This is a genomic window from Halobaculum sp. CBA1158 (assembly GCF_021431925.1).
GTDB lineage: Archaea > Halobacteriota > Halobacteria > Halobacteriales > Haloferacaceae > Halobaculum.
In genome coordinates, this window is sequence record NZ_CP090373.1 from 1 (window position 1) to 55,482 (window position 55,482).

61 protein-coding genes and 2 pseudogenes (1 of these 63 only partly in view) are annotated in these 55,482 nt (G+C 60.2%); 46 read left to right on the forward strand and 17 right to left on the reverse strand.

Going from position 1 to position 55,482, the window contains the following annotated elements; all coding sequences use genetic code 11:
* The 16 genes from Hbl1158_RS16135 to Hbl1158_RS16210 all read left to right on the forward strand — a co-directional run bounded on the left by Hbl1158_RS16135 (position 1) and on the right by Hbl1158_RS16210 (position 18,509).
* Positions 1-1,737, forward strand: a complete 1,737-nt coding sequence (locus tag Hbl1158_RS16135; RefSeq protein ID WP_234299846.1) for a hypothetical protein — start codon at positions 1-3, stop codon at positions 1,735-1,737.
* Between the two features lie 3 nt (positions 1,738-1,740).
* Positions 1,741-2,577, forward strand: coding sequence for a hypothetical protein (locus Hbl1158_RS16140; protein ID WP_092635665.1), 837 nt, complete (start codon positions 1,741-1,743; stop codon positions 2,575-2,577).
* Positions 2,578-2,579: 2 nt separating this feature from the next.
* Entirely contained in the window at positions 2,580-3,695 is a 1,116-nt protein-coding gene (locus Hbl1158_RS16145) for a hypothetical protein (protein WP_092635667.1), read from the forward strand.
* Positions 3,696-3,697: 2 nt separating this feature from the next.
* On the forward strand, positions 3,698-4,819 hold the full coding sequence (locus Hbl1158_RS16150; RefSeq protein ID WP_092893808.1) for a hypothetical protein: 1,122 nt from the start codon (positions 3,698-3,700) through the stop codon (positions 4,817-4,819).
* Complete coding sequence (locus Hbl1158_RS16155) at positions 4,812-7,019, forward strand: transferase (protein ID WP_234299847.1); 2,208 nt, start codon at positions 4,812-4,814, stop codon at positions 7,017-7,019. Before Hbl1158_RS16150 ends, Hbl1158_RS16155 begins: the two co-directional genes overlap by 8 nt.
* Entirely contained in the window at positions 6,985-11,394 is a 4,410-nt protein-coding gene (locus tag Hbl1158_RS16160) for a conjugal transfer protein (RefSeq protein WP_234299848.1), read from the forward strand. The genes Hbl1158_RS16155 and Hbl1158_RS16160 overlap by 35 nt, the downstream gene beginning before the upstream one ends.
* 447 nt (positions 11,395-11,841) lie before the next feature.
* The gene (locus tag Hbl1158_RS16165; RefSeq protein WP_234299849.1) at positions 11,842-13,086 is read left to right on the forward strand and encodes a hypothetical protein; all 1,245 of its coding nucleotides are present in this window, start codon (positions 11,842-11,844) and stop codon (positions 13,084-13,086) included.
* A 211-nt stretch (positions 13,087-13,297) separates the two neighbouring features.
* Positions 13,298-13,831 (forward strand): sugar-specific transcriptional regulator TrmB, encoded by a 534-nt coding sequence (locus tag Hbl1158_RS16170; protein ID WP_234299850.1) that lies wholly within the window; start codon positions 13,298-13,300, stop codon positions 13,829-13,831.
* 8 nt (positions 13,832-13,839) lie between these two features.
* Positions 13,840-14,274: a hypothetical protein gene (locus tag Hbl1158_RS16175; RefSeq protein WP_234299851.1), complete on the forward strand. Its 435-nt coding sequence runs from the start codon at positions 13,840-13,842 to the stop codon at positions 14,272-14,274.
* A 323-nt stretch (positions 14,275-14,597) separates the two neighbouring features.
* Positions 14,598-14,891 (forward strand): hypothetical protein, encoded by a 294-nt coding sequence (locus Hbl1158_RS16180; protein ID WP_234299852.1) that lies wholly within the window; start codon positions 14,598-14,600, stop codon positions 14,889-14,891.
* A 194-nt stretch (positions 14,892-15,085) separates the two neighbouring features.
* A complete protein-coding gene (locus Hbl1158_RS16185; protein WP_234299853.1) occupies positions 15,086-15,376 on the forward strand; it encodes a hypothetical protein in 291 nt (96 codons plus the stop codon).
* On the forward strand, positions 15,376-15,702 hold the full coding sequence (locus tag Hbl1158_RS16190) for a hypothetical protein (protein WP_092635683.1): 327 nt from the start codon (positions 15,376-15,378) through the stop codon (positions 15,700-15,702). The genes Hbl1158_RS16185 and Hbl1158_RS16190 overlap by 1 nt, the downstream gene beginning before the upstream one ends.
* Positions 15,703-15,773: 71 nt before the next feature.
* Positions 15,774-16,076, forward strand: a complete 303-nt coding sequence (locus tag Hbl1158_RS16195) for a hypothetical protein (RefSeq protein ID WP_058365798.1) — start codon at positions 15,774-15,776, stop codon at positions 16,074-16,076.
* A complete protein-coding gene (locus Hbl1158_RS16200; RefSeq protein WP_234299854.1) occupies positions 16,077-16,589 on the forward strand; it encodes a hypothetical protein in 513 nt (170 codons plus the stop codon).
* A gap of 31 nt (positions 16,590-16,620) precedes the next feature.
* Positions 16,621-16,950, forward strand: a complete 330-nt coding sequence (locus Hbl1158_RS16205; protein WP_234299855.1) for a hypothetical protein — start codon at positions 16,621-16,623, stop codon at positions 16,948-16,950.
* A 662-nt stretch (positions 16,951-17,612) separates the two neighbouring features.
* On the forward strand, positions 17,613-18,509 hold the full coding sequence (locus tag Hbl1158_RS16210) for a DNA-binding protein (RefSeq protein WP_234299856.1): 897 nt from the start codon (positions 17,613-17,615) through the stop codon (positions 18,507-18,509).
* A 134-nt stretch (positions 18,510-18,643) separates the two neighbouring features.
* On the opposite strand, the gene Hbl1158_RS16215 is transcribed toward Hbl1158_RS16210, so the two are convergent.
* Positions 18,644-19,075: a group I intron-associated PD-(D/E)XK endonuclease gene (locus tag Hbl1158_RS16215; RefSeq protein ID WP_234299857.1), complete on the reverse strand. Its 432-nt coding sequence runs from the start codon at positions 19,073-19,075 to the stop codon at positions 18,644-18,646.
* A 221-nt stretch (positions 19,076-19,296) separates the two neighbouring features.
* Between Hbl1158_RS16215 and Hbl1158_RS16220 the strand changes: the two genes are divergently transcribed.
* Positions 19,297-20,223, forward strand: coding sequence for a transcription initiation factor IIB family protein (locus tag Hbl1158_RS16220; protein ID WP_234299892.1), 927 nt, complete (start codon positions 19,297-19,299; stop codon positions 20,221-20,223).
* Here Hbl1158_RS16220 and Hbl1158_RS17280 read toward each other — a convergent pair.
* Together Hbl1158_RS17280 and Hbl1158_RS16230 are read right to left on the reverse strand one after the other, a co-directional pair.
* Positions 20,220-20,708 (reverse strand): hypothetical protein, encoded by a 489-nt coding sequence (locus Hbl1158_RS17280; protein ID WP_321169959.1) that lies wholly within the window; start codon positions 20,706-20,708, stop codon positions 20,220-20,222. The two genes, Hbl1158_RS16220 and Hbl1158_RS17280, sit on opposite strands and share 4 nt — an antisense overlap.
* A 17-nt stretch (positions 20,709-20,725) precedes the next feature.
* Positions 20,726-21,277: a hypothetical protein gene (locus Hbl1158_RS16230; protein WP_234299893.1), complete on the reverse strand. Its 552-nt coding sequence runs from the start codon at positions 21,275-21,277 to the stop codon at positions 20,726-20,728.
* Between the two features lie 136 nt (positions 21,278-21,413).
* Here Hbl1158_RS16230 and Hbl1158_RS16235 point away from each other — a divergent pair, with 136 nt between their 5' ends.
* The 4 genes from Hbl1158_RS16235 to Hbl1158_RS16250 all read left to right on the forward strand — a co-directional run bounded on the left by Hbl1158_RS16235 (position 21,414) and on the right by Hbl1158_RS16250 (position 24,048).
* Complete coding sequence (locus tag Hbl1158_RS16235; RefSeq protein ID WP_234299894.1) at positions 21,414-22,295, forward strand: hypothetical protein; 882 nt, start codon at positions 21,414-21,416, stop codon at positions 22,293-22,295.
* Positions 22,296-22,432: 137 nt separating this feature from the next.
* The gene (locus Hbl1158_RS16240; RefSeq protein ID WP_234299895.1) at positions 22,433-22,621 is read left to right on the forward strand and encodes a hypothetical protein; all 189 of its coding nucleotides are present in this window, start codon (positions 22,433-22,435) and stop codon (positions 22,619-22,621) included.
* Positions 22,622-23,047: 426 nt separating this feature from the next.
* Positions 23,048-23,488, forward strand: coding sequence for a DUF302 domain-containing protein (locus Hbl1158_RS16245; RefSeq protein ID WP_234299859.1), 441 nt, complete (start codon positions 23,048-23,050; stop codon positions 23,486-23,488).
* The gene (locus tag Hbl1158_RS16250) at positions 23,488-24,048 is read left to right on the forward strand and encodes a class I SAM-dependent methyltransferase (RefSeq protein WP_234299860.1); all 561 of its coding nucleotides are present in this window, start codon (positions 23,488-23,490) and stop codon (positions 24,046-24,048) included. The genes Hbl1158_RS16245 and Hbl1158_RS16250 overlap by 1 nt, the downstream gene beginning before the upstream one ends.
* A 4-nt stretch (positions 24,049-24,052) precedes the next feature.
* Here the strand turns inward: Hbl1158_RS16250 and Hbl1158_RS16255 are convergent, their stop codons facing one another.
* The 9 genes from Hbl1158_RS16255 to Hbl1158_RS16295 form a co-directional block, all read right to left on the reverse strand.
* On the reverse strand, positions 24,053-24,685 hold the full coding sequence (locus Hbl1158_RS16255; protein ID WP_234299861.1) for a class I SAM-dependent methyltransferase: 633 nt from the start codon (positions 24,683-24,685) through the stop codon (positions 24,053-24,055).
* A gap of 63 nt (positions 24,686-24,748) precedes the next feature.
* Positions 24,749-25,153, reverse strand: coding sequence for a helix-turn-helix domain-containing protein (locus Hbl1158_RS16260; RefSeq protein ID WP_234299862.1), 405 nt, complete (start codon positions 25,151-25,153; stop codon positions 24,749-24,751).
* A 174-nt stretch (positions 25,154-25,327) separates the two neighbouring features.
* On the reverse strand, positions 25,328-25,801 hold the full coding sequence (locus tag Hbl1158_RS16265) for a hypothetical protein (protein WP_234299863.1): 474 nt from the start codon (positions 25,799-25,801) through the stop codon (positions 25,328-25,330).
* A gap of 5 nt (positions 25,802-25,806) precedes the next feature.
* The gene (locus tag Hbl1158_RS16270) at positions 25,807-26,040 is read right to left on the reverse strand and encodes a DUF2892 domain-containing protein (RefSeq protein WP_234299864.1); all 234 of its coding nucleotides are present in this window, start codon (positions 26,038-26,040) and stop codon (positions 25,807-25,809) included.
* Positions 26,041-26,219: 179 nt separating this feature from the next.
* Positions 26,220-26,918, reverse strand: coding sequence for a DUF2270 domain-containing protein (locus Hbl1158_RS16275; RefSeq protein ID WP_234299865.1), 699 nt, complete (start codon positions 26,916-26,918; stop codon positions 26,220-26,222).
* Positions 26,915-27,331: a helix-turn-helix domain-containing protein gene (locus Hbl1158_RS16280; protein WP_234299866.1), complete on the reverse strand. Its 417-nt coding sequence runs from the start codon at positions 27,329-27,331 to the stop codon at positions 26,915-26,917. The genes Hbl1158_RS16275 and Hbl1158_RS16280 overlap by 4 nt, the downstream gene beginning before the upstream one ends.
* A 58-nt stretch (positions 27,332-27,389) precedes the next feature.
* The gene (locus Hbl1158_RS16285) at positions 27,390-27,863 is read right to left on the reverse strand and encodes a DUF6691 family protein (RefSeq protein WP_234299867.1); all 474 of its coding nucleotides are present in this window, start codon (positions 27,861-27,863) and stop codon (positions 27,390-27,392) included.
* Complete coding sequence (locus Hbl1158_RS16290) at positions 27,860-28,324, reverse strand: YeeE/YedE family protein (RefSeq protein WP_234299868.1); 465 nt, start codon at positions 28,322-28,324, stop codon at positions 27,860-27,862. The genes Hbl1158_RS16285 and Hbl1158_RS16290 overlap by 4 nt, the downstream gene beginning before the upstream one ends.
* On the reverse strand, positions 28,324-29,496 hold the full coding sequence (locus tag Hbl1158_RS16295; protein ID WP_234299869.1) for an MBL fold metallo-hydrolase: 1,173 nt from the start codon (positions 29,494-29,496) through the stop codon (positions 28,324-28,326). The genes Hbl1158_RS16290 and Hbl1158_RS16295 overlap by 1 nt, the downstream gene beginning before the upstream one ends.
* A 222-nt stretch (positions 29,497-29,718) precedes the next feature.
* Here Hbl1158_RS16295 and Hbl1158_RS16300 point away from each other — a divergent pair, with 222 nt between their 5' ends.
* The 21 genes and pseudogenes from Hbl1158_RS16300 to Hbl1158_RS16400 all read left to right on the forward strand — a co-directional run bounded on the left by Hbl1158_RS16300 (position 29,719) and on the right by Hbl1158_RS16400 (position 45,386).
* Positions 29,719-29,970, forward strand: a complete 252-nt coding sequence (locus Hbl1158_RS16300) for a sulfurtransferase TusA family protein (RefSeq protein WP_234299870.1) — start codon at positions 29,719-29,721, stop codon at positions 29,968-29,970.
* Positions 29,967-30,560 carry a DsrE/DsrF/DrsH-like family protein gene (locus Hbl1158_RS16305; RefSeq protein WP_234299871.1) on the forward strand — a complete coding sequence of 198 codons (594 nt, stop codon included), beginning with the start codon at positions 29,967-29,969 and terminating at the stop codon, positions 30,558-30,560. The genes Hbl1158_RS16300 and Hbl1158_RS16305 overlap by 4 nt, the downstream gene beginning before the upstream one ends.
* Positions 30,561-30,611: 51 nt before the next feature.
* A pseudogene (locus Hbl1158_RS16310) lies at positions 30,612-30,809 on the forward strand (hypothetical protein); the annotation flags it as partial.
* Between the two features lie 69 nt (positions 30,810-30,878).
* Positions 30,879-31,541, forward strand: coding sequence for a DUF6735 family protein (locus Hbl1158_RS16315; RefSeq protein WP_234299872.1), 663 nt, complete (start codon positions 30,879-30,881; stop codon positions 31,539-31,541).
* Positions 31,542-31,578: 37 nt separating this feature from the next.
* Positions 31,579-31,863: a hypothetical protein gene (locus Hbl1158_RS16320; protein WP_082226590.1), complete on the forward strand. Its 285-nt coding sequence runs from the start codon at positions 31,579-31,581 to the stop codon at positions 31,861-31,863.
* A gap of 61 nt (positions 31,864-31,924) precedes the next feature.
* Positions 31,925-32,674, forward strand: a complete 750-nt coding sequence (locus tag Hbl1158_RS16325) for a helix-turn-helix domain-containing protein (RefSeq protein WP_234299873.1) — start codon at positions 31,925-31,927, stop codon at positions 32,672-32,674.
* 59 nt (positions 32,675-32,733) lie between these two features.
* A complete protein-coding gene (locus tag Hbl1158_RS16330) occupies positions 32,734-35,139 on the forward strand; it encodes a cation-translocating P-type ATPase (RefSeq protein WP_234299874.1) in 2,406 nt (801 codons plus the stop codon).
* Between the two features lie 174 nt (positions 35,140-35,313).
* Positions 35,314-38,130 (forward strand): aconitate hydratase, encoded by a 2,817-nt coding sequence (locus Hbl1158_RS16335; RefSeq protein WP_234299875.1) that lies wholly within the window; start codon positions 35,314-35,316, stop codon positions 38,128-38,130.
* A gap of 360 nt (positions 38,131-38,490) precedes the next feature.
* The gene (locus Hbl1158_RS16340; RefSeq protein ID WP_234299896.1) at positions 38,491-38,982 is read left to right on the forward strand and encodes a hypothetical protein; all 492 of its coding nucleotides are present in this window, start codon (positions 38,491-38,493) and stop codon (positions 38,980-38,982) included.
* Positions 38,983-38,985: 3 nt separating this feature from the next.
* A complete protein-coding gene (locus Hbl1158_RS16345) occupies positions 38,986-39,351 on the forward strand; it encodes a hypothetical protein (RefSeq protein WP_004594498.1) in 366 nt (121 codons plus the stop codon).
* 78 nt (positions 39,352-39,429) lie between these two features.
* On the forward strand, positions 39,430-39,825 hold the full coding sequence (locus Hbl1158_RS16350) for a hypothetical protein (RefSeq protein WP_234299876.1): 396 nt from the start codon (positions 39,430-39,432) through the stop codon (positions 39,823-39,825).
* A 79-nt stretch (positions 39,826-39,904) separates the two neighbouring features.
* A complete protein-coding gene (locus tag Hbl1158_RS16355; protein WP_234299877.1) occupies positions 39,905-40,306 on the forward strand; it encodes a DUF6166 domain-containing protein in 402 nt (133 codons plus the stop codon).
* A 23-nt stretch (positions 40,307-40,329) separates the two neighbouring features.
* Positions 40,330-40,605: a hypothetical protein gene (locus tag Hbl1158_RS16360; protein WP_234299878.1), complete on the forward strand. Its 276-nt coding sequence runs from the start codon at positions 40,330-40,332 to the stop codon at positions 40,603-40,605.
* 49 nt (positions 40,606-40,654) lie between these two features.
* Complete coding sequence (locus tag Hbl1158_RS16365) at positions 40,655-40,876, forward strand: hypothetical protein (RefSeq protein WP_234299879.1); 222 nt, start codon at positions 40,655-40,657, stop codon at positions 40,874-40,876.
* Between the two features lie 53 nt (positions 40,877-40,929).
* A complete protein-coding gene (locus tag Hbl1158_RS16370) occupies positions 40,930-41,229 on the forward strand; it encodes a hypothetical protein (protein ID WP_094557574.1) in 300 nt (99 codons plus the stop codon).
* A 157-nt stretch (positions 41,230-41,386) separates the two neighbouring features.
* A complete protein-coding gene (locus Hbl1158_RS16375) occupies positions 41,387-42,073 on the forward strand; it encodes a DUF6166 domain-containing protein (protein ID WP_234299897.1) in 687 nt (228 codons plus the stop codon).
* On the forward strand, positions 42,073-42,228 hold the full coding sequence (locus Hbl1158_RS16380; protein WP_234299880.1) for a hypothetical protein: 156 nt from the start codon (positions 42,073-42,075) through the stop codon (positions 42,226-42,228). The genes Hbl1158_RS16375 and Hbl1158_RS16380 overlap by 1 nt, the downstream gene beginning before the upstream one ends.
* Positions 42,225-42,761: a hypothetical protein gene (locus Hbl1158_RS16385; protein ID WP_234299881.1), complete on the forward strand. Its 537-nt coding sequence runs from the start codon at positions 42,225-42,227 to the stop codon at positions 42,759-42,761. The genes Hbl1158_RS16380 and Hbl1158_RS16385 overlap by 4 nt, the downstream gene beginning before the upstream one ends.
* Positions 42,762-42,919: 158 nt before the next feature.
* A complete protein-coding gene (locus Hbl1158_RS16390) occupies positions 42,920-43,921 on the forward strand; it encodes a DUF6610 family protein (protein ID WP_234299882.1) in 1,002 nt (333 codons plus the stop codon).
* A gap of 75 nt (positions 43,922-43,996) precedes the next feature.
* Positions 43,997-44,344, forward strand: coding sequence for a hypothetical protein (locus tag Hbl1158_RS16395; protein WP_006184811.1), 348 nt, complete (start codon positions 43,997-43,999; stop codon positions 44,342-44,344).
* 112 nt (positions 44,345-44,456) lie between these two features.
* Positions 44,457-45,386 (forward strand): ArdC-like ssDNA-binding domain-containing protein, encoded by a 930-nt coding sequence (locus tag Hbl1158_RS16400; RefSeq protein WP_092635777.1) that lies wholly within the window; start codon positions 44,457-44,459, stop codon positions 45,384-45,386.
* A 124-nt stretch (positions 45,387-45,510) separates the two neighbouring features.
* Here the strand turns inward: Hbl1158_RS16400 and Hbl1158_RS16405 are convergent, their stop codons facing one another.
* Together Hbl1158_RS16405 and Hbl1158_RS16410 are read right to left on the reverse strand one after the other, a co-directional pair.
* Positions 45,511-46,206 (reverse strand): hypothetical protein, encoded by a 696-nt coding sequence (locus tag Hbl1158_RS16405; RefSeq protein WP_092635728.1) that lies wholly within the window; start codon positions 46,204-46,206, stop codon positions 45,511-45,513.
* The gene (locus Hbl1158_RS16410) at positions 46,203-46,874 is read right to left on the reverse strand and encodes a helix-turn-helix domain-containing protein (RefSeq protein ID WP_092635730.1); all 672 of its coding nucleotides are present in this window, start codon (positions 46,872-46,874) and stop codon (positions 46,203-46,205) included. Before Hbl1158_RS16410 ends, Hbl1158_RS16405 begins: the two co-directional genes overlap by 4 nt.
* Positions 46,875-47,101: 227 nt before the next feature.
* Here Hbl1158_RS16410 and Hbl1158_RS16415 point away from each other — a divergent pair, with 227 nt between their 5' ends.
* The 3 genes and pseudogenes from Hbl1158_RS16415 to Hbl1158_RS16425 all read left to right on the forward strand — a co-directional run bounded on the left by Hbl1158_RS16415 (position 47,102) and on the right by Hbl1158_RS16425 (position 49,105).
* Positions 47,102-47,920: a hypothetical protein gene (locus Hbl1158_RS16415; protein WP_137685134.1), complete on the forward strand. Its 819-nt coding sequence runs from the start codon at positions 47,102-47,104 to the stop codon at positions 47,918-47,920.
* 172 nt (positions 47,921-48,092) lie between these two features.
* Positions 48,093-48,416, forward strand: coding sequence for a hypothetical protein (locus Hbl1158_RS16420; RefSeq protein WP_122106741.1), 324 nt, complete (start codon positions 48,093-48,095; stop codon positions 48,414-48,416).
* A gap of 93 nt (positions 48,417-48,509) precedes the next feature.
* Positions 48,510-49,105: pseudogene (locus Hbl1158_RS16425) on the forward strand (hypothetical protein).
* A 454-nt stretch (positions 49,106-49,559) separates the two neighbouring features.
* Here Hbl1158_RS16425 and Hbl1158_RS16430 read toward each other — a convergent pair.
* Positions 49,560-50,816: an orc1/cdc6 family replication initiation protein gene (locus tag Hbl1158_RS16430; RefSeq protein ID WP_122106730.1), complete on the reverse strand. Its 1,257-nt coding sequence runs from the start codon at positions 50,814-50,816 to the stop codon at positions 49,560-49,562.
* 742 nt (positions 50,817-51,558) lie between these two features.
* A complete protein-coding gene (locus Hbl1158_RS16435; RefSeq protein WP_234299883.1) occupies positions 51,559-52,587 on the reverse strand; it encodes a Cdc6/Cdc18 family protein in 1,029 nt (342 codons plus the stop codon).
* A 458-nt stretch (positions 52,588-53,045) separates the two neighbouring features.
* On the opposite strand from Hbl1158_RS16435, the gene Hbl1158_RS16440 reads away from it, so the two are divergent.
* Complete coding sequence (locus tag Hbl1158_RS16440; protein ID WP_234299884.1) at positions 53,046-54,017, forward strand: hypothetical protein; 972 nt, start codon at positions 53,046-53,048, stop codon at positions 54,015-54,017.
* A gap of 6 nt (positions 54,018-54,023) precedes the next feature.
* Here the strand turns inward: Hbl1158_RS16440 and Hbl1158_RS16445 are convergent, their stop codons facing one another.
* Positions 54,024-55,482, reverse strand: partial view of a DUF262 domain-containing protein gene (locus tag Hbl1158_RS16445; RefSeq protein ID WP_234299885.1) — the 3' portion only. 308 nt of this gene lie beyond the right edge of the window; only the last 1,459 of its 1,767 coding nucleotides appear in the window; its start codon lies beyond the right edge, outside the window — the gene reads right to left on this strand; the stop codon is at positions 54,024-54,026.

Genomic DNA, 55,482 nt, shown 5'->3' on the forward strand with positions numbered 1-55,482 from the left:
ATGACACAACGAGAGCTCTCCGTGCTAATGGCCGCCCTGTTCGTGACGAGCCTAGTCACAGGTCTCGTCACTGCAAGCCCGCCACGGCCAGGCACGGAGGGGAACGGGCTCACAGAGAATGAATCAGCGACGCTGTGGTCTCGCGACGCGGACAACTACATCAGCCAGGAGGAGTACCAGCAGCGCTATGGCGAGAGCCGGACCGCGATGCACCAACTCGCAAACGGGACGGACATCACGTTCACGCGCCCGCCGGCGACAGCTGCAACGTGGACGCGAAACGATTTCGCTGATCTCGAACCCGGTGGGTCGGATACGTCCGTGCATCCGCGCCACGCGTCGCTCGAAGACGGGGTGTTCATTGAGGACGCCCACGCCACGGTGTTCGCAGTGCAGCCGTCGACGCGAGGTCACTTGGAGTCGGGTGAAACGCCGCTCTATATCGCGCCGAACGGCACGATGCGGGGGTTCGTTGACTATCGTGTTCGTCTCCCGAACGGAAGCTCTTCGGGGAACACGACGATCGAGTGGTCGCTCACGAGCAACGAGGTCGAGGAGGTTCGATTGCAGAAGGACGGCGAAACCATCGTCAAGCGCGACGGCTCGCACACGCCGGCCCTCGACTACCAGATCGAGGATGACTGGAGTGCAAACCTCACGCTTGAAGCCGAGATCAGCGTCCGGTTGAAGAAGACCACGCGAATCGACCGAGGCGACGAGACCGATGTCGAGGTCACGTATCGTACCGAGTCGCTCAACGTCTCGGATTCGATCGCCGTCGAGATCTACGACCTCTCGGCGTACCCCTACTACGCCGAGTATCCCAATGGTGACGCCGGTGTGGCTATCTTCCAGTCCAGACCGTGGCAGGGGTACACGCTCACGGAGAATGGAAGCGCACGAGTGCGTGGCGTCTGGCGGTTCTACACCGCTCGGAACACCAACTGGGATACACTCGTCAGGTCGAACCGGACCGACAGCGCCACCGTCGAGTCGGATGCGATTCCGGTCTATGTTCACGCGTACCCGTCGCGGATCGGCCCGCGTGCTGAACCAGTTCGCGATGGCCCAGAGATCATCGACACCTGGGGCACTGACCGACCGTCTCCGGTCGGCACGCTCGGCGAGAACATCAACATCGACATCGTCAACCAGTCGTACACGACGACGTACGGTGTTGCGGTTCGCGCGGGGAACGTCGACCGCAATGCGCTCCAGGTAGCGGGGATCGTACGGGGCGTGAACGCCTCGATTGTGGCACCTGACGCTGGCTCTGAGCGGCAGCTCCGGCGCAGTAATCTGACGGTTGAGGTGCTCCAGCAGAACGAAAGCCAGGCCACACTCCGCATCGGACTCCGAGACAACGAGACCGGCGCCCCAATCGTGCTCAGCGATCCCGACCGACGATATCCAATCGGTGGGACCACTCGCAACGGGTACATCACCATCGCGGAGCAACGCGTCGAGACCAACGCCTCCGGGGTGGCGATCGTGACGATCGACGAGCCGGGCATCTACACGGCTCGGTACCACCCAGGCTCGTGGCTCGGGCACGACCCCGCATATGTGAGTGCGACGGCAACTGCTCGCTGGCACCCGCTCGGCACCATCGACGGTTGGTTCGCCTTCATTTTCGAGGTCGGCTGGCAGCTCATCCCGTTCATTGTGATGTTCTACGCAGGCAAGCGGCTCCTCCGAATGCTCGGTCCAGACGACATCTTCCAACGGAACCCATAGTCCATGACTAGAAACCACCCACACATCAGTCGGCGAACCGCCCTCCGAACTGTCGCAGGTGCTGCTCTCATGAGCGTCGCTGGCTGTCTGAACGGCAATGGCGGTTCTGGGACGCCTGGTGACGGAACGACCTCTCCAGATGGCAACGGCCCACTCACGCGTGTCGCTGTCGAGGGGACGACACTCGTCGTCGAACTCTCCGAAGAGGCCGATGTCGACCAAGTCAACCTTATCCAGCCGAACGGCGAGCTATTCGGGAAGCGTGACGTAGCCGCAGGTGCTCAGCAGGTCTCATTCGAGATCGGCACCGCATATGCGCCCGGTGAGTATCGCGTACTCGCGTTGAAAGGCGAGGAGACAGTAGTTGAGACCACGACTGAACTCCGTCCAGAGATTCAGATACAGGATGTCGGACTCTATCGGAATAATCCAGATAAGCCGTGGGACGAAGTCTATGGTGAGAGCGAGACTGACCGGATCAAGAATGGCGAGGCATTCGTCACGGTAGAGAACACAGGAAGCGGTCCGGAAGCGATAACTGAACTAATCTTCTCCGGGGACGTTCCCAATCCAATTGAGAACCCCAGAGGTAGTGGAATGCACGAAACCGACCGGGTAGTAGTCTCCCCTGGTGAGACGGTCGACCTGTTCAGTAATTCGTTCCCGTTCGGTTCAGAGAGTGAAGACGGAATGGGGTGTTCCCCAGATGGTAACAGCGGGCAGTTCACGGTAATCGTTGAGACTCAGGTCAGTGGCAATCGGGTCACGAGTACCTACAATGTCCAGTATTCCGGGTCTGACGAGATGACAGACTGTGAGGTCACGATTACGGAGGCCTGACGATGGTTGATCTTATTGACGTCGTTCTTGAGGGTATCAAAGGCGTCGTTGATTGGTTCATCGGGCTGTTCATGGACGGTCTCAGGTCGGGGTATGAGACTCTGACTGAGGGAATGTTCGGAACCCCGACCCCAGAGACGAACGGAGCATTTGTCTTCGGTGAACCAACCAACGCACCCTGGCCAGCAATCCACGATGCTCTCATCGGCGGCGAAATCATGCTGATTGCCCTTTTGCTCCTTGTGATGAGTGTTCAGGGCCGTCACACGGTTCGGATCTTCAATATTGGAAGTACCTACGAAGCCCGAAAAACGAAGAAGACGGCCTGGGTCGGTGCTTTTCTAATCATTACGTGGTATTGGGTTGGAACTCTCGCACTCTACCTCGTCGACGGGTTCACCATTGCACTAATGCCGGAGCTTTCCTCCGTAGCCTCGGCAATGCTTCAGTTCTTGGGCGCAGCCATCACAAACCCCGGACTGGGGCTATTGTTCGCTGTGATTGGGGGAATCTCGATGTGGGCACTGGAGGCGCTGTTCTACATCCGGATGATCCTGCTGTATGTCTACCTGTACGGAATGCCGATTGCATTTGCACTGGCCTACGGAAACATTCCGGTCGTATCCGATATCGCGATGGGGTTCTGCAAACGGTTTGTCCCGTTGGCTGTCCTCCCGCTCCCGGCAGCGATGGTTCTCAAGGGGTACGATTTGATCTACGGCGGTGGGACGCTCACACCAGGAACAGCGTTCCTCAAATATCTCGTCGCTGCGTCCCTCCCGCTGGTCGCCCTCTACATCACGTGGAAGACGTTCAAATACGCGACCCCGTTGACGGCCAAAGTCGTCGGCGGTGCAACGAAAGGCGCAGCACTCGTTGGCGGTGTCGCCGCTGGAGCCTACGTCGGTGGCGCCGGCGTCGCGACGACCGCCGCTCGGTGGGGGCCGAAAGCCGCCGCTGGCCACGCCGTCGCCCAAAAAGCGGCTGCCCGCGGTGGGCATGGAGGAGACGATGGCGGGACGCCATCGTACCGTCGAACAGAGAATGACCCTGGTGGAGCGACAGCGGAATCGGCGAGTGACGACCGTGGGATGGAGTTTGATCGAGGAATCCACTAACAATGTCAGCAGATCAAGACGCGGCCGCACGGCGCATCATGGATCAGTTCGGCGAGGAGAGTCGCATCCCGTATCTCAATATCGAGGAAGGAGACGTTGGCATGCTCATCGCCTTCCCCATTATTGGGCTGTTTATCGCGGGTCTCACCGGGATCGAATCACTGGCCCTGCCGTTCGTTGCTGGCGGGCTTGGCTTTGGCGTCGCCGTCATCTACGTCTCACCAACCCATCTGAACGCCTGGACGTGGACAAAAGACGTCTATCGGTACCTCAAACGGCCTCAGGTCACGTTCAGTGCGCCCGCCGACGCCGACACGAGTACCAACGAGTCAGAGCGCAACGAGGGCGGACTCGCGAACTACACGCCGTTCAAGCCGGACGAGCGGACACAGGACCTCACGAACATCAAGCGGGCGTGGCCGGGCGCTGGTGCCATCCAGCGTGAAGACGGCGCGATGGAGGCGTTCATCGAGATCGATCCGGCCAACATGGACTTCGCGATGTCCGACGACTGGGCGCAGCTGCAAGACGCCGGCGAAGAGTTCGCCAACAAAGAGCTGGACTCGAAGCTCAAACTCCACGCCACAACCCGTTCCTTCCCGGTCGAGCAGATCACCGAGACTATCGAGGATCGGCTCACGGACGAAGACGTCACGGAGAACCCGATCTTCCGGGAACTCCTCGAAGAATATCGGGAAACACGGCCGAAGGAGATGCGTGACCGGGGCATTCAGCAGGTCCGGTACTACATCGGCGTTGAAGTCAGCCCGATAGAAGTGTACGACCGCTTCCGCGACGAGGGCACCCCCGCCGAGAAGCTGACGCAGTTCCCCGTCATCGGGTTCCTGTTCAACCCGTTCGTCACCCGCCGCGAGGACCTCACCGACGTCGAACGTCGTGCGCAGATGTTCGAGAAGCTCGACAGTCGGGTGAACGACGTGCGATCCGAGTTCATCCAGCAAGCGTCGGGGTGGTCCGCACGCCGCCTCAGCACGGTCGAGCTGTTCGTCCTGAATATGGACTTCTGGAACGGCCGCGAACACGACTATGACGAGGCAGAACGTGTCGTTCGCGACCAATCGATCATCGGCCACTCGCGCCGGGAGGACCCACACGATGCGTAATGTGATCCTCCAGACTGGTGGTGGTGCGCTTGGCTCCGTCGCCGGGTGGCTCCAGAACCTGACACCAGCAGAGAGTGCAGTACTTGCCCTTGCAGTGGGTCTCGGCCTTGGCGTCGGCAGTAAGTACCTCTGGGACCGCTTCACTGCAGATGATGAACCAGAGGTAAACTTCACCGATGTCCTCGATGAGGAGACACTCGAAGAAGGCGAGGCCGAACGCAAGCTCCTCGACGACATCTCTGAGTCGCACAAGACCGTCACCGCGCCCGGAGCTGTCGAGTGGGAGACGCGAGCGGCACGGGTCGGCGAACAGTGGACGACGACGCTGTATATCGCTAACTATGCCGACTATCCCAACGACGGATATCTGAGTGACCTCTTCGAGATGACCGATGTCCAGTTCGATCTGACGGCCCACATCACGCCGAAAAATCAGGAGCGGGCCCGGAACGAACTGCAGGACATCGCTGACGACCTCCAGGTCGATGCTGACCTCGAACAGAGTATCCGGAGTGCCTACCTGCAGGAGCGCGCCAACGAGGCCGCAGCGACGTACAAGGCCGTCGAGAACGGCGCGAACGTGTTCGACCAAGGGATGTTCATCACCGTCCGGGCCGACGAGAAAGACGAACTCAGAGATGCCGTCCAGACGGTCAAGAGTGCCCTCCGCGACGATCCGGCGAACCTCACGCCGAAGACCGCAATTTGTCGGCAAGATCTCGCCCTCCAATCCGCCGCGCCCATCGGCGACAACGAGTTCGGCCGGACGTCGATTGCGCTCGGCGGCGCCGTCGGCGCGTTGCTGTCTTCGCCGCACAACGCGACGATCCTCGAGGAGGGCGGCGTCGAGTTCGGGATTCACAAGGACAACCAGAGTCCTGTGGTCATCGACCCGTTCGCCCGGGACAACGGGTACGCGATGTTCACCGTCGGCGACACGGGGTCGGGGAAGTCGTTCAGCTCGAAGCAGAACTTCATCCGGTCGATCGAGCAGAGCAAGGACCGGATCGGCATCATCCTCGAACCGCTGAACAACTGGGCTGGTGTCTCAGAGGCGCTCGACGCCAAGCGGATCACAGTCGGCGGGACACTCGGGCTGAACCCCTTGGAGATTCGGGAGACACCCGAACACGTCCAGCGGGCGATGGGCGAGGACGCGAGCCCGTTCAACGAGAAGCTCGACGACGCGATGAGCTTCCTCACGAACTTCTTCGCCCTTCGTGGTATTTCACTGGGCGACCGGCGGACGACGCTCGAACTCGCCCTCAAACGTGCCTACAAGCGTCAGGGCATCACCGACGACATCTCGACGCACGACAATCCGAGCCCGACCATCCGTGACATGATGGACGTATTCGAGGATATGGTCGACGACCCCGAGGAGTTCGTCGTCCGGTCCGACGAAGAGGCAGGGAAGATCAAGGAGGATGCGACGTGGTTGCTCGATCAGCTGCGCCCCTTCGAGGACGACGGACGCCACGCGAACCTCGGCCAGGAGTCAGACTTCGACATCCGGGACGAGAAGGTCATCTACCTCGACCTCGCCCAGCAGGAGGGCAGCGTCGACAGCAGCACGGCGCTGACGATGCAGCTGCTCATCTCGCTGGTCTACGAGCGAGCGAAAGTCTCGGAGAAGGAGGTCGTGTTCTACATCGACGAGGCGCGCTACATCATGCAGGACGCCGCGAGCCTAGCGTTCCTCGAGACGGTGTTCCGCCACCACCGTCACCACGACCTCTCGATCCGGCTGGTCACGCAGACCGTCGACGAGTTCTTCGAGCACGCCGAATCCGAGGCGATCTTGGACCAGTGTGCAGTCAAGCAGTTCCACCGCCTCGACGGGATGGACGAGGAGTGGGCCGACGAGTTCGGCCTGAACTACGCGCAGATGCGGTTCGTTCAGGACGCCGTTCCTGGCAACGAGGACGCCGGCTTCTCCGAGGCCCTCGTGGGCGTCGACGGCGAGTGGCGTGGAATCCAGGTCAAAGCGATGCCCAAGGAGAAGCAGGTCATCGACTTCGAGCCAACCGAGCAACGGCGAGACTCACTCCCCGGGACTGGTGAGAATGCTGTGGACGCGGAGGTGCAGGCGTTCCAAGACGATATTGAAAGCCGAGCGACCGACAACGGACAACACACACCTGAGCGGACGCCAACAGAGACTGATGGCGGTGAAACGGGAGGTGACGACGATGCGTGAGTACCTTCGCGTGACGCCAACCTCCGAACGGCTGAATCCGGAGCGTCTACCGCAGGCACTGGAAAGTCTTCACAAACTGACCTCAACGGACTCGGCGGGGCTAGCTGACAAACTCAATCCGCTACATAGCGACACACCGCTACGCTTCGAATTCCTCGCGCTGAGCGAGGGGAAAGATGACCCCGTCGAATTCTACTACGGTGCCGACGACCATCTGGATACCCTTGAGAAACGGCTCCGGTCGGTCTATCCAGAGACCTTCGACATCGAGCGTACCGAGGTCGACATCGCATCCCGACTCGTACAGCCTGTCGAATTCGACCGCGAGACATTCGTCGAGCACTATGAGGCGGGCGACCTCCAGTACGAATTCGACCCTGACGAGCAATACGAACGTGGCACTGACGACAACAAACAATCGGGGCCAGGGGACGCCGAATCAGTCGCGGATGGAGGAACAGTCGGCGACCAGTCTGCCGACCACTTCATCGAGATCGGCGATACTGCCCTCGAACTCGCCCCACCAGATGCGATTCCCGAGGATGAGCCACTCACGACGCTTGCCAAACCAACGGTAACATCGGAGGGGACGATACTCGCCCGGCCAGCGACCGAATCAGTCTCCCCACTCGGCGTGCGGTGGCAAGGGTCGGCTACTCGGAAGCAGGACTGGATGACCTCACTCTCGCCATTTACTGCCGACGACGAAGCGGAACTCCCAGCCGTCGATCAGCCAGGAGGTGCGCTCGCGTCGCTCGTCGACCATCTGATGGAGGCGACAGCACCAGTAGCGTTCCAAGTCGTCTTCCAGCGACGCGAGAGCTGGCAGTCCGATGCCGACCTTCGCAAGGAGGACGTCATCGATGGACGAGATACACTCGCACAGGAGATTATTGGCTCTCTCTTCGAACTCGACGATCAGTCGGAGAGCCGGGACAGAAACCAGCTGAGCGACGCGGTTGCAAAACGTGTCGCAGCAATCGAGGCGAAAAATCCGAAGCGCTCGTTCACCGCGAACATTCGAGCAGTCGGGATTCCATCCGGTGGTGGCGGTCGCGATGATCTCGGTGAGCGAATGCAATCACTGGTCCCGGTATTCGACCCGCTTGACGGGCCGTACTACCAGGTTGCGGCCGAACGATTACGTGACAGCGGCTTGCGGGCAGCCACAAAAGAACGGAACGCACGAGCGGCGCTGCAGCGGCTCTTGGATCGTGAGATCACGGCCGGTCGTGGGACGACCCGACCGGAGTTCGTCCTGAGTGGTCGAGAACTCGCGCACTTCGTACTCGTGCCCTCCTCGGAACAGCTTACTGTCGAGGGGGCCCGTGGGACGCGTGCGGAACAGCAGAGTCGGAATCCGTTGCCCCGTCCGCACCAGGACCTCATGAGTGAGTTCCGAGACGGGATGGCAATCGGGTATGCCCTCGACGACACTGGCGAGGCCGAAGACGTGCCGACACATATTCCACCCGGACTGTTGCCCACTCATTACGGCCGATTCGGAACAACCGGCTCTGGGAAGTCGAAAGCCCTCATCAACGACATGCTGTCGCTGTACGACAACACCGAAGGGCCGACGATCCTCATCATCCCGAAAAACGACGATATGGCCCAGAATTACATGCGGGCTCACGCGCGTCGGTTCGGAATGACCGACCTCGAAGAGAACGTCATCCACTTCCCGATCCCGGACGTCCTCCCCGGGTTCTCGTTTTTCGATCTCGAACCGTCGATGGAGAGCGGACGGCGCCGCGAAGACGCCGTCCAACGGAAGGCCGACCACTACGAAGAGATTTTGAAGCTCGTGATGGGAACCGACCGCTACGAGCGGGCGACTGTGGCCCCGACTCTCATCAAGACGCTCATCAAGGCACTGTTCGACGAGGAATACGGGCGTGAAAACGGGCTGTACCGAGCGTCGACAGACTACTTCGCCCACCGACAGCTCGAACACGTCGTCGACCAGCTCTGGGAGGCCGGGCCACCGAACGAGAACATCGGCGACGCCCCACGGTCGAGCGACGAGGAAGTCACGCGGACGATTCGACGGCAGCTCCAGTTAGATCCAAACACCTTCGCGAACGTGATGGGTGGTGTCGGAAACCGCCTTGCGTACATTTCACAGGATACACACCTACGGCAGATCTTCAACAATACCGAGAACCAGTTCGACTTTCGGGATGTCCTCGACGAGGATACGGTCATCCTCTTCGACCTCGGAGACCTCCGCGACGACGCTGCCCGGATCATGACCGGTGTAATCCTGACCAATCTCGATGCAGCTCTCAAGGACCGCAAACAGGCCCTCTCCCAGCACTCGGACGACTACGTCGTGAACTTGCTCGTCGACGAGGCAGCGTCGGTCGTGGTCTCCGACATCATGAATGATCTCCTCGAGAAAGGCCGGGGATTCCGGCTCTCTGTTGGCCTGTCGATGCAGTTCCCCGAACAGATGGAGGCTGAAGGTGGGCGGAAGATCTACCTGAATGCTCTGAACAACATCGGCAGTTCACTCATCGGGAAAATCAACGTCGACCGGGAACTGGCGCGAGCGATGGCCCACGAAGAGATGGACCCCGCGGATTTCGCCAATCGGATTCGTTCGTTGCCGCGCGGAGAGTGGATCGCCAGCTTGCCAAGCCCGACGTTCGGTGAAACGGGGCCGTATCCGTTCAGTCTCGAACCGCTCCCGATTCCACCGGGACACCCCGAGAGTGAATCCCCACTCACTGAGCGTGAAGAGGAGCAGTTCACTGAGACACTCTCCTCGATGCACGAGCACATCAGTGACGAACACGGCGTGCCGGCCGCAACAGACGCCTCAACAACGAGAACACCGACTGACGTACACGAGGTCCTCAATATCGGAAGTGACGACCTGGACGTCGCGATTGCGAAGGTGGTTCGGAGTCTCCAGCTTCGAGAGGGCTGCCGCGAGGAGAACGGCTGGGTGGCCGTTGAAGCAGTTGACGACGAACTCAGACGCCTCTTTGACGACGTCGACGCCGAGCCACCATCGTATGATGCACTCGCGGACATCCGAGAACGATCACGATACCTTGATACGACCGTCGATATCGACGCCGACGAGCTCCGCATCCGGCTCACTGAAGCCGGAGAAGAGGTCGCGACACCCGATACAGGTAGCGTGCAGGCCGCCGGTGGGAGTGCCCACGACGCAGCACTCCGCCAAATCGAGGAAGAACTCACTGCACTCGGTTTCACCGTCTCGATCCTCGCACAGGATGGCGGCGAGAAACCTGACGCGAGGGCGAGCCACCCCGACGTTGCCGATCGATTCGCCATCGAAGTCGAAACGACGACACCCGAGAATCCCGCAAAGGTACTCACGAACCTCCGGAAAGCCCAAGAGGCAGGGAATATCCCGCTGTTTGTCGTTCGCCCCGGAACAGACGAAACTGAGTGGGCTGAGCGCGTTGACGGCATTCTCACACCACCCGTCCGTACCCTCCAGAATGGTGAGACGCGATTCTACACGACTGACTCGAATCTCACGTTCAACGGTGGGGCAACCGAAGAAGGTGGAGTGACGGCTGTCCGACCAGCGACCGGGGACGAGAACGGGACCCAGAATATCTGGCAGCGTGATGGCGACGAGATCGTCCTTCGTGATGCCAGCGGGACGGAACACATCCGCCTCGAGTCGCTTGGAAAACTCTCGAAAGATCGTGTTCCAGCTATCTACAGCTACGACCACGCTGCCGACGAGTACGTCGTATACGAGCACGGTGAACAACACATCTACGAGACGAAATCGGCGTTCGAGGACGACTGGATTCGGATCAAAAAGCCGTTCGTTCCGGAAGACGAGTTCTCCACCCCAGAGTACAGCTGCGACAGCTACGTAATCGTGATTCTTGCCGATGAGAAGTCATCAGTCGTCTACACGGACGGGACAACGAAACCTCTCACAACCCTACTTGATCACTCAACCGCCCACAATGAATCAGAGGGGGACTTCAAAAACGACGACGAAAATAGTGACCGGGCGGAGACTGACTATCGGGCCGAATCTGCTCCGGGAGAGGATATGCCGAGGGAAGATTCCTCAGAGCAAATCTCCCAAACTAACGGGAGTGAACTCGATCACGACGCGGACGATTTCGAGTCATTCGTTGACGTGTACGTTACCGAAGAAGAGGACGCGGAACTCCCGAAGGATGATCTCTATAATGCGTATCGGATATGGGCAATCAGACACGACAAAGAAGTTCAATCGAAAGCGTGGTTCTCCCGTTCTCTCGGGGAGTTCGTAACGTATGATACGAGTCGGATTCGTCAAAACGGAACCCGCGTGAACTGCTATACAGGTATTTCGCTCACGGCAGCAGGGCAACAGTTGATTGAATGAAGAGAAATCTATGAGGTACTTGAATTCGAGACGGGTCATCAAAAAATCGCCCGAAGGCGTTGCCGGTCAGGGAAAACGACCAGTAACAGCACGAGAGGGTAAGAATCAAGAGTTAATGCTCGGTTATGGACCGAGAAAACCGCAAGACGGAACCGCCGGTCAGGGCATCTGGGAAGGGCAACAGTATCTAACATCAAGTGAACATACGAAATCGCAGGACGGCACTGCTGGTCAGGGGAAATTAAGAAAGGGTACTCCCGCCCGCATCAGCGGTCAGGGGAAAAACCACCAGACGGCGAAGCTGGTCAGGGGTATCACCGAGCGAAAACCAACTAGGATAGAACGGGGGGTCCCCGTTGGGACCAAGGGATTGGATCGAGACGTAACGCAGAGAGCGTTCTGTGCTGGCTCAGAGCCAGTGAGAGCCATGCGAGGTCCTACGTGAGGATGAGTGACCCTATCGTCAACGAGCCGGAGGCGATTCCGGAGACGTTACGCGAACGCGACCAGTGGGTGTGCTGGCGCGAGGAAGAGCGAGACGGCAAACCGACGAAGATTCCGGTGACGCCAGGGGCTGGGGGGTTCGCGTCAGCAACAGAGTCGGAGACCTGGGCGAGTTTCGAGGCAGCACTCGACTACAGCGAGACAGAGCACGCCGATGGTATCGGGTTCGTGTTTACTGACGACGACTCCATCGTCGGCGTCGATCTGGACGACTGCCGCGATCCCGAGACAGACGACGTCGACGACGCAGCACTGGACATCATTGAGCGACTCGACTCCTACACCGAGGTGTCACCGTCCGGTACCGGCTATCACGTCCTGATCACTGGCGCACTCCCCGAGGGGCGGAACCGGCGCGGGAGCGTCGAATTGTACGACACGGCACGCTTTTTCACCGTCACTGGCGACCACGTCGAGTGGACACCAACGCGCGTTGCACGCCGGCAGGACGCGCTCACAGCGATTCATCGCGAGTACGTCCAGGACACAGAGCGTGACACAGCATCCGAGTCCGAGCAGCGTGATGGCGCTGACGACGAATCACCGACGACCGGTGCAGCCGACGTCGACCTCGAAGACGAGGACCTTCTCGAGAAAGCGCGAAACGCATCGAACGGCGAGAAGTTCGAGCGGCTCTGGAACGGGAATACGGTCGGCTACGACAGTCAGTCCGAGGCCGACATGGCGCTGTGCTGTTTGCTGGCGTTCTGGACCGGTGGTGACCGGACCCAAATGGAGCAGCTGTTCCGCCAGTCGGGATTGATGCGGGAGAAGTGGGACGAGGTCCACTACGCTGACGGGTCGACGTACGGCGAGAAGACCATCGAACGAGCGATTGCGACCACGTCGGAGTTCTACGACACGGACGCCGCAGATCCCCACGGCACACCTGACGGTGTCACAACTGGCGGTACGCCTGACGAGGCAGACCGGAGTCGTGCGTATCTGTCGGAGAAAAACCGCTTGTTGAGCGAGCGCGTCGACGAACTCGAGGCAACACTCGAACAGAAGACTGAGCGGATCGAGACCCTCGAAGCAGAAATCGAACGACTCACCGACGAACTCGCAGCCCGTGATCAGGAGACTGCGCAATCCCACGAGGAAGATTCCGGTACCGCGAGCGAGACCGGTGATGACTCAGAGCCAGCCTCTTTGTTGAGTCGATTCTTCAGTGGTCGGTCCGAGTAGTGGCGCCGCTTCACCGCCATCCGAAAAGCCCTCCCTCGAGCGTTCTGATTCCGTGAGCCGAGAAGGTTAACCAACAGACTCGGTGTGCCACGCTGTTTGTTGGTTAACCACGCTCAATCTCGCCGCAAAACGAGGGCTAGCATAGGATACAGTAGTTCAGGAAACTATTCCTCGAAGTAAGAACTATATCCTTCGATCTACAAGCCCACGTATGTCCGAGACAGACGCCGCCGATGGGCCGCCCCCCTTCGAGGAGCCGTTCAGCAGCGACGACGTCGAACAGCGCATCTACGGCACCATCCTACAGACCCGCGAGCCGACGACGGCGAGCGCGATCGCCGATAGCGCCGACTGTGACCCCAAGACCGCCCGGAAGTATCTGGGGTGGTTCGACGACCTCGGCATTGTCACCCGACACGATGGCCATCCAGCCACGTACGAACGCAATGACGCGTATTTCGAGTGGCGACGCATCAACCAGCTCGCAGCCGACCACTCCGTCGAGGAACTCCAGGACCGCGTTCGTGAGCTGACGACGCGCATCACCGAGTACGAGGCGACGTACGACGCCGCGTCACCGGCCGGAGTCGATGCCGTCGCCGCTGCGGAGGACAGCGACGAACGGACCATCGACGACGTGTACAGCGACCTCGCCGACTGGGCGACCGCCCGCGAGGAGCGAGACCGCTACGAGCGCGCACGCCAGCAACGCACGGGTGGCGAGCGCGAACAGGCATCCGGGTAGCCCGCTCGATGGTGCCACCGACAGATGATGGCGGGAGCCCTGCCCCCATCGATCGCCCCATCCTCGAGTTCCTTCAGACACGGCTCCAAGCCACCGGACAGGTCTCCGAAGCGGTCATCACGGATGCAAGCGGCCACCTCGAGCTTCAGGTCGTCTTTGCCTCATCGTACTACCCAGCACCCGTCGACGACGCAACCCTGACTGTCCGATGGTACACGAACGACGACTTCACCATCCACTATCGAGAGGTCCATTCGGAGCACACCTGGGAATGCCGATGGGATCGGCATCCGAACCCCCACAATACGCGCGACCACTTCCATCCCCCACCCACCGCCCCGACGCCCGGTGACGATGACTCCTGGCCGACCGATCATCGTGATGTCCTGCGACTCGTCCTCGACGAGGTCGAAGACCGGATTGCAGTACTGTGGAACGAATAGGTGACTGCCCCCGCAGTGGCGTTTATCGCGCCGACCAAGGGTGACGGCGCTCAGCGCGATGGGCACCACCAGGAGAGCCGTCGTGGTGTCCAGCCTGGTGTCAGCTGAGTGCAGTCACAGGTGAATCCATGTCTACGTTTAGTAACTCCGAGACAGCGAGTGCATCGCCGTCAGAAAACCACACGAGGCCACCCCGAGAGACCGAGGACACAGAGCCACAGACATCCTGGCCAGACGATACGAGCAGCGAGGATGGAACACCAACGCTCAGGATGGACCAATGTCCGGAGTGTGGGAACCGTCGCTTCGTCTCAAAACTCCTCGTGTACGAGATCACAGGCTACGACGAGGGCGGCGAGCAAGAATTCCGCCGCCAGCACGTCCGTGCAGAGTTCGAATACACCTGTAGCGAGTGCCAGACGACACTCCGGACGCTTCCCGCAGAGCGCCGCGATTACTACGACGAAGTCGCGGTCCTCGAAACAGAACGGCGGGCAGCCCTCCGTGATCAACTCCGCCAGCTGGGGAGGCGGGTTTGGCAGCGCCTTGCAGCACGGACGACGTGGCTGGCACTCGGACTCGTGACACTCGTGACCGGGCTCATGATCGCCCTCTAACAGACCGACAGGGACCGACAGCAAGGGGTGGCTCACAGTAGGTGTTAGAGTAGCGTCATGCTCTCTTCCAACCAGGAACGAGGCTAGCTGAAGGCAGATCGCTGACGTAGGATATCGTGCCCGCACCGCAGGTGTGTCTATCGGCGCCAAGAGGCGTGAGGCGCGCTCGAAGCGCGTGCAGAAGGTGAGTTCCTATGTCTGGTCAAGATATCATCGACGACACGACAGGCGACTACGACCGGCTCGAAACCGAACTCGTTGCACAGGATCGGGATGCGTCCCGAGTCGCGACGGCGGACATCGATGAGGCGACTGCCCGCCGTCTCGTTGGCGACCTTGTCGAGGACGATGTGGTGACGCCGATCCCTGACCAACGCATTCTCGTCCACGAGCCCAGTAGCAAGCCCTTCGAGTCGATCACCCAGCTCGCCGTGTTCCATCGTGGCTGGCAGGCCGCCACCGACGCCGACGCGGAGGACGACTGATGCAACAGACGCTTTCTGGGTGTGCGTTCTGCGATTCACCGCCGGGTGCAGAGATGGGCGAGGCGCATACGTGGGGGAAAGACGAACGGGTGACGCACCCAATCTGTGTCGACTGTGCCACCCAGACGCGGTCGGATCCCGACGAGCGCGACCACCACGCCTGCGACGGCTGTGGGCTCGTCGTCGACGCCCTCGCGGCACTAACCCGGTTCCGCGTCGAACTCGGCCATCTCGAGGGGCCGCTCCAACTGTGTGCTCGCTGTAGCCCTGGTGGGCTCGCGACGTACTGGACGCGTGACCTCACGGAGCACCTCGTGGCCGAGTGACGCTTGGCCGAGTGAGGCTCACATCGTACACACGAAAACGGCTAAGTGCGTTGGCTCACAATGTACACATCATGAGCACCGATAAGAAGCGCGTGCAGTTTCGGGCCCCCGATCGGCTCATCGACCGGGCCGACGCACTGGCCGCAGTCCTCGGGGAAGACCGAACAGATATCCTCGTGACCGCGCTTCGGGAGTACCTCCAAGACGCCGCTCACGACGACGCACTCACCCAGGAGATCGCTGCCGCCTATTACGACGATGAGATCACCTTCGAGCAACTCAAAGCGCTCGTCGGCGCCGAGGAGGCGGCAAACCTCCGAGTGTTGAAACAGCAGTTGGACGAGGACTTCATCGACGAGGTCGCCGACGCTTAGATGTCGCGGCTTATCGCAGACGCCTCCGCCCTCGTGAGTCTCGGGATCGTTACTGACGACGACCCCGATCCACTCGCACTCTGTCTCTCCCGGTACGAGGTCGTCGTCCCAACAGCGGTCATCGATGAACTCCGAGAAATTGCCTCGTACGATGACGTCCATGGACACGCCGCGTCCGCCGTCCTCGACCAAACGGAGTCATTCACGACACAGTCGGTCGAACTCGATGCCGAGTTTCCGCTCGATGACGGTGAGAACGCGGCGGTCACGCTCGCGAACGATCTCGATGCTGCGCTCTTCCTCTGTGACGAGTTCAACCAACTTGGCTTGATCCACGCCTCCCTCGCTGATACCAGGCTCGTCACAACACCGACGCTACTCTCGGTTCTCGTTCGAACTGAACACCTATCAGCTGCCGATGCGCGGCTGCTCCTCGATGCGATCAGTGACGCCCGTAGCTGGGGCACGAACAGTTACGTGCAGCGAGCTCGCTCGTTGCTCGAGGGGACCTAACACCGTGGAGGATCCTTCGAAGTGATTAGGAATGTCCGATAACGACGCTCTCTACGACGTTTGTGAACGAACGAAGAATCCCGAGCACGCATCAGTTGATGACGTGGTCGAACTCGTACTCGAGCGCGCACAGCATCCCCGGACGGAGCACCGAGATGCACATCTCGACGAGATGATGGCTACTGTCGTCGACAGGTACGGGACCGGCCCCGTCCGAACTGTTATCCAACGTATCCTCGTCGACCACCACCCCTTTCGGACTGCCACGCATGACCTCGAGATGCGTAACGTCGACGGTGTTCGTATCGGGACAGCAGCCGGCCAGTTCCTTACAGAATTGAACGCGCAGCACGACGATTGAAATACAGTTTCTGAAAGCCCTCGGCCGCTCGGCATCCCGCGACCACCGCTGCGCTCCTCGTCCCTGCGGTGCTTGCGGGGTCGGGGGACGACCGAGGCGGCCTCGCCCTTTCTGAGTCCACCAGGACGGTAGCTGGATCGCCGAGTGTCGCGGCCGGCTAGACTGGTGTGTCCGTTATGGCCCGCCCCGCTCGCCGCGTTCCGCCCTCCGCGTCGCTCGCGACCGACCATTCCGGGCGTGCGGGCGCTCTCCGCACCGCCCGCGCCCGTTCCGGGCTAAAGTGAATATGGCCTCGGCGCCAGCATTAAGCGCGTTTTCGGTTGCGCCCCTCGCGGGCTTTCGCGTTCCAGCGCTTTGGGCCGTTCCGCGCGGCGAGCCACACCACGGCTCGCCGTGCTCACGACCGTCGCCCTGGACACGGACCCGCAGTCCGGGCCGGACACGAGAAACGGCTTAAAGCTGGCCGCTCGCTCCGGGCGGGTCGGCGCGCGGTGCTGGATGATTGTCTTCCTCGGGCGCGCTCTCGCTCGCGCCCAAGGGCGCTCGCGAAGGCGCGAGCGAGAGCGCGCAGACGAGTCTGTCGGTCGGTGTCGTCGAGGAAATCCGCGATGTTGAGGCATCGCGGTGTCGGGCGCGTGAGCGCCTTCAGGAGCTGAACTCCAATGTCGAGTAAGAACGTCTTCGGTAATGAGGTTTCGGTCGATGAACAGGCTTTCAAGAAACACGATGAAGTCGAGGTCGATGAGGACGGATTCGAGGTCGTCGACGAGACCCCGGAGTTCCGGGCGACAGTCGACATGGAAGTGCAGGCGAAAGTCGATTCCAACCATCCGGACGCGCGAGTCGAGGAAGGCCCGGATCACCTGTTCGGGAAGACCCTCGAACAGGAAGAGCGCATCAAGGCACGAGAGGCCGAGTTGGAACACATCAGTGCCCAGGCAGAACTCAGTCAGCAGGAGGGGCGTGCGAAGCGGACGCGAGACATCGCAGCGAAGCGAAGCGCTGAGCGGCGTGTGAAGTTCCAGAAGCGGGCAGCGAGCGTGAATCCGATGGCTGACCCGGAGCGAGACGATCCTCGTGCAGAGCTCACGCAGGAGCAGTTGGCGGCGGTGAACAAGCAGTCGATGCGACTGGCGGAGAAGCTTGATGGCTGGTCGCGAGCAGCGATTGGCCGGCGGTTGGGTGAAGCCGTCGTCGGTGGGAAAGACCTAACGAGTGCAGTCGTCGGCGTGTTCGAGGAGTTGCAGACGGCGCCGGGACGGGTGGTTCCCATCGGGATGCTCGAGAACGTCAATCGCAAAGAGGTGAGCATCGAAGGTACTGTGACGGTGCTTTGGGAGAGCGACTCGCCAGCCATTCAACAAGTCGGACTCATCGAGGACGACAGTGGGAAAACGAAGCTAACGTCGTGGGTCGCGAGTGACCAACCCTGGATCGAAGAGGGCGAGCGCGTTCGCATTCACGGCGCGGCGAAGAACTGGTACAACGGGCGCGTTTCCGTGGCCTTGACGGGATGGAGCACCGTGCATTTCCCCGAGCGCGGTCGGTGGTGGGAATAGCCAGTCGTCGCAACTCTCTTTTTTTGCTACGTGCCGGACCGACCCAAGCCCCACCTCCCCACCCTCCGCTCCGTGCTCGCTTCGCTGCGCGCGCAGCCACAACCTCGACGACCACCGGTTAACAGATACGCATGTCACTGAGAGTCGGTCACCTCTCGAATTTTAAGGAGGGCCTCATCTATAGAGAAATCTCCGGGCAGATTCGCCTGTTCCCGATGCCAATCACTGGGCATTTCCTCTGGGGGATTGAAATTCACACGTTGCGTCTTTCCCATTTCGTGAGCAGGTACGTATATTGCCGTACCCTCTTCGTGGATGGCACCAGCGAATATATCAACGGTACCATCGGGGCACCGCTCTGGAGAGATTTCCAACTCGTAACGGTATTTGTCATAGTCGCTCGCCGTCTTTACCTGAACTCGTAACAGCCCCCACTCAACGTCGGTTATCAGGTCGTACTTCTGCTCATGACCATGGGGATAAGCTACGCCATACCCGTTTCGAAGAATGTCTGTGGCGACTAAGGCTTCTGACGCATCACCCCGCCAACCTCGTTCCAAATCCATACTAACCTACTGGCAGTGCTACTACAGAAAAGTACGTCTGATTAGTCCCCACTTCGAGGACTGTCCAACTCTATTGAGATGAAAGACACTGTAGTAACTCAAGTACTGTCGTCTGGGCCACAATTCGGCTGAATCCATATTCGTACTCGATAGAGTCTGTTGTCCCCTCAATGGGTGAGGGGCTCGCTGTACTGGCGAGTTCCGTGAACACGGTGAGAACGATGGCAACCAGAGACATCTACGAAACTGGCTTTGACGAAGACGTCCGAACGGAATCGAGTGCGAACCAGTGTCCCGAGTGCGACGGCCGGGTCACCACCAACGCAGTCGAAACCATCTGCGAGGACTGTGGCCTGGTCATCGACGAGCAGCGAATCGACCACGGGCCAGAGTGGCGAGGGTTCGACGAAGACGAACGGGAGCGCACGGGCGCTCCGTTGACGGCGGCCCGCCACGATCGCGGCCTGTCGACGGAAATCGGTCGCGGCACCGACGCGAAGGGGAACGAGATTTCCGGGCAGAAGCGGCGTCGACTCGCGCGGATGCGTCGCGAACAGACTCGGGGTCGCTGGCGGTCGAAAGCGGAACGAAATCTCGCACACGGGCTGGGCGAGGTGCGTCGGTTGGCGAGTGCGCTCGAACTCTCCGATTCGGTCCGTGACCAGGCGTGCCAGCTCTTCCGGAGCGCCCAGAACGAGGATCTGCTTCGTGGCAGATCCATCGAGGCCATCGCCGCGGCCAGCGTCTACGGGGCCTGCCGGTGCAACGGCCTCTCGCGGTTAGTGGACGACGTCAGCGAGATGGCCCGCGTCGCGGAGTCACGAGTCACGAACGGGTACAAGACGCTGAACGAAGAGCTGGGCCTCCCTGCCGAGCCCGTCTCCCCCAGCATGTTCGTGCCGCGCCTCGCTTCGGACCTCGAGTGTCCGGACGAAATCCGACAGCGGGCCCGAACTCTGGCGGAGCAGGCCGAGGAGCGCGGCGTCACGACGGGTGTCCATCCGGCTGGGTTCGCAGCGGCTTGTCTCTACAAAGCGGGGCAGGAACAGGGGCACTGGGTGACTCAAAGCGACGTCGCGGAGACAGGAAACGTCACGCCAACGACCATCCGGACGCATCACGAGACGCTCGGTGAACTCGGTGTCTAGACCGGCCAAGTAGGGAACGAGGGCGTCCCGTTCTCCCAGTGAATCGCCTCTACCGCCGCAGGGAACTGCTGTAGTCGGTCTTCGAGGACGGCGAGTGGATGCGCATCGAGAAACGACGCGCTATGCCGGTCGACGGGCGTGTCTTCGTGATTGAGTTGGATGTGACAGGGCCCAAGGTCCGGATGATCGGCGTCCTGGTGGAAGCCCAGCATCAGATTCCGGTCCGGTTCGACCCAGTTGATGCGGTAGTATTCATCGTCGACGCCGGCTGGGTACCAGAAGCGAATCTCCAGTCGTGCGGTCGCCGCGTCGTAGGAATCACTCAGGAACGTCGTCGGATCGACATCCGCGATGACGTACCGGGGTCGGCGTCGAGATGGGCGATAGCGGACATCCTCACACCCTGGCTGGTTCGTCAATCGGTCGTGAACGTCGCGAAGGAGGGTCCGCTGTGTATAGCGGTCGCGACCGGCAAGAAAGATCATTCTGTGAGAGAGGAGGATTAGCTCGTGGCGCGGTCGGCCACGTCGGTCATCTGTTCGCGGGCGGCTTCGACGTCAGAGTAGAGTTCCAGTGCGTGCTTGATGAGGCGGCGATCCTCCTCGTTCTCACGCCAGAACGCGATGACGTCGCGGCGCTCACGAAGCTCGGCACTTGCGAGGTCACCGTCGGCGAGCGACTGTTCAAGCTCCTCCCACGTCTCGACGTCGTAGGTCGCCTGCCACTCCTCGATCTCCTCGGTGATCGCGGACAATTCGTTGCGCAGCTCCTCGCGGGTGTTCTCCTCGATGAGCGTGCGGATCTCCTCGAAGAGCAGGCTCGTGTAGTCCGGCTGGTAGCGCGTTGTCTCGCCGGCCTCAACGCGGCGCAGCTGACCTTGGTCGACGAGATCCTGGAGTTCCTCGTTGGTCGTACTCCAGGCAGCGTCGGCCTGCTCACTGATCCAGTTGACCGACCGCGGTTCGCGGAGCGTCTCGGCGACCGCTCGAATGCGGTCGCGGGCACTCATCGACTCAGTCCACGACTGGACCCCATCTCGCGAAGATTCGGACATGTGTGGCACCTCTTGCGACAGTGTTGGCGCTGTACTCTCATATATGTTTGTACTCTCTCGCATAATCAAGAGTATCTCGTGAGCATAGGCGTCCGGACATTGAAATGCGATACCGACAGAAGCTATGAGCCAACCGATGCACAACCGATATACTGACTTTGAGGAATTGCGGCCGACTGGCGAGGCGTCCCACATTCCGGACACGAGGCTGGACGACGGCTATGAGAGTGCCCCCCGGCGGCAACGCGTCGCGACGAGCTCTGGTGGCTACCCCGATGCGCCGACGGTAACCGACGGCGAGTGCAAGTCGTGTGGGGCGTCAGTCCCAGACGGCCAGACGAAATGCCGGTTCTGTCTCACCAACCATCTCGGGAGTGACGCCACCAGCACGAACGAGGCAGCGTCGACGACGTGCCTCGGCATCGGCCACCTGGTCGTCGAGTCGACCACGTTCTACGGCGCCGTCGCGAAGGGCGGCGCCGCGGCGAACCTCCTCACAGCCAACGACGCGGAGCCAGTCGTCGACGACTACACGCTCATCTACGATCTCGACGATCCACCGGCGCGCCAGCTGGCCGAGCAATGGCCCTCACTCCCCGACGCGGTACAGGTGTCGTCAGCGGAGGGAGAGCGGCTTCTCAGTGCCGCCCGTAACCGGACTGGGTGGCACGGGCAGGAAGTGTCGGAACGTCAGGAACAGGCCCCGACGCGGCTCTACGACCAGCGTGGGGACGGCATCCGCGACGCGTCGCGTCTCGACGCAGTCCTCGACGACGCCGACGATGCGGTGTGGCTGGTTCCAGCGATGGCGCTGACCGAATCTACTGGCGAAGCAGCGGCTGATCGCCAGGCGTCGTCGGTACCGACGACGCAGGAACTCGAGTGTCAAACCTGTGGACGGGCGACCGACCATCAGTTCAAGACCCACGAGTCGATCCCGGATGCGGCGTGGACGGGGCAACCGATCTGGGAGTGCCGGGTGTGTGGCTCGGCTCGCTACGGCCCCAATCTCGAGTAACCCCAGTGCTGAGCGTCGATTAACCAACACCCTGCGAGAACCGTCGAGGTCCGTTGGTTAAGGCCGCAGCTCCTGCAAGCCCGACGCCAGTCTCGATGGCGAGTCTTTCCGCGCCGGCGAGCGGTGAGGCGCTTCCGATGGAGCAAGAGTTCAAACAAGGGTACCGGATGCATCGTATACTCAGCAATCTCAACCGACTCGACATCGACCGATTGGACGACGCGGATCGAGAGCGAGTCGAGACCGCGAGAGACCTCCTGGAAGAGGTGAGCCTTCTCACGCAGCCGGGCGACGGAGCCGGGGCGGACGCCCACGCAGACTCCTAACTGGCGTCGCCGTCCACGTCGCACCTTCAGCCTCAGTAAGTCTTCCCCACCAGGAGGTGAGGGCGCTACTGTGAGAGCTTCGCATAGCGATATTACAGTGTACGATGGTCAGTGCGACTCCTGACCTTGGAGACCCGTCTCAGACGCAGTACAAGTGTGAGTGATCAGTCCTATCCCGACGCTTTCTTGCATGCAGTGAGGCATCGGTTCCTGATTTCCTCTTGGTACGAAGGTTCTCACACTGCTGGTAAGGGATTTTTTGGAGTAAGTCTGTCAGCGATTGGCAGTTTGTGCTAAGGCTATTTTGCGAAGATATCACAATACTATTGATACGCAAATCGGTATTATGGCGTCCTAAGTTATGTATCGGACTCTCGGTAGTGTGTCCGAAGGAGTTTTGTTTTATTGTCCCAAGATAATACACGAATGGTACTACCTATCGATCCGGGCCAGATTGGCCAAGACGACATCGGTGAAAAACGAACCACTCTTGAGATGGGCCATCGGGAAGCGATCGAACACGTCCGCGACGTGTTTACCGACGCCGGGTTCGGCGTTCCCGTGGAGTTCTCGCCCTCCGAGATGCTCAACGAGAAGGTTGACGCGGGCCGGGACCCCTACTACGTGCTCGGCGCGTGTAATCCCGAGGTCGCGGACCGCGCCCTCGATGCAACCGACAACAAACTCGGGGCGCTTATGGCCTGCAACGTCGTCATCTGGGAAGAGGAACCCGACAAACAGGTCGTGTATCATGTCTCCATCATGCGCATCGCTCGCCTCGTCGGAATGGCCCCTGACAACGAGGAGATGGCAGACATCGTCGCTGATACCGGCGAATTCGTCGAGGAGGCATTCGCAAACCTCTAATGGGATATCATACGTTCGACGCCGGCCGCGCCGACAAGCTCGAAGATGCACAACAACGGTACCGGTTTCTCTCCGCGGAGGAGTTGCTCTGGGCGCTGTCACTGGACGGGGGCGAAACAGTAGCGGACTTCGGCAGCGGAACCGGATTCTACACCGACGATGTCGCACCTGCTGTCGACCACGTGTACGCCGTCGACATCCAGGAAGCGATGCACGACTACTATCGCGAGAAAGGCGTCCCCGACAACGTCGAACTCGTGACGAGCGGCGTCGACGACCTTCCGCTCGATACTGACAGTCTCGACGCAGCCTTCTCAACGATGACCTACCACGAGTTCGCTGGGGAGGAGGCGTTAGACGAGATTACTCGGGTGCTGGCGGACGACGGTCGGTTGGTCATTGCCGACTGGGCAGCAACGGGGAGTGGAGACCACGGGCCTCCGCTTGATGAACGATTCAGTGGTGCGGAAACGGCGAAGCACCTTCGAGACGCCGGATTTTACATCGAGTACACTGCCGTCCGGCCGGAGACTTTCGTGCTTATTGGCGAGCTCAAATAGGGGATTACGCCCGTTTCCGAAGAGTTCCTCGTACGAACGGGCGAATCGGTGTCACGCCGAGATGGAGACGGTCGATCTCGACGATATCGAAGGTCGAATCAGCTGCGAATCGCGACGCAGTCTGCCGCGTCAGGTGACAGCCCCCAGCTAGCCGTTTCCAGAGTGGTGCGAGCACTGTCTGCACGCGCCCACGCCAGCCATCATCGGCGACGTGCTCGAAGAATCGGAATTCACCACCTGGTCTGAGAACCCGTGACACTTCACTCAACGCTGTCTCGATATCCGGAATCGTACAGAACACCATCGAGGCAAGGACGGTATCGAACTGATTGTCTGCGTACGGCAGTGATTCGGCACCCGCCTCGCGAATATCTATATCGAGGTGACGGGCGTTCGCCTTCGAGACCGCCTGTTGACGCATATACGGATCCGGTTCGATCGCGTGTAATGACGTCTCGTCCGACGTCGGCAAGTAGTCGAACATCGCACCAGTTCCGGCACCGAGATCGAGCACAGTCCCGCTGAGATCACGAACGAGATATTCGCGATGTGGCCGGAGAATCGTCCGTTCGGCGAACGCCGTTGCCGGATCGTATATCGCCGCAAAGAGGGGATGCTCCGGAGCTCCGTCCTGCATACTAGTCACTCGTCCCGACTGGAGGTCGAGTCGCGGAGCAGGGGGACACCCTGCGTGGCGGTGTCACTGTTCGATCGCCACCGCGGTTTCGCCCTGCTGGTCGTACTTTTCGCGGAATTCGCCGATCAGCTGACCCATCTTCGCGTACCAGTCGTTGAGCAGTCGCTGCATCTCATCGGCGATTTGGTCGGGGTCAGTGGGCCGGTAGACGTGGCAATAACCGCCCTGGTCGTAGTTGATCTGCTCTTTCTGGACGAACCCGGCCTGCATCAGCCGCTGGACGGAGCGATATGCCGTCGACCGTTCCCGGTCGATCTGCTCCGCGATGTCGTCGACTGTGAGCGGCTCGGTCGTCTCAACGAGGAGACCGAACACCTCTTTGTCGAGTTCCTTCGTGCCGTGAAAACACTCCAACAGCCCCTCACAGGTCATATCCTGTCGGAGCATTTCACTCATCGAATCGGCCATACGTACCGACAGATAGGAGAATGAGTCATAAAAACGTTTGTATAGTTGGTACAAGACTGTGAATCACGACGTGTGCGGCTGCAAACACAACGCGAACCGCCGTCCGGTCACTATCTCAGCCCCTGTCCGTCGACCGCGAGGTCTGCCCCTCCAAATTCGGATCGGGATGCGAGATTAGTTCACTAGATCCTCTCTCGCGGTCGCTGTCGACTCCGACGAGACCATATCCCGCCGGACAGTCATGATGACGCCGCTTGCGAGCATCAGGACGGCTATCGCAATCATCCCCCCGTCGACACCCATTGCTTCAGCTGCCATCCCCCCGTCCATACTGGAGCCCATTCCGGAGTCCATGCCGCCACTCATAGGGCCGGTCATCGTCATGAGCCCCTGATTGAGCAGCATCAGTATCGCGTAGCCGATCATAAGCGGCCCACTTGCTGTTCCGAGGCGGTCAACTGCTGGCGTCAGAAGAATGATTCCGTGGAGAACGACGATCACGCCGAGACCCAGCATAATCCACGCACTGCTGGTCATCGCTGATCCGGTCGTCGACTGATACACTGAATAGCCCCCGGAAACGAGCGCGATGAGGCTTCCGTAGAGCCGCATCGTCGATATCGACGCGGACGAGTGCTCGTTGTTCATTTGTGCTACTTGTCGTGCGTGTTGATCCCGGCGACCTGGTTTGCCGGGCACTTCTGTGTCGTTCCGGTAACGACGAAGATCGCCCCCGCAACAAGGACGAGTGCTGTGACTGCCAGCCCGATAGTGCCTGCCAGGCCGATATCAAGATAGCCCGCGGCCGCAGCGACGCCAACTGCAACGAGAATCGGTCCAAGGACGAGCCTGACTTTTCTGTCGAGGCCACCAACGTTCTTTTCCATTACAGGTGTCTCTGGGGCCATAGTATCTTAAAGCCTTGCCAAGAGTATACAATATTCGCGATGTGGATCAAAAATACGGGCGCTTGGATAGTCGTGTTCGATCACCTGTAAATAGTAGCCCCTACCGAGTCAGACACCACGCTACGTCAGAATGTCTCCGCGTAGAGGCTGAGAAGGTGTTATTCGTGGGGGCTTCTGAGAGCCTCTTCCCGAAGTTCGTCATGTGCTCGCCACGTCCGGGGCCGCACAGCGATGAACACCGCCCCAGCGAACACCAGGGCGACCACTCCGGTAACGATAGCCCCGGGAAGCATCCCCACCGCTGCACTCGCCGGCCACTCAGCGGGGCCGAAGGCCGTCACCCGCAGCACCCACGCACCGTTGAGAATGGCAAGTAACGGCAGATACACGCGCCGCAGCCGGTGAGCGATCGCCTCCTCGGCGGAAATCTTCAACGCAGGCTGGTGGTAGTCCGCGGCGAGCCGGCGGCGCCAGTCATCGGCCGGCTCTCGGGTCGGGTCGAGCCCGACGGCGAAGACGTTTCGCTGGAGCGTCCGCACCCGCGAGCGCCACATGTCGTAGGCACGGTACCGGCGCGCCTCGATGACGAGGAAGAGCCCGACGGCGAGGTTGCCGATGAGCAGGACGTAGTGGGGATTCGAGGGGGTCGTGAACGCCCATGTTAGGATGGCCGCGAGCAGCAACACCGCCCAGTTCGTTGTTCGGTCCAGCCGTTCGCGCCACAACTTCATCCGGTGGACCTCGCCCCGGTAGAGGTGCGCCATCGCACCCGACGGCCCCATCTCCTCGTCGAGGAGGCCGCGACCGACGGCCGCATCACCAGCCAGCTCGTCCGGGTCGGTTGGTGGTTGGCTCATTTGGGGTCCGGTGGCGGCGTTCGTTCATTATGGGTCTCGAATTCGTCGTACTTCTCGCGGAACTCGGCGATGAGTTGGCCCATCATCGCGTACCAGTCGTTGAGCAGTCGCTGCATCTCGTCGGCGACCTCGTGCGGGTCGGCCGGCGAGAACACGTGGTAGTAGCTGCCCGACTCGAAACTCCGCTTGTCCGCTTCGACGATCCCCGCCTCCTGCAGCCGCTGGAGGGACCGATACGCGGTCGTCCGCTCGCGGTCAATTGCGTCGGCGAGCTCGTCCACCGTTAGGGGTTCGTCGGCCTTGACGAGGAGTCGGAACACCCGGCGGTCAAGGTCGTTCAGGCCGTGAAAGCAGTCCAGCAGTGACTCACACTCGAGGTCTCGCCGGAGCATCTCGGACATCGAGTCGACCACTACCTGTCACCTCCGGGGACGGTGGCAACGACGGTTGTGAGACCGGGCCGTGTTACAATCATGTCCCGACCTCCGTCGTGGTGCTGGTGCCCGTCAGCGCAGTCCGGAGCCAGCCTTGCAGATACGCGCCAGTAAACATCCCACCGATCGCCCACAGGATCGGCAGATTACCGACGCCGAGACTCGCATAGGCGGCTCCCGGACAGATACCGGAGAGTCCCCAGCCGACGCCGAACACCGCGCCGCCGGCGAGGACGTTCCTGTCGAACGCCTTCAGGCGTCGCCCGTACTGACGCCCGGTCAGCGGTGCCCGACGGCCGGACCGCACGGCGAGGGTGATCGTCACGGCAGTCACAGTCGCAGCCCCACCCATAACGAGCAGCAAGCCGAGGTCCTCGAACTGGAGGAAGTCGAGGACGACCTCCGGTCGGGCCATCCGTCCGACTGCGAGGCCGACGCCAAATACGAGCCCACCGACGAAGACGACCGGCAGGAACAGCGGGTGCTGGTCGTGCTCCGGCGTGGGACTCACGGCACCACCCCCAGGGCTGCGACGAGTTGCGCGGTGCCGACGGCGATCGCTAGGAAGGTGATGACGCCGATGATGGAGGTTCGAGAACCGGAGCCAACGCCACAGACGCCGTGGCCCGAGGTACAGCCTTTCCCGATCCGGGTGCCGACGCCGACCAGGAGGCCACCAAAGGCGAGCCGCCACGGCTGGACGTCAGTCGTCCACGGCCCGTCACCGAGCGTGAAGGCGTAGGCAGCGGCGCCGATGACGATGCCAACCGAGAAGACGACGCGCCAGTCGCGAGACGTCCGATAGCGACTGAATCGCGGCTGATCGGATACGTACGAGAGCGTGGACTCGAGGAACGTGCTTGCGCCCGCCGGGATGGCCGTCGCGAGATAGATGACGGCGGTGCCGAGGCCGATGAAGACGCCGCCAAGCAGGTACGGGAGCCAGCCGTTCGGGAACAATGCGTCGAGCATCAGTCCCCCGCCGCGCAGTTGTTCGGCCCCAGTTCCATCGTGAACGCCTCATCGTCGTCCGCACGTGCCTGGCCGAGGTTCGTCGCGATGATCTCCTCGTAGTTGGCCGGGCGCGGCGGCATATCATCGAGGACGCGCTCGACGAATGCATCCTGGTCGAGACCGAGTAAGTCGAGCTGTTCACCCAGGTTGCCGAGCGACGCGAGGTACGTACCGTCCGAGCGTGGCTCAGTGGTCTCGCCGAAGTGCGCCGGCCCGACGAGCGTTTCGTCCGGCAGCGTCAACAGCCGTTCGTGGAGCGTCTCGTAGAGCTGCTCGGCAGCCGCCTGCGCGCCTGCATCTCCTTCCTCGAGGTCGGGGCGGGCGACGCTGTCGATGAACAACGTGTCCCCAGTCAGCGCGAGTTCCTCGTCGATTCGGTACGTGGTCATCCCCGAGGTGTGCCCCGGCGTCGCCAACACGGCCAGCGTCGCCTCACCGACAGCGAGCGTATCGCCGTCGCGAACGGTTCGCACGTCAGCGGTGTAAGTCACGCCCCGGTCTGCGGCCGCAGCTGGGAGCACGGCTGTCGCGCCGGTCGCAGCGGCCAGCTCACGCAGGCCGCTGATGTGGTCGGCGTGGATGTGGGTGTCGAGGACGTACTCGACGTCAGCCCCGAGGTCGGCGGCGTCGGCCTCGTATCGCTCGACGAAGGCGCGCAACGGGTCGATGACCGCCGCAGCTCCGTCGTTGACGACCATATAGGCCAGACAGCCGGACGACGGACGGCGGTACTGACGGACCAGCGTGCCGGTCGACAGTTCGACATCGGTGTGGTCGTACAGCCGGGCCCACCCGCGCATCCCGTCGGCGAGGTGGGTGGTGTTGTACCCCGCGTCTGCGAGCAGGCCAGCGACGAACTCGCTGGACTTCCCTTTCGCACACGTCACCACAACTGGCTCATCAGCCGGGATGTCGGTGACCAGCTCGTCGTCGATGCCGTCGAGGAACTCGAAGTACGGCACGTTGATCGTCGTGACGGTGTCGCCGGTGATGTGCCACTCTTCGAAATCGCTCTGTGCGCGTGTATCGAGGAGGGTGACCCGGTCGCCACCGTCGATGCGCCGTTTGAGTGATTTGGGACTCGTCGGCTCGATGTCCGCCTCAGTTTCCGGGAACTCCGTGGAACTCATACCTCCCTCTTACTGACCAGCGTCTAAAAGGATTGCGTTTGGTTTGCAAACTATCTAAAGCTTCGAAACCCTGTTTTTCTTTGGCATCAATAACGAGCACAGAATTATGACTTCTTCGTGGCCGTATTAGTGGATAAAATACGATTATTCGTAATTGAGAGATTGTGGCCGACTCGAAATACTCTTGTGCTTTCGGTTCAAGATTGTAGACAGAGCGCAATAATGGATTCCGACACACCGACCGAAACGCTGGACGTCACCGGTGAATCGTGTCCGATGCCCGTTGTGAAGACAAAGCAAGCTGTTGACGATCTCGACAGTGGAGCGCTGCTCGAAGTCCGTGCGACGGACGCGGGGAGCGTCAGCGACATCGACGGCTGGGCAGCCGGAACGCCCGGCGTCGAGCTGATCGGCCAGTCTGAGGAGACCCAGGCCGACAAGACGGTCTATGTGCATCGGGTGCGCGTCGAATGAGTACTGACACCGAGACCGAGGTGACTGACGAGCACCCTGACGGTTCAGCGACCCGTATTGAAGAGCTGGAAGCCCGTATTGAAACGTTGGAGGCCGAGATGGATGCAACTGCCGGGACCGAGATGGGCGACGAGAAGTCGATGGTCATCGTGGCGACGAAGGGGACCCTCGACATGGCCTATCCGCCGCTGATCCTCGCCTCGACCGCGGCAGCATTCGGCTGGGATGTCACCGTCTTCCATACCTTCTGGGGGCTGGACATCCTCCACGAAGAGCAGTCGGCGGACCTCAAGCTGTCCGCGGTCGGGAATCCGAATATGTCGGTGCCGAACGCCGTGGCGGCGTTACCCGGGATGGACCGGTTGGCGACGACGATGATGGAGCGACGGATCGCCGACAACGACGTGGCGACCATCGACGAGTTGCTCGAAACGTCGCTGGAGATGGGGGTCGACCTCCAAGCCTGTCAGATGACGATGGACCTGATGGACTACGACGACAACGCGTTCCACGAGGGCGTCACGGTCGGCGTCGGTGCCGCGACCGCGCTCTCGGAGATGGCCGACGCCGATGTCCAACTGCTCGTATAGGAACGAACGAGAAGCGAGCCAACAGTTACTCGACACTGCAAGATCTGCCGCCCGAACGACGAGGGCGGCTTCGTGACCCACGAGTTCTTGCGAGAGCTCGCCGACCACCTCGAAGCCAACGAAGAGTTCGATATCCAGACGGCGGGGTTCACCAAATGCCGTTTCCCAGTCCTGGCCAAGCGGTACGTCGTTCGAGATGGCGAAGTCCTCCACGCGGACCTCAGTTCCCCCGACCCGATCGACGAGTAGCGTTGTTCGTCCCCCGAAAGGGGTGCGGGGCGATCCAGTCGTGGGGCGCCCTGCGAGGTGATTGTTCAAATGGGTCACCGCGCACTCGTTGCGTACGAACGGACAGACGGACAGTACACGCTCCACTACAGCCATTGGGGCGCAGCGAACCTGAAGCTCAAGCACCGAATCTCGGCTGAATCGCCGTTCGGTGGCGACGACACCGACTCCAAGTGGGCGAAACAGCTGCTGGCTGAACTAGCCGATGGCCTTGAGGCAGATGCCGTCGACGGCTACCTGGCCGGCGAGGATCGACCGTCGACGGTCGTCGAGCCGAAGCCCCGCGCCACCGGGCTCACCCTCGACGAGATCGTCGCGGATCATCTCGACTATCTCCACCACGAGGCGTTCTTCGGGGTGTCGACGACGTTCGAGGTGACCGCGTATCGGACGCTGTGGTTTGGGCTCCAGTACGACTCGGAGACAGTCGAACAGGGAGAGACAGTCGGGAACGGCGCGCTCGCGACGGTGCGCTGGTACGACGGCGAGCCGGTCGGCGACGGCCACCTGCAGGGACAGTTCGCGGCCCTCAAAGACGTCGTCGGCGATATGCTCGACAAGGGCGTCTTCACGCCGTCGACGGCGAGGCAGTACCTGAAACGGAAGCTGGCCGAGCGAGTCGGAGACCGACAGGAGCTGCTCATTCCGACCGGGGAATCACCCTTCGAGAAGGCGAGTCTCAGCAAGCCGTAACACCAATCCCTTAGTGGATATCGGGGGACGCCTAAGTATGGCAAATCAGTCTGAAGATGACGTTCGTGTTTGGCTTGTCGAACGGACGTACTCCGATGACGAGCAGAACCTGATCATCCTCACCTACGCAACACCCGATGGAGAACAGTACTATCGGAAGGAACGCGCACTCACGTCCTTCACCGACGTCCGAGACACGACAGCAGCAGTCGATGCTGAACCCGGCAATCTTGGCATAGTCGATGACCCCGACCTCCAGGAACAATACGCGGCCGAAGCGCAGCGAATGCAGGAGGTCCACGACCCGGACGACGTGATCTGATACCCGCCAGTAGACATCACCCCGGGCCATGGGTTATGTCGTAGCAGGCCTTAGTCGGGGTATGCGCGAACTCGTCTTCGCTCTCGAATACGAGCCCGGCTGCAACAGGGTGGCGGACGCCCTCGCCGACCACCCTGACGCCCGTGTCCGGTCGCTCTCGCTGCACGCCACTGCCGAGCGTCTCTGGCGGGTTGACCACGCTACCGGCAGCCCGGATGCCCTTGACGCCATCGAGGACGCGTTTCGCACCAGCGACTACTACGCCGACTGTTTGGCTACCGAGGACTGCAATGCCACCCAGACCACCCGCGTTCTCGACCGCATGGACGACACGCTCGTCCTCTACTCCGACTGGGAGCGAACCCCTTCCTGCGCGTCCGTCCCCCACATCGCCCGCGACCACCTCGGCGACGGCGTGCTGTTTGAGACTCGTCACGAGGGCCACCACTACACGTGGCGACTCATCCACTCCGGAGAGGGCGACGTGTCCGCGTTCTTCGACGCCCTCAAAATCGCCGTCGGGGACTGCGCCCAGATGGAGATGCTCCGAACCGCGGACACAACGGCGTCGGGGGAAGGAGTCGACGAGACGCAAAGTGACATGTCTCCGAAGCAAGAGGCCGCGCTTCAGGCAGCCGTCGAACACGGATACTACGAGTCCCCACGTGAGGTCGACGTCGGCGAACTGGCCGAGCATCTCAACGTGCCGCGGTCGACGCTCACCTACCGGCTCCGCCGGGCGGAGGAACACTTGGCGAAGCAGCACGTCGCCGGGGAACGATTGCCCGAAGAGCCCCCAGCAACACGCTGACCCTTGATTTGGAATACTCCAACAAAGGCTTATCGATCTGACGCACCTACCGTGAGGTGATGACAGAGAATCCGGACACAGCGGGGGAGACGAGCGGCGGCGGGCAGCGGCGGGAGCTGACCGCTCGCCTCGTCGTCCCCGAGATGGACTGTCCCTCTTGCGCCCAAAAGGTGGACAAGAGCCTCCAGCGTGTCGACGGCATTACTGACGCCACGCTCCAGCCGACCACCGGCACAGCCAACGTCACGTACGACCCTGATCGGACTAGCGAAGCCGACGTCGTCAAGGCGATTGAAGGCGCCGGCTACGAGGTCGTCGGGGGCTCGGACGCCGAGGGCGATGATGAGGACAACCAGGCGGCCGATGGCGTCGACATCGCACCACCATCGGAGGTCTGGACGAGTCCTCGCGCGAAGAAGACGTGGCTCGGCGCGGCGTTCCTCACCGTCGGGCTCCTCTTCGAGTTCTTCCTCGCAGGACAGAACATCGCCATCGCAAGTGTCCTCGAGTACCCGCTCCACATCGCGGATGTCCTGTTCCTCGGCGCCGTCGCGGCCAGTGGCATCCCGGTCGTCCGTAGCGGGTACTACTCCGCGAAGAACCGGAGTCTGGACATCGACCTGCTAATGGGGACGGCCATCATCGCCGCGACCGGTATCGGCTACTTCGTCGAGGCGGCGACGCTGGCCGTCCTATTCAGCATCGCCGAGCTGCTCGAGGACTATGCGATGGACAGGGCACGGGACTCCCTGCGCGAGCTGATGGAACTCTCGCCCGACGAGGCGACCGTCCTTCGCGATGGTGAGGAAGTCACGGTGCCCGCCGAGGAGGTGGAGGTGGGCGAGACCGTGGTTGTTCGCCCCGGTGACAAGATTCCGCTCGACGGGACGGTCATCGACGGCGAGAGTGCAGTCGACCAGTCGCCGATCACGGGCGAGAGCGTCCCCGTCGACAAGGCTGCCGGCGACGAAGTGTACGCGGGCAGCATCAACGAGGAAGGATACCTCGAGTTCGAGGCCACTTCGGCCGCCTCGGAGTCGACGCTCTCGCAGATCATCGAGATGGTGCAGGGCGCACAGGCGAAGAAGACCGAGTCCGAGCAGTTCGTCGACCAGTTCGCCGGCTACTACACACCCCTCGTCGTCGTGCTGGCAATCCTGACCGCCGCTATCCCGCCGCTGGTTATCGCTGATCCGGTGTCGGTGGACCTAGCCGGTTACGGGTTCACCTTCGCGGGCGACTGGCAGGCGTGGTTCATTCGGGGGCTTACTCTGCTGGTGATCGCCTGCCCGTGTGCGTTTGTCATCTCGACCCCAGTCTCCGTGGTGTCGGGGATCACCAGTGCCGCGAAGAACGGTGTCCTCATCAAAGGCGGCAACCACCTCGAAGCGATGGGCGAGGTGGACGCCATCGCCCTCGACAAGACTGGTACCCTCACCAAGGGCGAACTCGCGGTCACGGACGTCGTAGCGCTTGGCGGTACGAACGACGAGACGGTACTCCAGCACGCGGCTGCACTCGAGCAGCGAAGCGAACACCCAATCGCCGAGGCGATACTCGAACGCGCCGAAAAGGATGCCGGCGATGACGTGCCGAGTATCGAGAAATTCGAGAGCATCACCGGAAAGGGGATCAGCGCAGACATCGACGGCGAGACGTACTATGCAGGCAAGCCCGCCCTCTTCGAGGAGTTGGGTTTCGACCTGTCGCACGCCCACCTCCGTGCCGACGGCGGCGCAGTCGCCGAAGTGGCCCACGAGCAGTGCGAACGCGAGGACTGTGCCGACCTCGAGGACGGCGCGATCTCGCGGTTCGAGAATGAGGGGAAGACGGTCGTCCTCGTCGGCACGGATACCGAATTGATCGGCATTATCGCCATTGCCGACGAGGTGCGGCCGGCCGCCGAACGGGCGGTCGCACGGCTGCACGAACTCGGCGTCGCGCACGTCGTGATGCTGACCGGCGACAACGAGGGGACGGCCCGTGCGATCGCCGAACAGGTCGGCGTCGACGAGTATCGCGCAGAACTATTGCCCGACGAGAAGGTCGATGCCGTGGAGGCGTTACAGGCGGAGTACGGCGACGTGGCGATGGTCGGCGACGGCATCAACGACGCGCCCGCGCTGGCGACCGCTGAGGTCGGCATCGCGATGGGCGCGGCCGGAACGGACACCGCAATCGAGACCGCCGACATCGCGCTGATGGGCGACGACATCAGCAAGCTGCCGTATCTCTACGGGCTGTCGCACACGGCGAACGGCGTGATCCGCCAGAACATCTGGTCGAGCCTCGGCGTGAAGGCCCTGCTTGCACTCGGCGTCCCGCTGGGACTGGTGAGCGTCGCGGTCGCGGTCATCGTCGGCGACATGGGGATGAGCCTCGGCGTCACCGGGAACGCGATGCGGTTGTCACGAATCGCGCCTGAACGCATGGACAGTAAGACTGGCCAAGAAACGGGTGCCTGAACCCATGAACACTAGCGAGGAAGGCAGTGCCACCTTATGCAGAACTGTACCACTCGTCGAACGCGAGAGCAACGAGCTCTCTGAACCCCTTCGGGCAGGTCCAACTGCTCGAATCCCGTCTCCCGAGAACGGGGACAAGAATAACCGTTACTCCGTTTGAAGTATTCCACAATAATGAACCCCTTCAATGCGATCCGCGAGTTCGAAGCCGATGGAACGACCTACAAGATGGCCGACCTCACCGTCCTCGAAGAGGAAGGCCTCTGTGAACTTGATAAACTCCCGGTTAGCATCCGTGTCATGCTCGAATCCGTCCTCCGAAACGCCGATGGGGAGGACATTACCGAGGACGACATCCGTGACCTCGCTGGCTGGCAACCGGACGTTTCCGACGCCGACATTCCGTTCCAGCCGTCCCGGGTCATCCTCCAGGACCTCACAGGCGTCCCTGCCGTCGTAGACCTCGCGGCGCTCCGGTCGGCCGTCGACCGCAAGGACCGCGACCCAACTCTCGTCGAACCCGAGGTGCCCATCGACCTCGTGATCGACCACAGCGTCCAAGTGGACTACTTCGGTAGCGAGGACGCCTACGAGAAGAACGTCGAACTGGAGTACGAGCGCAACAGCGAACGGTACCGGGCACTGAAGTGGGCGCAAAACGCCTTCGACGACTTCAGCGTCGTCCCACCTGGAACGGGAATTGTTCACCAGGTGAACCTAGAGTATCTCGGGCAGGTCGTCCACGAACGCGAGCAGAACGGCGAGAACTGGCTGCTTCCGGACACGCTCGTCGGCACGGACAGTCACACGCCGATGATCGGCGGCATCGGCGTCGTCGGCTGGGGCGTCGGTGGCATCGAGGCCGAAGCCGCGATGCTCGGCCAGCCCATCACGATGAACCTCCCCGAAGTCGTCGGCGTCAAACTTACGGGTGAACTCCCCGAGGGTGCGACAGCGACCGACCTCGTACTGCACGTCACCGAACTGCTCCGGGACGTCGGCGTCGTCGACCGATTCGTCGAGTTCTACGGCCCCGCCGTGGAGACGCTGACCGTCCCTGACCGGGCGACCATCGCCAATATGGCCCCCGAGCAGGGCTCGACCATCAGCATGTTCCCCGTCGACGAGGCCACCCTCGACTACCTCGAACTGACGGGCCGCGACGAGAAACACATCGAACTCGTCCGGAACTACCTGGACGCCCAGGGGTTGTTCGGCGAGCAGAATCCCGAATACACCGAGACAGTCGAACTGGACCTCTCGACAGTCACTCCAAGCCTCGCCGGCCCCAAGAAGCCCCAGTCCCGCGTCGAGATGGGTGACATGCGGGGCCACTTCCGGGAGTTACTCCACGGCGAGTTCGAAGAAGCCCTCGATGAAATCGATGAGGAGGCGCTGGCCCGGTGGCTCGGAGAGGGCGGCAACACCCAGGCCGAGTTGACCGGAGAACCAACCGACGCCGAACGAACTGACGGCGGCGTTCAACAAGCGGGCGACACTGAAAAACAGAATCTGGGACCCCTCACGAAGCGCGCTACAGTGAACCTCGACGGCAACGAAATCGAGATCGGGCACGGGAGCGTCGTCGTTAGCGCCATCACCAGCTGTACGAACACGTCAAATCCGTCCGTGATGCTGGCAGCCGGGCTCCTGGCGAAGAACGCCGTCGAGCGCGGCCTCGACGTCCCGGACTACGTCAAGACCAGCCTCGCACCCGGCAGCCGCGTCGTCACCCAGTACCTCGAAGCATCGGGACTCTTGCCGTACCTCGAAGACCTGGGTTACAACGTCGTGGGCTACGGCTGTACGACCTGCATCGGAAACGCAGGGCCACTCCCCGAACCGATTGAGACCGCGATCGACGAACACGACCTCTGGACGACGAGCGTACTCTCCGGGAATCGGAACTTCGAGGCACGCATCCATCCAAAAGTGCGCGCGAACTACCTCGCCAGCCCACCGCTGGTGGTGGCATACGGGCTGGCCGGTCGGATGGACATCGATCTGGAGCACGACCCGCTGGGGTACGACGAGGACGGCAACCCGGTCTATCTGTCGGACCTCTGGCCGGACAGCGACGAGATCCACGAAGCCGTCCACGACTTCGTCGACCCGTCGATGTTCGAGGAGAAGTACGCCTCCGTGTTCGAGGGCGACGAACGATGGGAGGCACTAGATGCGCCGACTGGCGAGGTCTATGAGTGGGACGAGGACTCAACGTACATCCGGGAACCGCCGTTCTTCAAAGACTTCCCGTTGGAGAAACCCGGCGTCTCCAACGTAGAGGATGCACGGTGTCTGTTGACACTGGGTGATACGGTGACGACCGACCACATCAGCCCCGCAGGACCGTTCGGCTCGGACCTCCCCGCCGGGCAGTGGCTGATGGACCACGGTGTCGAGCCTCACGAGTTCAACACGTACGGTGCCCGCCGGGGCAACCACGAGGTGATGATGCGGGGGACGTTCGCCAACGTCCGCATCGAGAACCAGATGCTCGACGACGTCGAAGGCGGCTACACGATTCACCAGCCGACGGACGAGCAGACGACCGTGTTCGAGGCCAGCCAGCGCTACCACGAGGAGGGGACGCCCCTCGTCGTGATGGCGGGCGAAGAGTTCGGAACCGGCTCGAGTCGTGACTGGGCGGCGAAGGGGACCGACCTCCTCGGTGTGCGTGCGACCATCGCTGAGAGCTACGAGCGCATCTATCGGGACAACCTTGTTGGGATGGGCGTGCTGCCGTTGCAGTTCCAAGACGGCGATTCGTGGGAGGCGCTCGGACTTGACGGGTCGGAAGTCTTCACCATCTACGGGTTAGACGACGGGCTAGAACCGATGGCCGAGTTGACCGTGACTGCGGAGCGGCCAGACGGGTCATCTGTTGAATTCCCGGTGACGGCCCAGGTCGGGACGCCCGCCGGTGTGCGATATGTTGAACACGGCGGTATCCTGCACTACGTGCTTCGGCAACTTCTGACCGACTCGTGACGCGTTCCGGGTGAAATCGCGTAGGATCGACTGCTTTCAGGTATCTGGTTTTGTATTTGGAACTACTTAGAATCGAAAACAGCAGTACTGTGTTGAGGAGAAGTCCGATTTGGTTGCGATCCTCATTTCATTCCAAACACATTCAGCCGTAAAAGTTCCCTTCTGTTCTAATCAATCACACACCCAATATAGCTCAAGCCACTCATACTACGTTCAGCCATTCACACAGCCTCAGATGCCAATCATCAGTTATGAGTTCTCATGAGAGCCGTGTTTGTTATTGCACCGGCGATGGGTGCCGGCGCAGCAGGAGCGAGCGAGCAATCACTCCCGATGCGTCGGCGCTTCGAGGTGTTCGAGATGCACATGGTCATTTACAGCCTGGTAGAAGAATCGACCCACGACGACGCACTGGCCAGCGGAAAGTCGGTGTTCGACCGCCTGGTCGGCGCGGACCCACACGCCGGCGCAGTCTTCGACTACCACGTGACTTTTGATAAGGAAGACACGTCCGTTGCGGGGAAGGCGCGATGGGGTGAGTTGCCGACTGCAGCCCCCGTCGACTCCGATGCCGGCCAAGACCTGCTTGAGCGTGGCTGGGAGGCGACGAAAGAGGAGTTCGAGCGCAATCTCGAACGGGTGAGGGAGGCACTTGACGAACTTTCCGATGAGGAGATCATGCGCGACGAAGATCTCGCTCGGCACGCCTTCCACCAGGTCGGCGCCTACGACGGGCCAACGATCTTCCTGTACAACGAATATGCGAACGGGATCCGTCACCGTGAGCAGCTGGATCGAGTGCTGGAGGAGAGCGAGGAACTCTGGATCGTGCCCGCCGACGTCCACTTCTAACAGATGTCCCGGATCACAAATTGGAAGCGCGAGAGTCGGTCGCCCACACTCGCATACCGGAACACCGAGACCGGAGCTCGGGCAGTCTTACACCGAGCACCGGACTCGTACCGCTACAAGTGGCGTGGCGTAATCCTCGTCGACGGCTACCCAGTGTGGTCGCGGGGGTACGAGACGAAAGACGCGAAATCGTTCCGTAACGAGCTCCGGGAACGGCCAGCGCCCGAACTGAGTTGTCCCGAGTGTCCGAACAGCGATGTGGCAATCGGCGGAAAAACGGCTGACGGCGCGAAGGTTCAGCGTTGGTTCGAGTGTCGGAGCTGTGGGTACGAAGCATCCTCGAGAATCGTGTACGGCGCCGAGCGCTGATTGATTGGAACGTATCTGCGATGGTGTTTATTTTTGGGCCAGAATGGGTGGCCCGTCTCAATCGGGCCAGATCCACAGATGAGTCTGGAAGTCATCGACCGCCACAGCGAAGCACTGTTCGAGTGCCTCTGGTGTCCCGTCTGCGGACACGAGGTATTCAGTCACATTCCCTTCGAAGGTGTGTTCTGCAAGAACTGCAACACACAGGTCGAACTCCAAGAATCCCGAGAGACACGTGGATACGAGGAGGCCGTCCTCGCCTGCTTCGACACCCACTCAACGTGGAACCTCCACGTCGACGAGAAGCTCCGTCGCGACCTACCCGATGGGTCGGCACGGGTGAAGATCCTCGGCGCACCGGGTGCCTACGAGGTCGACTGGTGGAGTCCAGCACCCGGCGATGACTGGCAGCCGGTCGAACAAGGCGAGTTCGACGATGTCGACGAACCAGCCGGTATCTCCCATCTCGCGTAGGGGAAAGCAGTTCCTGTGGCTGTTTTTCGCCCCCTGAGGGGTGCGGGGGTGCTCAAACGAGTAGCTCCCAATAAGACCGATGAGTAGACCTAGCGACACACACTCGATTGAACAGACACACCCAGCGAGCGACTGCGGCATCGCCTACGTCGGGTATCGGCAGAGCGGACAGGCTATCGTTGAGAAACGTCCCGGCCAAGAACGGCTCACACCAGAGCGGAGTCTCGCGCTGGTGAATCACAGTCCCTCGGGATTCGAATGGGGATATGGTGGTAGTGGTCCGGCGCAACTCGCGCTCGCACTCCTCCTCGACTACACGGGAGACGAGGCGTTCGCCCTCGACCACTACCAGGCGTTCAAAACCGAGGTCGTGAGCCAGCTGGACTGTGCTGGGTCTGCTGGAAGCTGGCGACTCACCGAGCCCGAGATCGACGCAGTCCTTCACGAAACAACAGGCGAGCCGGCCGCACCGTCCATCTAAATACCAATCACCGAAAGAAATCCATGTCAGAACATACCCAACCATCTCGTGCGGATGGCGAATCGGCTGAATCGAGCGAACAGACGACACGAACGGATTACGTCGAACGCAGTGATGTCGGCGTCTCCCTCACCGTAAAGCTCAAGCGTGGAACCGGTACCAGGGATCAGGACGAGGTAATCGCGAAAGCGAAAGGCAAGACCCTCGAAGACGCTCGCGAGGACATGGAAACCCTCAGAGAATACATCCACGATCTCGCAGAGGACGCTCGCCAAATCCAACCCGAAGAAGACGGGTGACGACGAGGGCTGTTTTTTGTCGCCTCAGCAGTGGCGGAGGCGATTATCAGTGAGCAATCCAGACGATCAAACAACAGACGCAAGCGAGCTTTCGCCAGAACAACGGCTCGAGCCCGCGAATACGCGACTCATCAACGCTGGTATCGTGACGATCAACGATATGGAGACGCTGCGAGCCTGCGTCGCCTACGAGAACGCGAATCAGCAACGGGTCCAAATCCTCCGCCGGCTTGAACAGCGGGCCAGCGAAATCCGCGCACAAGACGATTGACCCAACGCCCGGAGGTGTCTGTCGGAGCCTCGGTGGGTGGAGGCTCAATCCAGATGAGCGATCGACCAGAGATCGAGATTCAACGACAGACCGCATTCGGTGACGATGGCCAACTCGAAGTAACCGAAACAAGCGTCGAGACCTCGCTTGAGGACTTCGGCGCTGACGTGGATCATCGTGACCGGGATTCGCGTCTTGATCAGCCCGAGGCGTGTGAGTTCGGCGTCGACGACCGACCCGAAGTTGAGCAAACATCCGAGGGAGATCAGTCAACACTCTTCGCTGATACGGACGAGGATCAGCAGACCCTCACTGGCGACGATGCAGCCGCTCGCTGTCTCTTCGAAGAATAGACTTGCCTCTATCGATTGGTTGTCTGATGAATTGTTATAGTCTGAACTATAATAGTCTGAATTCTAACTTTGAAGCGAGGCTGAGGGGCTAATAGCCGGTGGTGGTTTTTCGACCCCCAGCAGGGGCGCGGGGAATCCGAACGCCCGCATGCAACCGATGGAGATGAATTCGACTACCGACCCACGAGCAGTCGTACAGGATGTGAGTGAGCGATGGCAGGCGAGTGCAGACTGCGTTGAGTACGTCGGAATGCGTGTCGAGGGAACGCCAGTGGTCCTGAACCTCACCGCACACGAACGCCTCTCCCCAAATCGAAGTCTCGATCTCGTGCGGCATAGCCCGGCGGGATTCGACTGGGGGTATACGGGAAGCGGACCGGCACAGCTCGCCTGTGCGCTCCTCCTCGATTACACCGACAACGAAACCGTCGCCCAGCAACACTACATCCAGTTCCGCAACGACGTGGTCAGTCAGCTGGTGTGTGATGGCCCGGCCGACTGCTGGCACCTCACCGGGGAGGATATCGAGGCGGCACTCGCCGTATTCGAAGAGTACCGAGCACTCACGCCAGATGGTGGGACGCCGTCATCGTCACTGCCGGCGAATTGGAGTGCGGTGAGTCGGACAGATCGGACAGTCTTCCAACGTCGGGATATCGACCACTACGTCGTCCTCGCCGAAGGGAGCGAAGAGTGGTTGATCATACTTTGCGCGCAGGGCGACCGGGCGTATCCCGCCCCGCTTGACCATCGAACACTTCCGGTCGAGAACGATCCTGCTTTAGCCGTTCAGGAACTCGTCGCTGAGAGTAACGACCTCGTCGAGCCAGAGGAGGAGATCTGATGGAGAACATCCGACTCTCGCGGGCCACGTATCAGCTCATCGAACGCACCGTCACGGCGCTGGAGTGCATCGGCCGAGAACTCGAGCGATACAACGACCGGCACGAGAGCACAGCTGGGAAAGACACAGACGAGACGAATCCCGGCGAATCATGACTGGCGAAGCGACGCTTGACGACTTCGAGACCGAGAATTCAGCTGGTAAGTCCCGCTCGCTCACGCTGGAAGAGCGACTCCTCACCCCGATCTCTCCGTCCATCGGTCTGCGAGTGATTCCCGGTCGCGGCACTCCGCTCTATCTCCAAAATCGGGGAAGAGAGCGGTATCTCTTCCGCGACGACCACGATCGGTGGTTCATCCTCCAACCGTCGGCGAAAGACTCTGAACAGGCGTTCGTCCGCTGGGTGTATCTCCCAGCAGACAGGCCCGAACGGCTGGTGCAGTCGGCGCTTCGTCGACGGACGGTGATCGGGTACGACTACGTCCGGCGGTCGGTTGCACCAGACCCAATCAGATCAACGGTGACGGCGATGTTCGTCACGGAACGCTGGCCCGAGACAGCCTACGAATGTGGATCGTGTGAGACGCTGTTCGATACGGCACGAGAGCACGCCCTCCATTGCTGGGATGTTCATCCCTGGGTGCCGAATCCAGAGCAGGTACGCCGGCGGCGTCAGCCCGACGAGTGAGTTGGAAAATCCTGGGCAGGTACCGAAGCCGTCCAGATAATTAACCAACAAAGTGCGAGTTCTGGGATTTAATGTTGGTTAATAGCGGACCGCGGCTCCGTTTATTGCCCCTCTGAGAGGGTGCAGGGCGGGCGGATTCGCCCTCGCAGACCACATTCATGTCGCTCGATATCAGCCCCAGCAGCAGCACTGAACGCGAGATTGCCGCTGCCAGACAAGCCGACAGCGTGGCGTTCCTTCATCGAGCGCCGTTCTCTCTGGATGCCCACAGGCTCGGCTACCTACCCGGGTTCCGAGAGGACTGCGGATATCAGCAGACTCAGTTCAAGCATTTGGACATCCCCGTCGGGATGTTGGATAACGACTTTCGGAATCCCGATCTGGATCGATACGTCGCCCAGTTTTTCGAACACGAACCCAAGGTCGGCGTGATTGGGGACGTGTACGATCCCGACGACGTCGATAGATACGTGGCCGCCGCACGGGAGATACAGGCGAGCTATCCCGATGCAGACCTCGTCATCGTCCCCAAGTGCCGCAAGGTGATCGACATGATTCCCGACGCCCTCGTGCTCGGCTACTCACGAGGGTATGCCGACCGATTGGCCCACGAGTTCTCCGAGCCGACCAACTGGCGGGGCCGTCGTGTTCATATCCTCGGTGGAAGCCCGCCGAAACAGCTCGACGTCATCGAGCAACTGACCCGACCGACACTCACAGACGACCCACCGGCCGACATTGTCGGTCTCGATTGGAACGGCCTACATCGCGGGGCACAGTTCGGGGAATTCTGGACGGCGGATGGTTGGGACGACAGCGGTCGCGACACCGACCACGTCACGGTTCGCAAGACGGTCCGCCACAGTCTCGCCCGTCTCAAGGAATTCTGGCAGGCTCAAGGTGTTTGGCCCGAATCGACACCACAGGACGACTCCTTCGAGATCGAGTATGAGGGGCCATCGCCGGGGGATCTCGATGGTGCTGCGTGTACCGAATGCGAAGCGAACGTCTGGACGACTCAGCGCGGTCCATTCGTCGCCGAGTATGATACCGGCGTGCTCTGTGGCTACTGCAGCTACGAGTGCTACTTCTCACATCGCCATCGGAACAACCTGGAGGAGATCGCCAGCGAGCAGAGCGTGTACATTCCACCGGCGTGACGCTACGAGTGGTTTTTCGCGCCCCGGAGGGGGCGAGGGCTCGATCCAAAAAGTCCTCCGAGAAGGTGATTTTCCGTGAGTCAACAACAGCGTCCGAACGATGTCTCGATTGACGACATTCCAGTCGACGTATCGAACACCCAATCAGGCGAGGTCGACCCCGCCGAGGTACCCGAGGAGATTCGGTCGATCACTCGTGGACTCGCAAGCGAGCAACCGCCGACGAATCCGCTCGTCGTCCTGAAGGCCGCCCGCTGGTGGTATATACATGGTAAGGGCGGGACCGATCCTGCGTTCCAGTGGGCCATCGAGTGGGCACGACACCTCGCGACGGACACGCCGAGCGATGTCGACCAGTTCGACGCGTTCCTTGAGTACCTCGTCACGGTCGGCTTCGCTGACGAGAAAGCAGCGCTCCGATAGCAGCTCCGATCTAAACCCCCCGAAGTCGCGCCGATGTTTATCGTGCGCCCCCGAGGGGTGCGGCGCGTCCTGACTTCTCGGAGACGTCGTCGTACTCGATGTGATGCAATCCATGATGACAGCCAGTGAGTCGGGGGTCTCGTTCGAGGAGACCGACACCCGACACGACAAGATGCACAGTACGATCGAAGACTGGATCGACGATCTCGTCGCAGACGTCGACGAGGCAAAAGCCAGCCAACAGTTCCAGGAGTGGCTCGATGTCCAGTCCCGATTCCACGACTATTCTCATCGTAACACCCTCCTGATCAAACTCCAGTGTCCCGAGGCGACCCGCGTGGCGGGCTACAATACGTGGAGATCGGAGTTCGACCGGCACGTCCAAGAGGGCGAACAGGCGATCTGGATCTGGGCACCCATTATTACGAAGCAGTGCCCCGAGTGCGAGAACTCACCGAGCTACCACGAGCAAAGTGACTGTGACTATGACGAGACATCGCCCGAGGAGTGGTCGAAAGGACTGGTTGGATTCAAACCAACGGCAGTCTTCGATGTGTCTCAAACCGAGGGCGAACCGCTACCCGAGCTGGAAACCGAGGCAGCTGGTGACGCCGACGACCTGGTGCCAGCGCTCCTCCATGCGGCAACTACTCTCGATATCGACGTCCGTGTCGTCGACGCTGCCGAGTGGGAGCATGGCGACGCGAAAGGCGTCTGCAAACACCGGACTCTCCACGAATGCCAACCCGTCGTCGAAGCGAAAGCCCGCTCAAATCAGGCCGATCTCGCCGTGACGTTGATTCACGAGTACGCCCACGCACTGCTCCATTTCGATGTCGACGACGAACCCGAGCGTGCAAAACGCGAGGTCGAAGCCGAAGCCGTTGCGTACATCGTCGGGCGGTATTTCAACCTAGATACGAGCGGATCAGCGTTCTATCTTGCCGCGTGGCAGGACGACGATGCGGAGAGCATTCAGGAGCGACTCGGCCGGATCAGTTCGACCGCGCAGGAGGTCATCGGGACAGTTGTAGACGGCTGAACACCTCCTTCCCGGCTGTTAACCAACGCCGGAGGGTACTATCCCACTCTGTTGGTTAATTCGTTCGGCGTCCCGACCCCGTGTGTTTCGATCGGTCCCGAGACATACCCATCGACAGTCGATGTTATCGTTCAGAATCGATTCGGCGCTGCTGGTCACGAAGGAACTCAACGACGGCATCGATATCCTGTTCGGGAACCGTTTGCTGTTCGAAGACCCCTTTGAATGCGTCCGCGAAATTCTCCGACGTGAGGCGGTTGAGGACAGTCTCGATGCGACCAGCGAGCTTCTCGGATTCTCCGCGATGCAGATGAGTCGCGATCCGGTCGAAATCCGCGCCAGCAGCCAGCACCACCAGATCCCGGGAGTCTGCCTTGCGGCCACTGTGAAGTTTCACGGCAAACAGCAACTCCCGTTCCGGAATCCTGGCTGTTACCGGGCGCCCGGTTCGCAGTTCCTGGGTGACGGAGTGCTGGGTCAGATAGCGATACGACCATTCAGCTTCCGTCTGGCGACAGCCCAACGCGTCGACCATCGCGTCGAACCGGACCGGATTCCCGATGTCCTTCTCAAACCGGATGGTACGGCCCTCGTAGAGCTCGTTTCGCTCGACATCGGCCGTTTTCTCGTAGCCGCGGTCGGTGAGAAGGTCCGTGTAGTCGTCGACCGCTTGGGCCGGAATGACGACGTCGACGTCCGTGGTGAAGCGTTGATTGAACGCCGCGATCGCCCACCCACCGACGAGCACGTACGGCAGGTCAGCGTCAATGACGGCCTCCAGGGTGTCCAGCAATTCATCTTCGCGTTCACCGAGGCTCATGCATTGAGACGCGGATCCTCGTGGGACGCGTCGATATCGCGGTCGTACTCGTCGGCGATCATCTCCAACGCCGGTTCGTAGTTCACCCGGTACTCCAACATGTGCTCGATTGCCTCATCCAACGGAATGACGGGATTGCCGTCGACCCACTCGCGAGTGATCTCCCCACTCGTCGGGAACAACACGTACGAGACGGTCGCGTCGTAGTCGCTCGCATCCGGCCGCTCTTCGATCCGGCTCGGAATCCCGAACTCATCGAAGAACGCCGTCCACCGTTCGATATCCCGGTCGGCGACCTGGATGAAGATCGGGTAGTCGTCGTGGCCGCGGGCGATCTGATAGCCGCCGTGGGTCCAGACGTAGACGCTGTCGATTTTCGTGTACGCAAAGGGCATCCCGGCGAAGTGCGGAATGACGTAGCCATCGCCGATCGAAGGGGGAACAGCGCGAGAGATGGCCGCGACGAGATCGTAGTAGCGATCCCTGACAGCGTAATTCTCGATGTAGACGCCGTCCTCACGTCGGATGAAGCCTGCGTCATCCAACCGCTCGATCCAGTCGTAGACCCACGAGTAGGAGCCGTCGATCTTCTGGGCGATCCGACGGATCGAGTCGCCCGGCCGGGCCGCGACCATAATTTTCGCCGCGGTCTCGTCGACGTACTCCATCATCGATAGTTATCGGTATCGCATCTAACTGTATTAGTCTTGTCCCCCGTATTCCCTTATAAAGTTATCTCTATACAGACATACCCTCTTGGCTCAGGTAGTCCGATCCGGCGCAGCATTCGAGCAGAAATGAATTAACCAACAGAGGATACGACTGATCGCTATTTGTTGGTTAAGTCTATCAGCGCCCGCCGAGGGGCGGAGGCGCAGTCCCGTCTCCACGAACTATGACCGACCGATATCTAACGACCGTTCTCGACGAGGCAGAGCGAGTCGCAGAGCACCACGAGCAGGTCGCCCAATCATCAGACCATCCGGAACACGAGTATCTCCGGTACGCCGTCCTTCGGCTGCTCGAAGACGAGGCTGACGACACATCGGTGGAGGTACCGCAGATTGACGGCGTGACTGTCGGCTACGGAGAGGACGACGCGATGTGCAACAGCTGGGACGACGACGTCGAGTGGTGGGAGACGGTTCCGCCGCAGGAGGCATGTACTCGCTTCCGGGTATTCTACCCCGACGAATACGACGCTGTTCCGCGAGTCATCGTCGACGTGATGGCAGCACTCGGGGCGTGGCGTGTCTGGATCGGGAGCGCTGCCGCCTGTGGCTCCTACGACCATCGCGAGCGGCGGGAAGTCCACTATCTGTGGCCGGAGGGGCATCCGGTCGAGGCCCTGGTTGCGAATCGGCTCCAGGATCCCGAAGCTGCGGTTGCCCCAGACGGCGGCCGCTCCGGCGACGTGCGCGATCGGATGGTCGTCACGGAGCACTCGCCCCAGCACGACGACCTCGAGCCGCGAACCAGCCGTGCCGTCGACGAATCGATGGCCGTCTCGCTGCTCGAAAAGGGTGGCCTCTATGAGGTCCGATCGGCGTCCGGAAACTGGTATGAAGTCGACGTGATCAGCGAGTCGTGTACGTGTCCAGACTGGCGGAAGCGTACGCCCGATGGCGGCTGTAAACACCTCCGGCGAGTCGATCAGGAGATCAAGCAGGGGCGGGTCCCACGACCTGATGGGCGTCTCCCCTCGAACTCGTAGGATCGCCCAGCGTTCGAGATCTCCCGAGGCTACTGTAACATCAGACGAAACTCCTTGATGGAGAGTTTCGAGTAGTGAGACGGCTGCTGGAGAACCGGTGAGAACAGTTGGCAGCAACTTAACCAACAAAACTATGCAGTTTGCGCCTGTGTTGGTTAACACAGATCGGCCCATGTCCTACGAGCCACCGACGCCCCCAGCGGACCTCCCCACCGACGTCATCGACACACTCAACGGCTATTCACCCGAGCTGCTCCGAGACGTTGCCCACTATGCCGAGGACCTCGCCGAGCATCGCGAGCGCGAGGCCCGCCTTGCCGAAGCGGAGGAGGAAGACGAGATCGACGAGCGACCCGATGACCTCCCCGATGATGTCCCGACGAAGGCGACGATCACGATCAAGGAGATCAACGACAACCGCTACTACTACTGGCAGTGGCGAGAAGGAGATCGCGTCAAATCAAAGTACAAATCCCCAGTGAATCCGGACGAGTAGACGAACTAGTACCTCAGTCGGATGGCCAGCTGTTCGGGGAGACACCCCGTCTGCGAAGTGAAAGACGCAGGGTACGGGAGAAGTCCCGAGTTGATGAGTGAGGATCCAGTCACTGTCGACGAACTCGCCGAGAAAGCCGACGAGTATCTGCACGAAGCCTCACTCACACCGGAAGAATACGAAGCCCTGAAACAGAGTGTTGCGGAGCTCACGCCGATCTTCTCAGCTAAGAATTCGCACTTTGTCCTCGGCAGCTACGGGAAACATGAAATCCGTCGTCTCCAGCTCGTAAAAGATCGTCTCAACCGACAGCCCGGTGCGTACGCGTTTCTGATGGTCGACATTCGAAGCGAGTTGACGAATACCTACCTCAAGTTCCGGCTGCTCGCCGATCACACAGACGTCATCGTGGGCGTCACCGAACACGCTCAGGGCTGCTTCCTCGTCGAGCAGGGCTACTTCACAGCCCTAGAGGAGTACTTCGCGAAGACGCACGTGTTCAAACGCGAGTACAACACGATAGATGCGGACGCGATCGACACGAACGTAGCCGTCGAGAGTCCTACAGTGGAATGCAGACCGCGATCTTCGAGATGCTCAACGATGCTAGGCGTCTCTGCCGGTGGACGACTGAGAACGACCTCGTCGAGTGTACCGAGGCTCTCGTGAGTGATCAGGAATACCCGTAGACAGAGACTAATCGGTTACTCACACCCCCGACGTTTCTGTCGTTTCTCCACGAAATCCTGTTCACTGATGGCCCAGACAACAAATGAACTCGAACAGGAAGACATCCCCCGTTTTCGAGTAGTAAGTGCGGGGGTGAATCCGTGCAAGATTGGGTCTTCGAACCACGAACCCTCACGGGATAAGTAGTCCACTGGAGAGCGATTGCAAATGCTCGTAAATGAAATGTCGTTTAGATTTTGTCAGACACTCCACTATTGCCAGTAAAATCGGAGGGTAAGACGCTATTAGATGAAATTGGCAACGGTGGTCCTGGTAGTAACTAGTCGGATTGATTGGGGCAGGGAGTTACTGGCAACACCGGAGAGGGTACTGGATAAACTGGCACTGACGGTTGCGCGGTTACTGGCAAAAGTGGAGAGGGTATTGGCAGTACTGGTGTTGGCGGTTGAGAAGTTACTCCAGAACCCGATGCCGCTTGGCAGTTTCACGAATATCGTCGAGCTCTCCGAGTTCACTTTCGAGTGCGTCGAGGGCCGACGACAGGGAGACATCAAGCTCGTATTCGTTGTAGTTTCCGCGTCCACTCGACGAGTCGACCAACCGTAAAATCCCGTGGAGGCTCAAATCCGACAAGTGGTCGTGTACCCGCCTGCGTTTCAGTGGTTCACTACCGTGATTTCGAAGAACTGCTTGATATCGCTCATAGATCAGTTTCGTTCGTTCAGGCGTTTCACCTTCTGCCGCTAGCTGGCAGACAGTCAGGAGCACATACTGCCCCTGCCGGGTCAACGAATGCATCCCTTCGACAACCTGTTGTCGCTGGATCTGATGCTTGGCCTCCCGAACGTGGTCTTCGGTGATTTCCGCCTCTCCACCCGCCATCGCGTCGTTCTCGGCGATATCAGCTGCTTTCCGGAGTAACCGTAACGCCTGCCGAGCAGATCCCGAGTCCTGTGCAGAGAATGCGGCGCACAGTGGGATTACATCTGATTCGAGGACATCGTCGTAGAGCGCGATATCGGCTCGCTGCTTGAGAATATTCTGCAGTTCAGTCGCGTCGTACGGAGGGAACAAGATTTCCTCTTCGCAAAGAGTGTCCTTGACTTTCGGAGAGAGGTTTTCTCGGAACTTGAAGTCGTTCGAGATGCCGACCACACCGATTTTCACATCGAGATCCAATTGCGAGCGTGCTCGTGGAAGCTCGTACAGAATATCGTCATCCGAGCCGATGTTATCGATCTCGTCCAGAACCACGAGAATAGTCCCACCGATCGACTCAAGGTCGTTGTAGAGTTCGTTGAAGATGCGTTTTTGTTGATACCCGGTTTCGCTCATCGGTTCGCGCGAAGACGAGACTGTGGTGAGAGGGTGAGAAGGAGAGCGAATCTCGTTCACGAGATTGACCGCTACCTGATAGGATGTGGTGCAGCCAGTACAGTTGAGTTCAATAACGTTGAGATCGACGTCGTCGTACTCTCCGGCGGATTCTTGCAGCTCCTCAAGAAGATCGTGCGTAGCAGCTGTCTTCCCGACGCCGGTAACGCCATACAGAAAGACGTTGTTCGGTTGCCAGCCCTGAATGACAGGACGGAGAGCGGCCGCATATTCGTCGAGTTCTTCGTCCCGCTCCTCGAGTGTCTCTGGCTGGTAATCATCCCGGAGGACGTCTTTATCCTGGATGATGAACGATTCTCGATTGAATCGGCCCATAGGCGGACTCAAGACGAAGAGCCATCATAAAACCAGGGGTTCCAGTATCACCACTAACCCACCACTCGGACCAGTTATGCCAGTACCGCCCTCGCTTATAAAACACACACACTCCACTATTGCCAGTAAACCTTTGCAACAACTGGAGGGGGTCGTTGACCCCCTCTCTAATTAGCGGTACTTTTAATACATTGTATGTTAAACCGAATCCGTACTAGTGAAAACTCGACTAGCTATAGTAGGTTTAGATAACAGTAACTAGACTAGAGACGTGGCATCTTCTGCCCTCCTGTCCATTCTCCCCTCGTTACTGGCAATGGTGGAGTGAGAGAGGTACTTAAACGACGGTGTTATTGGCAATACTGGCAACTCTGGTTACCCTTTCCCTGCTACCATCGTTGCCTACCCGATATTCCAGTCGAAATCTACCCTTCCCGACACCAATCGATCGATGACCGTGGACCTCTTTTCACATGTTTCGCTCGTTCCCACTTCCCGATGATGACCGTTTCTGAATCTACTCTCCGTGATCCCTACCGTTCATCGTGATTCGAATTTCGACCGATACAGATCATCGATTAACCAACAAAGCGCATGTATTGACGGTATGTTGGTTAACTATTCATGGCCTATGCTCGATTCGCGGTCGGCACTCAGTACTAGTACCGTGATTTCGGCGTTTCGCGATTCCGCAAGGGTTCGTTTGATTGCCGCTCGATCTCACCCAATCGGAGACAGGATATTACTGCATTGGCGACGCAGTTTCCGAACCGACGGGTGAGTACTCCCGGTCCCGGCTCGTGCCTTCCGCATCAAGGAGGTTGTACTGGACCATCTTGGAGAGATACGTCCGCACTGTCCGTTTCGTCCGAGGATCGTCGACCTTCTCGGTATAGCGCTCGTGAATCTCGCTCGGCCCGACCGGGCCGTGCTCGCGAACGATGTCGTAGACGACGCGCTGGTGCGGCGTGAGCGAGTCGAGGCTCTTCTGCTTGATCTGGGCTCGAGCATCCTCGGCGGCGTCCAGGAGAATGTCGTCGGTGATGCGCTCGTGGTTCTCGCGATCGGCCTTGCCGGCGGCCGTTCGAAGGATGCCGATTGCGAGGCGGGCGTCGCCGGCGGCCGCGTCGGCGATCCGGTAGAGCTGGTCGTCGGTGATGACGTCCTCATCGAGTCCCCACTTCGCCCGCGCACTCAGGATGTCGTACAGCTGCTCGTCGTGGTACTTGTCCATCCGGACGTGTTCGCTGGAGCGCAGCCGGCTCACGAGGCGGTCGTCGACGCGGCTGAACAGCTCCTCTTCCTTGTTCGCGATACAGATGATCGCGAACTGCGGGAGGCTGTGGAGGTCGTAAATGACGCTGGGGTCCTCCAGTTGGTCGACCTCGTCGAGAATGACGACGGTCCGCGGGCCGTCATGCTGCTGGAGGCGGTCGACGAGTTCGTCATGCGGCGTCGACTGCCGGTGGATGTCGATGGTCGCGCCGAGGTCGTCGAGGATCTGGTAGAGCGTGCGGAACCGGGTGTAGTTGCGCCAGCAGTTGACGTAGGTAGTCTCGACGTCGAGGACCTCTTCGCGGAGCCGTTCCGTGACGAACTTCGAGATACAGGTCTTGCCAGCGCCGCTGGGTCCGGTGACGATGGCTGTGTCGGCGGGTTCACCGTTCGTGATGGGTTCGAGGACGCTGGAGAGGTGGTTGACTTCGGCGTCGCGATGCTCGACTTCCCGAGGAACGAATCCGGCCCGGAGGACACGAGCATCGCGAATCATCTTTCTCTGAGAGATTGATTTCGGTTCAGGTTACAAAAGCCTGACCGGGTTGTTTCCGGAAACTCCTATGATAGTACCATCGTGAGTACCCAAAAACCTACGCTATATCCCGATTTGTGTTCGTGGAAAGTCGAGGCTTCCGGAAACTTCCGGAAACTCATCCTCCACTACTGATTTGACACCAAGTGAGTGATTTCTCTTTGACCCCCGAACGACGGGGTGCCGGAGAAATGGTCATTATGATCGAGTGACAAGCAAATCTAATACAGCCATCGACTTCGATGCCATATCTTGGAGTTCTAAACGGAACACGGGTAATCCCACCGCAAGTAGCCGACGGCACGTCTGTTACTTGTCCTGCGTGCGACCAACCGATGGCCGTTGTACGGTCTCACGAACGAGGTTCTGCTTTCATTTCTCGTCATTTTCGGCACCACGAACAGGAGGGTCGTTCTGAGATGGGCCAAACTACAGGTCAGGCAACCTTTGCTGATCTTATAGATGTCGGCGAGTGCCCTGGTGAATCGGACGAACATATGAAAATGAAGTCGATTGCGTATGCTCGATTGGAACACGATTTCCCTGATGCCACAGTTGAGCTTGAATCCGGTATCGACGGCCGAATTGCGGATGTCCTGCTCACATTCGACACTCCCCGAGAGCCCTATGGAAGGGGTATCGCGATAGAGGCTCAGTATCGGAATCAGGGCAAAGATATCGAGGCAGTTACTGACCATTATCTACAGCGTGACTATAGCGTTGCGTGGCTCGATGAGGGCGATTTCTCAGAGTACGATGTTGATCTCTCCGGAATACTGTCCGTCTGGCCCTATGCGCTTCCGTCGCGGTCTGATATGGAGGGGTACCCGGAAGTCATCAGGTGGCTCTGGCAAGAGAAATCGCCCACTGTTGCGTTGGAAATCCCTATACCAGGAGAGTATTGGGCTTCGTTCGATAAGTCGGATGAATGGGTGACTGTCGCTCAACAAGATCTCCGCCGGAAGAGACGCGCTTGGGCGACTGTTTCTCGCTCACCAACGGGTCAGCTTACTCTTCAGCTCGGAAAGAAGGACTGGGGCTGGGATGGCGATACCCACCGTGTCACCGTTCAACTTGAAGATTCGGATACCCAGGAACTCCGATCATTCACTGATAACTTGGAACGGCTAGCGTTTGGACCAGATCGCCCGAGTGAGGAAGATCGGGAACGCCCTTGGCATGATTTGACGACTGCTTGGTTCGCTGGCTCTCCTCGTGTTACCTCTTGGCTTTCGGCTTCCCTCTCTCCCGATGACGACGTGGTCCTCTCGTTAGGAAAGAAACATCCCAAGGAGACTGACCGAGTTAGTGTTCAGATCGACGATACTGCGACTCAGGCTCTGGACGACCTAACCACACTTCTTGAGAGGGCCTTCGAACTGGAGGCCTGACTTCTACTAGAACGGCTGGTGTTCGAGGATGTGCTCCATAATGAGCCGTTCGCGGGCGTCCACGAACTCTTCGAACGTCATCTCCTTTGCGCCCTCCGGGGTATGATGAGTCTGCTTGTAGTCGTCCGTTCTGGAGTTCATCCAGTCCTCGAAGTCATCGTCCGATTTCATCTTGTTCGTTTTGTCAATCAGTAACTGGAGGTTCCCCACCCGGTCAGCATCTGCTTCTTCGGGGAGAACCGATTTTGGGATGATGTGGTCGATATCGTAGTCTTTGCCCCGTGCCGGCTCATCGGGGTAGTGTGATAGCTGCAGAAGGAACTCGATGTCGCGCTTCCCGTACTGGAGCTCCTCGAAAAGCGTGGTCAACTTTTCTTCGGTGAAACGGAGGGAGGTTCCGTAACTGGATGCCACTTCATCACTGATCCGCTCAAGTGGGAACTCCGAGCTCTCTTCCTCTCGGATAACATCCCGGACGAGTTCTGCGATCTGGTTCGATGATTGGCTGGTGAATCCGTTGAGTCGGGCTGCACAGATATAGTAGAGAATGTCACGACGTCGCCCGCGACCTTTGATTGAGGTCGAATCGAGCGAGGGATTCTCGTTCTGGTAGAGGTAGTAGGCGATAGGTGTGTAGAGGGCGGGACTGAGGATGTAGGTCACCGTCGGATAGTAACTATTCAGAAGCTCAGCGAGTTGTTCCATCGTGTTCGAGAACGTATCGGTGAGCCAGATCTCCTTCAGATTCCGCAGCAAGTCGAGTGTGTAGTTGTCGAACCGATACTGGATCTCGTTGCCGTTGATTGCGAGCAGTACCTTCTGGACGTGCTTCGTAGCAAAAGGAGCGTTCCCACCGTCGATGATCCCGTTCAGTTCGTCGACCATCGAGTGCACCTCGTCCCGTGCGTTGATTTCCGGCGGCTCCTGTTGCCAGCTACTAGTCATCAACGACAGGAGGATTTCGGCACGATTCGGTGTCACCCCTCCCTGATTGATCCGTACGAAGACGTCGCGAACACGGGTGATGTCGTTCTCGTCTTCGGTAAAGAAGTGGAGCTTCTCGTCCTTGTGGACCGCTCGATAGAGGTCCTCGAAATTACGCTGAGCGTTGAGAATCAGACTATCTGAATTCTCTATCTCGGGGTGGTTCTCGACCAGCTCCTGGATCTCTCCCTCAATTTCCTGGCGTTCTGCATAGAAATCGTCGTTGTCAGAGATGGACATGATTCGGTTGACTGGATACCAGTATGCATTCGCGGTTGCGGACTGCTCAGAGCGGAAGGAGAAGTCGTATTTATTGCCGAGTTCCGAGTCCGCTGTCTGCGGGTCCGAGAGGAGGTTGAGATAGAGTCGCTTCTGAACCCACGAACTGGCCTTGTTCCGAGGGTGGTTGTGTTTCCGCTCGTAGAATGATCCGGTCAGACCGATATTGAGCGCGGTCAGTCGCTGCTGGCCGTCGAGGACT

What these genes read in the sequence shown, in the direction of transcription:
- Hbl1158_RS16305 (WP_234299871.1), top strand. Translation starts at nt 29,967, where the DNA reads ATGAGTACTGACACCGAGACCGAGGTGACTGACGAGCACCCTGACGGT.
- Hbl1158_RS16205 (WP_234299855.1), top strand. Translation starts at nt 16,621, where the DNA reads ATGTCCGATAACGACGCTCTCTACGACGTTTGTGAACGAACGAAGAAT.
- Hbl1158_RS16185 (WP_234299853.1), top strand. Translation starts at nt 15,086, where the DNA reads ATGTCTGGTCAAGATATCATCGACGACACGACAGGCGACTACGACCGG.
- Hbl1158_RS16150 (WP_092893808.1), top strand. Translation starts at nt 3,698, where the DNA reads ATGTCAGCAGATCAAGACGCGGCCGCACGGCGCATCATGGATCAGTTC.
- Hbl1158_RS16230 (WP_234299893.1), bottom strand. Translation starts at nt 21,277, where the DNA reads ATGTCCGAATCTTCGCGAGATGGGGTCCAGTCGTGGACTGAGTCGATG.
- Hbl1158_RS16265 (WP_234299863.1), bottom strand. Translation starts at nt 25,801, where the DNA reads ATGAACAACGAGCACTCGTCCGCGTCGATATCGACGATGCGGCTCTAC.
- Hbl1158_RS16200 (WP_234299854.1), top strand. Translation starts at nt 16,077, where the DNA reads ATGTCGCGGCTTATCGCAGACGCCTCCGCCCTCGTGAGTCTCGGGATC.
- Hbl1158_RS16260 (WP_234299862.1), bottom strand. Translation starts at nt 25,153, where the DNA reads ATGGCCGATTCGATGAGTGAAATGCTCCGACAGGATATGACCTGTGAG.
- Hbl1158_RS16340 (WP_234299896.1), top strand. Translation starts at nt 38,491, where the DNA reads ATGCACATGGTCATTTACAGCCTGGTAGAAGAATCGACCCACGACGAC.
- Hbl1158_RS16290 (WP_234299868.1), bottom strand. Translation starts at nt 28,324, where the DNA reads ATGCTCGACGCATTGTTCCCGAACGGCTGGCTCCCGTACCTGCTTGGC.
- Hbl1158_RS16190 (WP_092635683.1), top strand. Translation starts at nt 15,376, where the DNA reads ATGCAACAGACGCTTTCTGGGTGTGCGTTCTGCGATTCACCGCCGGGT.
- Hbl1158_RS16160 (WP_234299848.1), top strand. Translation starts at nt 6,985, where the DNA reads ATGGCGGTGAAACGGGAGGTGACGACGATGCGTGAGTACCTTCGCGTG.
- Hbl1158_RS16320 (WP_082226590.1), top strand. Translation starts at nt 31,579, where the DNA reads ATGGCAAATCAGTCTGAAGATGACGTTCGTGTTTGGCTTGTCGAACGG.
- Hbl1158_RS16165 (WP_234299849.1), top strand. Translation starts at nt 11,842, where the DNA reads ATGAGTGACCCTATCGTCAACGAGCCGGAGGCGATTCCGGAGACGTTA.
- Hbl1158_RS16345 (WP_004594498.1), top strand. Translation starts at nt 38,986, where the DNA reads ATGTCCCGGATCACAAATTGGAAGCGCGAGAGTCGGTCGCCCACACTC.
- Hbl1158_RS16270 (WP_234299864.1), bottom strand. Translation starts at nt 26,040, where the DNA reads ATGGAAAAGAACGTTGGTGGCCTCGACAGAAAAGTCAGGCTCGTCCTT.
- Hbl1158_RS16420 (WP_122106741.1), top strand. Translation starts at nt 48,093, where the DNA reads ATGTCCTACGAGCCACCGACGCCCCCAGCGGACCTCCCCACCGACGTC.
- Hbl1158_RS16140 (WP_092635665.1), top strand. Translation starts at nt 1,741, where the DNA reads ATGACTAGAAACCACCCACACATCAGTCGGCGAACCGCCCTCCGAACT.
- Hbl1158_RS16375 (WP_234299897.1), top strand. Translation starts at nt 41,387, where the DNA reads ATGGAGATGAATTCGACTACCGACCCACGAGCAGTCGTACAGGATGTG.
- Hbl1158_RS16300 (WP_234299870.1), top strand. Translation starts at nt 29,719, where the DNA reads ATGGATTCCGACACACCGACCGAAACGCTGGACGTCACCGGTGAATCG.
- Hbl1158_RS16255 (WP_234299861.1), bottom strand. Translation starts at nt 24,685, where the DNA reads ATGCAGGACGGAGCTCCGGAGCATCCCCTCTTTGCGGCGATATACGAT.
- Hbl1158_RS16155 (WP_234299847.1), top strand. Translation starts at nt 4,812, where the DNA reads ATGCGTAATGTGATCCTCCAGACTGGTGGTGGTGCGCTTGGCTCCGTC.
- Hbl1158_RS16410 (WP_092635730.1), bottom strand. Translation starts at nt 46,874, where the DNA reads ATGGAGTACGTCGACGAGACCGCGGCGAAAATTATGGTCGCGGCCCGG.
- Hbl1158_RS16145 (WP_092635667.1), top strand. Translation starts at nt 2,580, where the DNA reads ATGGTTGATCTTATTGACGTCGTTCTTGAGGGTATCAAAGGCGTCGTT.
- Hbl1158_RS16235 (WP_234299894.1), top strand. Translation starts at nt 21,414, where the DNA reads ATGCACAACCGATATACTGACTTTGAGGAATTGCGGCCGACTGGCGAG.
- Hbl1158_RS16250 (WP_234299860.1), top strand. Translation starts at nt 23,488, where the DNA reads ATGGGATATCATACGTTCGACGCCGGCCGCGCCGACAAGCTCGAAGAT.
- Hbl1158_RS16370 (WP_094557574.1), top strand. Translation starts at nt 40,930, where the DNA reads ATGAGCGATCGACCAGAGATCGAGATTCAACGACAGACCGCATTCGGT.
- Hbl1158_RS16405 (WP_092635728.1), bottom strand. Translation starts at nt 46,206, where the DNA reads ATGAGCCTCGGTGAACGCGAAGATGAATTGCTGGACACCCTGGAGGCC.
- Hbl1158_RS16415 (WP_137685134.1), top strand. Translation starts at nt 47,102, where the DNA reads ATGACCGACCGATATCTAACGACCGTTCTCGACGAGGCAGAGCGAGTC.
- Hbl1158_RS16245 (WP_234299859.1), top strand. Translation starts at nt 23,048, where the DNA reads ATGGTACTACCTATCGATCCGGGCCAGATTGGCCAAGACGACATCGGT.
- Hbl1158_RS16385 (WP_234299881.1), top strand. Translation starts at nt 42,225, where the DNA reads ATGACTGGCGAAGCGACGCTTGACGACTTCGAGACCGAGAATTCAGCT.
- Hbl1158_RS16355 (WP_234299877.1), top strand. Translation starts at nt 39,905, where the DNA reads ATGAGTAGACCTAGCGACACACACTCGATTGAACAGACACACCCAGCG.
- Hbl1158_RS16195 (WP_058365798.1), top strand. Translation starts at nt 15,774, where the DNA reads ATGAGCACCGATAAGAAGCGCGTGCAGTTTCGGGCCCCCGATCGGCTC.
- Hbl1158_RS16315 (WP_234299872.1), top strand. Translation starts at nt 30,879, where the DNA reads ATGGGTCACCGCGCACTCGTTGCGTACGAACGGACAGACGGACAGTAC.
- Hbl1158_RS16435 (WP_234299883.1), bottom strand. Translation starts at nt 52,587, where the DNA reads ATGATTCGCGATGCTCGTGTCCTCCGGGCCGGATTCGTTCCTCGGGAA.
- Hbl1158_RS16295 (WP_234299869.1), bottom strand. Translation starts at nt 29,496, where the DNA reads ATGAGTTCCACGGAGTTCCCGGAAACTGAGGCGGACATCGAGCCGACG.
- Hbl1158_RS16330 (WP_234299874.1), top strand. Translation starts at nt 32,734, where the DNA reads ATGACAGAGAATCCGGACACAGCGGGGGAGACGAGCGGCGGCGGGCAG.
- Hbl1158_RS16335 (WP_234299875.1), top strand. Translation starts at nt 35,314, where the DNA reads ATGAACCCCTTCAATGCGATCCGCGAGTTCGAAGCCGATGGAACGACC.
- Hbl1158_RS17280 (WP_321169959.1), bottom strand. Translation starts at nt 20,708, where the DNA reads ATGATCTTTCTTGCCGGTCGCGACCGCTATACACAGCGGACCCTCCTT.
- Hbl1158_RS16275 (WP_234299865.1), bottom strand. Translation starts at nt 26,918, where the DNA reads ATGAGCCAACCACCAACCGACCCGGACGAGCTGGCTGGTGATGCGGCC.
- Hbl1158_RS16400 (WP_092635777.1), top strand. Translation starts at nt 44,457, where the DNA reads ATGATGACAGCCAGTGAGTCGGGGGTCTCGTTCGAGGAGACCGACACC.
- Hbl1158_RS16215 (WP_234299857.1), bottom strand. Translation starts at nt 19,075, where the DNA reads ATGGATTTGGAACGAGGTTGGCGGGGTGATGCGTCAGAAGCCTTAGTC.
- Hbl1158_RS16170 (WP_234299850.1), top strand. Translation starts at nt 13,298, where the DNA reads ATGTCCGAGACAGACGCCGCCGATGGGCCGCCCCCCTTCGAGGAGCCG.
- Hbl1158_RS16390 (WP_234299882.1), top strand. Translation starts at nt 42,920, where the DNA reads ATGTCGCTCGATATCAGCCCCAGCAGCAGCACTGAACGCGAGATTGCC.
- Hbl1158_RS16325 (WP_234299873.1), top strand. Translation starts at nt 31,925, where the DNA reads ATGCGCGAACTCGTCTTCGCTCTCGAATACGAGCCCGGCTGCAACAGG.
- Hbl1158_RS16240 (WP_234299895.1), top strand. Translation starts at nt 22,433, where the DNA reads ATGGAGCAAGAGTTCAAACAAGGGTACCGGATGCATCGTATACTCAGC.
- Hbl1158_RS16135 (WP_234299846.1), top strand. Translation starts at nt 1, where the DNA reads ATGACACAACGAGAGCTCTCCGTGCTAATGGCCGCCCTGTTCGTGACG.
- Hbl1158_RS16380 (WP_234299880.1), top strand. Translation starts at nt 42,073, where the DNA reads ATGGAGAACATCCGACTCTCGCGGGCCACGTATCAGCTCATCGAACGC.
- Hbl1158_RS16220 (WP_234299892.1), top strand. Translation starts at nt 19,297, where the DNA reads ATGGCAACCAGAGACATCTACGAAACTGGCTTTGACGAAGACGTCCGA.
- Hbl1158_RS16175 (WP_234299851.1), top strand. Translation starts at nt 13,840, where the DNA reads ATGGTGCCACCGACAGATGATGGCGGGAGCCCTGCCCCCATCGATCGC.
- Hbl1158_RS16350 (WP_234299876.1), top strand. Translation starts at nt 39,430, where the DNA reads ATGAGTCTGGAAGTCATCGACCGCCACAGCGAAGCACTGTTCGAGTGC.
- Hbl1158_RS16440 (WP_234299884.1), top strand. Translation starts at nt 53,046, where the DNA reads ATGGGCCAAACTACAGGTCAGGCAACCTTTGCTGATCTTATAGATGTC.
- Hbl1158_RS16430 (WP_122106730.1), bottom strand. Translation starts at nt 50,816, where the DNA reads ATGGGCCGATTCAATCGAGAATCGTTCATCATCCAGGATAAAGACGTC.
- Hbl1158_RS16360 (WP_234299878.1), top strand. Translation starts at nt 40,330, where the DNA reads ATGTCAGAACATACCCAACCATCTCGTGCGGATGGCGAATCGGCTGAA.
- Hbl1158_RS16210 (WP_234299856.1), top strand. Translation starts at nt 17,613, where the DNA reads ATGTCGAGTAAGAACGTCTTCGGTAATGAGGTTTCGGTCGATGAACAG.